Raw genomic sequence first — 57671 nt, forward strand, 5'->3', positions numbered from 1 at the left:
CGCAAGATCTATGACGGCTCCCAGGCCGATGCGCCGACCTTCCACGGTGCGCTGGTGGATCAGGCCTATGCGAAAAAGTACCCGGAAATCGTCGTCGCCTACCTGCGGGCGAGCATCGAAGCCAACCAGTTGCTGGCGGCTGAACCGGAGAAATACAGCGAGTTGATCGCCAAGGTCACCGGGGTCGATGCCGAGGTCAACTACCTGTTCCATGGCCCCCTCGGCGTGCAGACCCGCGACCTGAGCTGGAAGCCGGAATACCGTCAGGCCGTGGGAACCGCCATCGATACCCTCAAGCTGTTGAAGAAGGCCGATCGCGGTCTCGATCTCAACACCTTCATCGACGACCAGTACATCCGTGCCGCCTTCAAAGCCTCGAACCTGGACTACAGCGCGCAGCTTGGGAATTACCAGCAGACGCCGCTCAAGGCCGTCGATGCGGCAAGCGGCAAAGCCATCACCGACTTCAGCCATGTGGCGGAAATCTGGGTGCGTGGCGAGCCGAAGGTCCGTCAGTACGCCTCGGCGGAGTCGGCATTTACCGCGCTGACGGCGTTGAAACAGGAAGGCAAGAACATCCGCGCGGTGTACACCCAGGCCAGCGACAGCGGGATCAAGCTGCTGGCGGATCAGGCGTGGTTTGCCACCGACGGGAAAGGGCGGCTGAGCGCGTTCCTGCTTAAAGGCCAGGCCCAACAGTTCGCCACGGCCCAGGGCGGCAAAGTATTCGACTTCACCGATGCCACGACCCAGGCTGTTGCCGCTCGCTAACCCCCAAACACCACTGATCTCCTGTGGGAGCGAGCTTGCTCGCGAAAAACGTCCGGACAACGCGATCCGTCAGACAGAGCGCGTAATCGTTGGCGTTCTTCGCGAGCAAGCTCGCTCCTACAGGAGGTGGGTTGAGAGGAAAAATTGTGTACCGATCATATTCTCGCTGGATCCCCAGAGCCGCTTCACTGCTGCTCTGCCTGCTGTTCTGGCAACTCGCCGCCAGCCACCACTGGAACCTCGGCCTGGTGACCTTCGCCAACGTCCCGACACCCTTGGCGGTCATTGAAGCCGCCCTTGGCCTCGGCGACTCGGGCAAACTCGCCCAGCACCTGGGCAGCAGCCTCGGGCGGGTATTCGCCGGCTACCTCGCGGCGCTGATCATAGGCGTCGCCCTGGGGCTGGCCATCGGCCGCTCGAAATGGGCCGAAGATCTGTTGCTGCCGCCCCTGGAAGTCCTGCGGCCGATTCCGGCCGTGGCCTGGATTCCCCTGGCGATCCTGATGTTTCCCTCGTCGGAACTGTCGATGGTGTTCATCACCTTCACCGGCGCCCTGTTCCCGATCCTGCTCAACACCGTGCATGGCGTCGAAGGTGTCGACCCACGGCTGATCGCCTCGGCGAAAAGCCTCGGGGCAGGGCGCCAGGCCATCCTGCTGGAGGTCGTTCTGCCGGGCGCGGCGCCGAGCATCATCACCGGCCTGGCCATCGGCATGGGCACCTCGTGGTTCTGCCTGGTGACGGCGGAAATGATCTCCGGCCAATTCGGCATCGGCTATTACACCTGGGAGTCCTACACCATCCAGAACTACGCCGACATCGTCGTCGGCATGCTGCTGATCGGCGTGCTCGGCATGGGCAGCAGCCTGTTGATCAAGCGTCTGGGCGGGCTGTTCACGCCTTGGCATCGACCACGAGGAAAAGCCTGATGAGCGTTTTTCAACACCTGGAAGGACGTATCGATATCCGTGGGTTGTCGATCAGCCTGGGCGAGGGCCATGGGGCTTTCGAAGCGGTGCAGGGCCTCGACTGCCAGATCGAACCGGGGCAGTTCGTGTGCATCCTCGGGCCGTCCGGTTGCGGTAAATCCACCTTGCTCGGGGCGCTGGCCGGCCACCTGCAACCGCGCATCGGCAGCTTGAGCGTGGATGGCGCGCCGGTGTCGGGGCCATCACCACAACGGGGCATGGTGTTCCAGCAGCACACGCTGTTTCCCTGGCGCACGGTGCGTGACAACGTGGCGTTCGGCCTGAAAATGCGTGGCGTCGGCAAGGTCGAACGGCTCAAGGCGGCGGATGAAATCCTCGCCCTGGTGGGCCTCGAAGGTTTTGCCGGGCGCTGGCCCGACCAACTGTCCGGCGGCATGCAGCAGCGGGTGGAAATCGCCCGGGTGCTGGTCAACCGTCCGCGCCTGTTGCTGATGGACGAGCCCTTCGGTGCCCTCGATGCCCTGACCCGGTTGAACATGCAGGAACTGCTGCTGGACATCTGGACGCGCATCCGCACCACCGTGGTGTTTGTCACCCATGACATCGACGAAGCGCTGTTCCTCGCCGACCGCTTGCTGGTCATGAGCTCGCGCCCCGGGCGAATCATCGAAGACCTGCGCCTGGACTTCCCCCGGCCGCGCAGCACGGAACTGATGACCCGCCCTGAATTCTCGCATCTGAAGCGCCATTGCCTCGAACTCCTGCGGCACGAAGACGGCCGGCAACTGCCGCGCCTGAACCCGCTCGGACTTCCCCCTGAAAACAAACTGCCGCGATTTGCCCTATGACCTCTCTATTCGATGTAACCGATAACGACGACATTCTGGCCCTGCAACCACGCCTGACCGATGACGACCCCGGCGTACGCCGGATCGCGCTGATCGAACTGGCCGATCTCGAGGAGCCGGACGGCCTGCAGTGGTTGATCGATCGACTGGCCGAAGACCCGAGTGCAGACGTTCGCGCCGAAGCCGCCCGGTTGCTGGAAGCCTGGGAGGACGCGCCCGTGGTCGAAGCCTTGTGCCAAGCCCTGACGGATCCATCCCCGGCGGTGCAGGCGGCCGCTGCGCAAAGCCTCAGCCTGCTCAAGAGCGAAGCGGCGGGCCGGGTCATTCTGCCGTGGACCGGGCACGCTGACAGCGGCGTACGCATTGCCGCGTTCCGGGCGTTGCGCGAGTTGCGCTGCCCCGATGCCGCCGATGCAGCGGCCCGGGCATTGGACGATGAAAGCGCCAGCGTGCGCCGCGAGGCGCTGGGCGTACTCGGCTGGCTCAAGCAGCTTGATGCCTTACCGGCACTGGCGCGACTGGCCAGCGCTGACCCGGACACCGACGTGCGGCGGGCCGCCACCGGGGCGTTGGGCCTGGCGTCTGACGCCCAGGTGCTGCCGGCCCTGCGCCAGGCCTTGCGGGACGATGCCTGGCAAGTCCGCGAAGAAGCCGCCACCACCCTGGGCAAGGTCGGCCACCCCGACGCCGGCCCGGCCCTGGTCGACGCCTTGGGCGACGATTACTGGCAGGTGCGTCTGCGCGCCACCCGCAGCCTCGGTCGCTTGCGTTATGGACCGGCGCTCGAAGCGCTGATCGACACCCTCGGCCACCGCATCAGCAACCTGCGCAAGGAAGCCGCGCTGGCCCTCGGCGAACTGAACGACCCACGGGCCATTGCGCCATTGCAGGCCGCGCAACACGACGGCGACCCGGAAGTGCGCAAGGCTGTGCGCATTGCCTTGAGTCAACTGCAATGAACCCGCTGGCGGTGGGTAATTCGCAGGGTAGGCAGCAGCTGCGATTGAACTGGCCCGATGGCCGCGAACAGTGGCTGGACCACGCCGAACTGCGTCGTCAGTGTCCATGTTCGCAGTGCCGGGCCTTTCGTCTGCGGGGGATGGCGCCGATGGTGGATGCCCGGGTGCGGGTAATCGAACTGAACCCGCAGGGCTATGGCCTGCAACTGGTCTTCAGCGATGGGCATGAGCGGGGGATTTATCCGTGGGCGTATCTGGCTGGACTTACCGACTGAATCGAATCCATTCCTCGGGAGTTGTCGCGATCTGCGGCAGCTCCCCCGTGCGCTTCCAGTGGTTTATGTTGCGAATACAGGTTCAGTAACGGCCCGGATAAACGCATCGTCCACAGTCTTTACTCCATACTTTTGCATGAACTCACTGCCGTTGTTAAAGCGATTGAAGCATTTCTGGCTGATCATATAAAAATAATCACAGTGGTTAATGACTTCATCAACATTGTGCGAGGAAACCAGAATGGCGGTGCCCTCCCTGGCAGCGCCGTGAAGACATTGCCAAATATAGTGACGAAATTCCGGGTCTACGCCGGCAGTAGGTTCGTCGAGAATTACAAAGTCTGCGGAAATTGAAAGAAGGGAAAGAGTAAAGAACCAGCGTGTCTCTCCGTAGCTGCACAGCGATGATTTTTTGTTCCACATATCTTGGTATCGGTCAACTATCGCAGGGCTCCATGCACTTAGTTTTTTCAGGGTTTTATCTTGTGTCATGGGCTCGTTTGATGACAGCGCCGATACCATTTTAAAAATGTCACGCATGCGCAGCGGTGGGGGCGTGGAGATGATTTGGGAAAGGTATAAAAAGCGAATGAAGTCGTTTTTTATGAAGCCGGATTTTGCTTTTTTAAGGTCGCAGACGATATCGAAAAAAGTTGTTTTTCCAGATCCGTTGGGCCCCAGAATGCCGACAATGTCACCTTGAGCAACTTCAAGAGATGCTTGGGTTAAGAGGGGAGTGTCTGTATAGGAGAAGTCAATGTTCTGCGCCGTGAATTTTTTCATCAGTACCGGCTCCATACGGGATTGATTCTTAGGTGTTTGAACGTTCTGTACAGTGCAAAAATAAACAAAAGAACGATTGCGGCTGTGATGGGTTTGTTGGGGCCAAGGCCTTGTTCCATTATTTGGCTTGCAAGTGTCAGTGGGTTTGCGAGGTTCAAAGCGTCGGTGATGGGGTTTGGTCTGCTGGCACTCATTACTCCGAGGATCAACATGCAGAACGAAAAAATGGAAAGCAAAGTGTTCGAGTTCTGAAAGTTGATCGGTAGCAATGAGAAGGCAGCCCCGAGAGCGCAAAACATGATAAAGCAGATGTAGAATCGTAGTGCCAGATTCAGTAGTTCACCGAGGGCGTAGTTTCCAAATGGAAACTTGGTTGTCAAGTAAAAGGTTGCGCAATAAGATATTGATATTAGCGAGTATGCAATGAAGTGCGATAAAAGAAAAATCAGTTTTGATTCCCTGGAGTAAATGAATGATCGAGTGAATCCGCTTTCCCTTCTTCCGATTATGTAAAAGGCGAATCCGAATAGTGCGACACTTGAAGAGATGTAGGCATAAAACCATGCCGAAATTGTAATGTAATTGCTGGAGAGGTAGTTGGGGTCTTGCCTGGTTGTTGCAAAAAAATAGAACATTACACAAGGGGGTATCATGATCCAGAAAAAGGCGATGGGCTCCTTTAGTTGTTCTTTGATGAATATGGAGGTTAGGGAGAATGCTCTGGGTAAAATATTTTTAGTCATTGAATGGTATCGCCCTGGGGTTGTTGTTTTTCAGTTCGCTTTCGTTTGTGGTTTGCTGTCTGGCATTGATTAGTTGATTTTGGCGTTGGGTGCAAGTGATGTGGTAGGGGGGTTCTTATGGTTTTTTAAGATGTTTCCTACATGTGATTAGGACGCTTAATGGTTCGGTTTGGTTTTAGTGGGTGTGGGTTCAAATGTGGATTCGTGGAATTCCTTTTTGAAACGGTGTTTTAGTTTTCGGCACACAGAAATGATCTTGCTATGTTGAGTAAGATACTTCTGTCGGAGTCAGTGCGCGCTTTGTACTTTTTATGGATTTTTATTTTCTTCAAATGCTGATTTTTTTAGAAAGGCGACGAACGGTAGGTCTTGTTTTTTTTGATCGTCCTTTTTGTTCGAGTAAGGAACGCTGGGCCTTACGTCTACGGGTTATCGAGTTGCGCGCCAGGGCTATGGCCTGCAACTGGTCTTCAGCGATGGGCATGAACGGGGGATTTATCCGTGGGCCTATCTGGCTGGACTCACTGGCTGAACCGGCCTCCTGTAGGAGCTGCCGCAGGCTGCGATCTTTTTGCTCTGGTCTCAAGGAGGAATGCTTATGATCTCTATCGCCGATCGCTTATCACCTTATTACCGAAGCGCTGAGCGTCTCGTCTTTTCGCAAGTTGCTCATTGGCCAAAGTCTTTCGATGGCCGGCGACGCTATTTGTCTGGCCGCACTGCCGATAGCGCTTATCCGGACCGGCTACGGAGGAGAAGTATTCGGTTTTGTCATGGCGGCAGTCGGGGTAGGGACCGTGATCGGGGCCCTGATCGGAGGTTTGCTGGCGGATCGAAAGTCGCCGAAGCAAGTACTGATTTACACCGACACGGCGAGGGGTGTTGCGCAACTGGCCGCAGTGGCGCTGATCGTCTCCGGTACGCCTTGGTGGTACCTGGTCTTTGCCTACCTGATATTTGGCATCGGCATTGGGTTTTCCCGTCCGTGTGCTCAGGTACTGCTCGTCAAATTGCTGCCCAAGCAAGCACTGGTGGCGGGCAATGGTGCGATGAACTTTGTCGACAACCTGGTCGCTGTGCTGTTTCCCGCGACGCTGGGTGTATTCATCATTTTCTGGGACCCGGTCTGGGGCATTTTGATCGATGGTCTCACATTCTTCTGCGCCGCCATTTACACGGCGATGTTGCCCAATGTGGAGTCCCATGAGTTCGAGGAGAAGTTCTCGATCCGAGAAGCGGTCAATGGCATTGCCATCGTTACCGGCAACTCCAAGCTTTTGCTGGGCTTCGCGGCCACCCTTGTGGTGAACGTCTTGTGTTTCCCGATTTTCCTGGTCGTCGCTCCCTATGCCATCAGCGATCGATTCAACGAAGAAATGTGGGGGCTGTGTCTGGCCGCCTCGGGATTCGGTGCGTGCATTGGATCAATCATCACGGTGCTTGTTTCCGGGCATGAACGACTGATCGGACTTGCTGTGACCTGCGGCTTGTTCCTGGCCGGCGCGATGGCACTACTCGGCATGGGAAGCTCGTCCTGGATGGCGATACTGGGGGCGATCCTGGTGGGTATCGTCGAAGCGTCCTGGTTGACTGGTTGGGCCACAGCGATGCAGACACTGTCTCCCGAAAAGGACCTCGGTAAAGTGGTGGCAGTCGATACGCTCTTTACCAGTGGCGTGCACCCCTTCATTTTTCTTGGTAGCGGAATCGTCGGCGGGATGGTCGGTTATTCCCAGACCCTTTCCCTCACGGCAATCCTCAGTGCCGTAGGCACACTGTTAATTGTTTTGGTGTCCTTTACGCTCATGCCAAGGAGGCGCGGGTTCGGGTGATCGAATAGCACTCGCAGGGGGTATGGCCTGCAACTGGTCTTCAGCGATGGCCATGAGCGGGGATTTATCCGTGGGCGTATCTGGCGCAACTCACCTCTTGAGTCACTGAAGTCCAATGTGGGAGCGAGCTTGCTCGCGATGAGGCTCGCTCAGTCGATACACATGTTGAATGAAAGACCATCGCGAGCAAGCTCGCTCCCACAGGTCACTGGTCCTGCCACCAGATGATTGACGGTTCTTGCCAGGCAAAAGCCAAAAGAGTACAAATGTACTCCATGACGACTCTGACTCCCCGCCGTACCGCCATCCTGACCTTTATCCGCGATCGCATCGCCGAGCACGGTCAGCCTCCGAGCCTCGCCGAGATCAGCGAGGCGTTCGGTTTCGCCTCCCGCAGTGTGGCGCGCAAGCATGTGTTGGCGCTGACCGAAGCCGGGTTTATCGAGGTCAACCCGCATCAGGCCCGGGGCATTCGCCTGCTCGGGCAGCCGCCGCGTCCCGAGTTGCTGGACATCCCGGTGCTCGGTCGGGTGGCGGCCGGTGCGCCCATCGGGGTCGATGCGCAAATCCATAGCCGCTTGCTGCTCGATCCGTCGATCTTCTCGCGGGTGCCGGACTACATGTTGCGGGTGCGCGGTGATTCGATGATCGAGGACGGTATTCTCGACGGCGATCTGGTGGGCGTGCACCGCAACCCCGAGGCGCTCAACGGTCAGATCGTCGTGGCGCGGCTCGACGGTGAAGTCACCATCAAGCGCTTCGAGCGGGTCGGCGATGTGGTTCGCCTGCTGCCGCGCAACCCGGCCTACCAGCCGATCATTGTGAACGCCGATCAGGACCTGGCCATCGAAGGCGTGTTCTGTGGCCTGGTGAGGCAAGGCTGATGGGTGCCGTCGTTGCGCTGGATACGCTGTTCAATGGCGGCCAGGTCTGGAGGGGCCGGCCTGCGCCGCCGGCCGCCAGCCCGCAGCCCACCGGGCACGCCGCGCTGGACGCGGCATTGCCCAGCGGTGGCTGGCCGGAGGCGGCGCTGACGGAAATCCTGCTGGCCGGGCAGGGCGTGGGTGAGTTGCAACTGGTGTGGCCGACGCTGGCACGGCTGTCGGCGGCGGGCGAGCGCATCGTGCTGGTGGCGCCGCCTTATGTGCCGTATCCCCAGGCGTGGCAGGGCGCCGGGGTCGATCTGCGTCAGTTGTCGATCATCCGGGCCAGCGAGCGCGATGCGCTGTGGGCCGCGGAACAATGCCTGCGTTCGGGCAGTTGCGGCGCGGTGCTGTGCTGGCCGCACAAGGCCGATGACCGCGCCTTGCGCCGCTTGCAGGTGGCGGCGGAAACCGGCCAGACCCTGGCCTTCGCCTATCGTCCCCTCAGTGAAGCGATCAACCCTTCGCCGGCGGCCCTGCGCATCGCCATCGATGCCCGGCCGGCACAACTGCGCGTGCTCAAGTGCCGCGGCGGCCTGGCCCGTTCGGCGCCGATTGCCTTCGCCGTGGGGCATTGAGGTTGCCATGCGCTGGGTCTGCATTGTTTTCCCGCAATTGGCACTGGACGCGGCATTGCGTCAGCGCGCCGATCCCGATGAACCCCTGGCGTTGCTGACCGGCCCGGCCCAGCGCCGGGTGCTGCAGGCCGTCAACGCTGCGGCGCGGGCGCTGGGTTTGCGTCCCGGCCAGTCCATGAGCGCGGCACAGGCCTTGAGCAAGGGGTTTGCCACGGCTGAATACGACGCCGGTGAAATCGAGCGCTGGCAGCAGTTTCTCGCCGCCTGGGCCTATCGCTTCAGTTCCCAGGTCAGCGTGCATTACCCCCGGGCCCTGGTGTTCGAGATCGAATCCAGCCTTGGCCTGTTCGGCGCCTGGCCGCAATTCGAAGCGCTTTTGCGCCGTGAGCTCGGCGAACTGGGGTTTCGGCACCGCATCGTGGCCGCGCCCAACCCGGTGGCGGCGCGGGTGCTGGCCAATGCCTATGACGGCCTGGTGGTACCGGATGATCAAGCCTTGCAGCATCACCTGGGGCAGATGCCCGTCGAGCGGATTGGCCTCGAAGCACAGGTTGCCACGGCCTTGTCGCGCATGGGCCTGCGCACCTTGAGCCAGGTGCAGGCGTTGCCCCGGCAGAGCCTGGCCCGGCGTTTCGAGGCCCAGGTGCTCAAGCATCTGGATGCGTTGCTTGGCACGCGGCGGCTGGCGCTGGCGTTTTACCTGCCGCCGGACCGCTTCGATGTGCGTATCGAGCTCAATTTCGATGTGCAGTCCCATCAAGCCCTGCTGTTTCCGTTGCGCCGGTTGACGGGCGACCTGTCGGCGTTCCTGTGCGGTCGCGACAGCGGCGTACAGCGTTTCGACCTGCATCTGGAGCACGCCGGGTTGCCCGATACGCTGATCAAGGTCGGCCTGCTCAGCGCCGAGCGCGATCCGGCGATGCTCTTCGAACTGGCCCGGGGGCGGCTGGAGCAAGTCCAGGTCGAGGCGCCGGTGCGCGGCTTTCGCTTGTGTGCCGAGGATTTGCCGACCTTCGTGCCCCAGCATCAGGAACTGTTCGACGATCGCCCGCAGCAGTCCTTGCCCTGGGAGCAACTGCGCGAACGCCTGCGGGCACGGCTGGGGGATGACGCGGTGCATGGCCTGCGCTTCCAGGCCGATCATCGCCCGGAGTGCGCGTGGCAGGCCAGTGCCGACAGCCAGCCGTGCGCAGCGCTGGGCGCCGTGAAGCGGCCGGGCTGGCTGCTGACCGAGCCGCTGGCCGTGCATCGGGGTTCGGCGCGCATCCTCATGGGGCCGGAGCGTATCGAGTCCGGCTGGTGGGACGGTGACGACGTACGCCGCGACTATTACCTGATCGAAACCCGTGCCGGCCAACAGGGCTGGGCCTACCGGGCGGTCGGCGAGGACGGCCCGTTGTGGTTGCAGGGCTGGTTCGCATGAGCCGCGACTATGCCGAATTGCACTGCCTGTCGAACTTCAGCTTCCAGCGCGGTGCCTCCAGTGCCCTCGAGCTGTTCCAGCGCGCGAAAAAACAGGGTTACCAAGCCCTGGCGATCACCGACGAATGCACCCTGGCGGGCATCGTTCGTGCCTGGCAAGCGGCGAAGTCCGTGGAGTTGCCGCTGATCATCGGCAGTGAAATACGCATCGAGAACGGTCCGAAACTGGTGCTGCTGGTGGAGCGCCTCGAGGGCTATCAGGCGCTGTGCCGATTGATCACCCGCGCCCGGCGCCGCACGCACAAAGGCCAGTATCAGGTGCTGCGCGAAGACTTCGGCGAACCGTTGCCGGGGCTGTTGGCGTTGTGGGTGCCGGACGCTGTCGATGCCTTTGCACAGGGCCACTGGCTCCAGCAGGTCTTCGGCGAACGCCTGTGGCTGGCGGTGCAGTTGCATCGCGGTCAGGACGATGGGCAACGCCTGAACGATCTGCTCACACTGGCTCGGGAACTGCGAATTTCAGCGGTGGCCAGTGGCGATGTGCACATGCACGCACGCGGGCGCCGGGCCTTGCAGGACACCATGACCGCGATCCGTCACCACCTGCCGGTGGCCGATGCCGGATTGCGCCTGCATCCCAACGGCGAGCGCCATCTGCGTAGTCTCGATGTGCTGCAGGCGCTTTACCCGCCAGACTTGCTGGCGCAAACGCTGGTCATTGCCCGGCGCTGCACCTTCGACCTCGGCCAGCTGCGTTATCAATACCCCCGCGAACTGGTGCCGCAAGGGCACTCGGCCACCTCGTGGCTGCGTCATTTGACCGAGGAAGGCATCGAGTGGCGCTGGCCAAAAGGGCCGAAAAACGAAGTGTTGGTGCAGATCGATAAAGAGCTGCAATTGATCGCCGAACTGGGCTATGAAAGTTATTTCCTGACGGTCCACGACATCGTCCGCTTTGCCCGTCAGCAACAGATTCTTTGTCAGGGTCGGGGTTCTGCCGCCAACTCGGCAGTGTGCTTCGCCCTGGGGATCACCGAAATCGATCCGGATCGCACCACCTTGCTGTTCGAGCGCTTTCTGTCCAAGGAACGTAACGAACCGCCGGACATCGACGTCGATTTCGAACATGAACGCCGCGAAGAAGTCTTGCAGTACGTGTTCCAGCGTTATGGCCGGGCCCGTGCCGCGCTGACGGCGGTGGTTAGCACTTACCACGCCGCCGGTGCGGTACGGGATGTGGCCAAGGCATTGGGCTTGCCGCCGGACCAGATCAACGCCCTGGCCGAATGCTGCGGTCACTGGAGCGATGAAACGCCCCCCGTTGAACGCCTGCGTGAAGGTGGTTTTGACCCGCAGAGCCCGGTGCTGCACCGGGTGCTGAGCCTGACGGGGCAGTTGATCGGCTTCCCCCGGCATTTGTCCCAGCACCCCGGCGGTTTCGTGATTTCCGAGCAGCCGCTGGACAGTCTGGTGCCGGTGGAAAACGCCGCCATGGCCGAGCGCACCATCATCCAGTGGGACAAGGATGACCTCGACGCCGTGGGCCTGCTCAAGGTCGATATCCTGGCGCTGGGCATGCTCAGCGCGATTCGTCGATGTTTCGATCTGCTGCGCCGGCACCGGGGCCTGGACCTGAGCCTGGCGACCATCCCGCCCGAGGATGCGGCCACCTACGAAATGATCGGTCGGGCCGACACCATCGGCGTGTTCCAGATCGAGTCCCGGGCGCAGATGTCGATGTTGCCGAGGCTCAGGCCCAAGACGTTTTACGACCTGGTGATCGAGGTCGCCATCGTTCGGCCGGGGCCGATCCAGGGCGGCATGGTGCACCCGTACCTGCGGCGACGGAACAAGGAAGAGCCGGAGGCGTATCCGTCGCCGGAACTGGAGGTGGTGCTCAAGCGCACCCTCGGCGTGCCGCTGTTTCAGGAACAGGTGATGCAGATCGCCATCGTCGCCGCCGACTACAGCCCCGGCGAGGCCGATCAGCTACGCCGCTCCATGGCCGCGTGGAAACGCCATGGCGGGCTCGAACCGCACAAGGAGCGGCTGGCCGCCGGCATGAAGAAAAACGGCTACACCGCCGAGTTCGCCGCGCAGATCTTCGAGCAGATCAAGGGCTTTGGCAGCTACGGTTTTCCCGAGTCCCACGCCGCCAGCTTTGCCTTGCTGACTTACGCCAGTTGCTGGTTGAAATGCCACGAGCCGGCGGCCTTCGCCTGTGCGCTGATCAACAGCTGGCCGATGGGGTTCTACAGCCCGGACCAGATTCTGCAGGACGTTCGGCGTCATCATTTGCAGGTTCGCCCGGTGGACGTGCGCGCCAGTGACTGGGACTGCAGCCTGGAACCGATCAGCGGTGCGCAACCGGCGATTCGCTTGGGGTTACGCATGATCAAGGGCTTTCGCGAGGACGATGCCCGCCGCATCGAAGCGGCCCGCTCGCAAGGTGCGTTTGCCGACATCGCCGACCTCGGTGGGCGGGCGCGGCTCGATGCCCGCGCCCAGGAGCAACTGGCCGATGCCGGCGCGTTGCGTGGCCTGGCCGGCGACCGCCACCGGGCACGCTGGGAAGTGGCCGGGGTACAAAAGCAGCTGGGGTTGTTTGCCGGCCTGCCGCGCCAGGAGGAAGACGCGGTGGCGTTGCCCAAACCCACCGTGGGCGAGGACCTGCAAGCCGATTACGCCAGTGTCGGCACCACCCTCGGGCCGCATCCGCTGGCCCTGTTGCGGGGTGAGTTGAAGGCGCGGCGCTGCCGCAGTTCAAAAGAATTGCTGGACGTCGAGCACGGCCGGCCGGTCAGCGTCGCCGGGCTGGTCACCGGCCGGCAACGCCCGGCCACCGCCAGCGGCGTGACCTTCGTCACCCTCGAGGACGAATTCGGCAACGTCAACGTAGTGGTGTGGCGCGACCTGGCCGAGCGCCAGCGCCAGGTGCTGGTCGGCTCGCAGCTGCTCAAGGTCGATGGGCGCTGGGAGAAGGAGGGCGAGGTCCGGCATCTGATAGCCGGACGCTTGAGTGACCTGAGTGCATTGCTCGATGGCATCACTGTGCGTAGCCGGGACTTTCATTGAGTCACAGGGCTTCAGGCAGCTGAGCACCGCCAGCAAAGTCGGTGAGTAACTGACCCGTTGCCACAGGACGTTCGATCATGGGCAAGTGGTTGCAACCTTCAAGGGTGACAATCTGCCCGACCCGATCATCGGGCAGACCGTTTTGCATTGTCTCCAGGGCGGAGATATCGATCACCTTATCCTCGCGGCAGCCGATGCCAAGTACCGGCATGGTGAGCTGCGCCAGCCGATGATCCAGCGCGAGCCATTGGGACGGTGGACGGATCTGCGCCAGGGTGGACTCGATAAAGCTGCGTTGGCGCCGATTGCTCGCAATCGCATTTTCCACTTCCTGGTCGGACATCATGGGAGGATTGAGATAGACAAGTCGGGCAGTGCGTTCTACGCCGGCACGGTCATCGTAGATAAACGGGTTGTCACCACCATTCAATGACCGGACGAAATCGTTTTCGACGAAGCTCAATCCCAACGGGTTGACCAGCACCAAGCGTGCAATACGCTCCGGCCTCTGGGCGGCGAACACTCCGGCAATGGCACCGCCCATGGAGTGGCCGACCAGATTGATTTCACGCAGGTCGAGCGCAAGCAGAAAATCATTGAGCCGTGCGGCTTGTGCATCAATGTCGTAATTTTCACCTGCAAGGCGCGTTGACTCGCCCCAGCCGGGAAGGTCGGGAATGATCACATGAAAGCGTGCGCCGAGGTCCTCGCCCAGCGTGCGCCAGACCTCCTTGTTTGAAGAAAAGCCATGTACAAGCAAGAGGGCCGGACCGTTTTTTTCGCCCTCGTAATACGACCACGTCGTGTCGCCTGCCAGGATCGACCTGGTCTTCAAGGGGAAGTCTGTCTGGGGAGTTGCCTGGGCGGCGCCCAGGACTGCGAGCGTGGTAGTGGCGACTATTGCGCTGAGCAGGCGGGTGAGTCGCCGGCTTCGTGTCTGATGGCGAAGCGTCGATCGTTCAAGGGCATCCATGTCGTTGAGATCCTGGTGAGCTGAGAAGCAAGAGGGAGGATTTGAAAGGGGGATGGGGTACGGCGGCAATGCTGGCACCTGAAAAATGTACGACCTCGAATTTCAACCGCAACCTTTGTAGGAGCTGCCGAAGGCTGCGATCTTTTGATCTTCAGCGGTCTTGACGCCGCCAGAAGCAAGATCAAAAGATCGCAGCCTTCGGCAGCTCCTACATGGAAGGTGTGAACCTACAGAAATTATTTAGCCAGTGGCCAAAACCGCTCGCCACCGCCCGGTGCATCCGTCCACGCCTGTAACGAGCGAGTCGGCAAATCGAAGTAATCCCGCGTGCGCGCATAGCCATGCCCACCCATGCGGCCGATCGCATCAAGCCCCAACTGATCGATGTACAGGGTTTTCGGGTCGATCAGTTCGTCACGCACATGCGCCATCAGCACCTCCCCAAAGATGATCTCCCGGGATTGGCCGATGGACAGCGCCATCATCCGCCGGCACTCCAGCGCCACCGGGGCTTCGCCGATGCGCGGGCATTTGACCGTGGTGCCGGGGATGGCGGTGAGGCCGGCGGCGGTCAGTTCATCGAAGCCGGGGGCGAAGGGCACGGCACAGACGTTCATGGCCTCCACCAGGGCGTCGCTGACGATGTTCACGGTGAATTCCTGATTGAGCTGGATATTGCGGGTGGTGTCCTTGGGGCTTTGGTCGCCGTAGTTTTCCACGCCAAGGGCGAGGATGGGCGGATCGGCCGACAGCGCATTGAAAAAGCTGAACGGCGCCGCGTTGACCCGGCCTTCGCCGTCGACGGTGGTGACCAGGGCAATCGGTCGTGGTACGACGCTGCCGATCAGAATCTTGTATTTGTCCCGTGGGCTCAGTGTGCTGAAGTCAAAGCTTTGCATAGGCAGAATTCCCTAAAGGAGAGGCTCGATCGCGCTCAGCGGCGTCTGTGCGCTGTAGTCGTCGGCGAACGGGATGGCCGGCTGGAACAGGCTTTTCCAGTCCGGTTGGCCGAAGGCCCGGTCGCTGTGGCTGCGCATGAGTTTTTCGAATTGGCGTTGGGCCTGGCGTTGCTGGGCGGGGTAGTCGACGCCCTCGACCTGGCCGTCCTGCATCACGCAGCGGCCATCGATGTAGCTGGCGATGCAGTCGTCGCCGCGACCGGCCAGTACAAGATTTTTCAGCGGGTCGAACAAAGGCCCCAGGTGCATCCCGCGCAGGTTGAACACGCTGATGTCGGCCTTGCACCCCGGTGCCAGTCGGCCGAGATCGTCGCGGCCCAGGGCCCTGGCGCCGCCGAGGGTCGCGGCGTTGTACATATCCAGTGTGCTGGTCAGCTCGTTGCCGCCCTCCATCAGTCGGGCGATGTTCAGGCCCTGGCGCATGTTGTCGAGCAAGTCCGCCGGCCAGGTGTCGGTACCGAGGGCGAAGTTGACGCCCTTGGCCCGATAGCGGCCAAACGAATTCAATGCCTCGCCGTCCCGGGCAAATACCACCGGGCAATGCACCAGGCTCGCGCCGCCATCCACCACACGTTGCAGGTCGTCGTCACCCTGGGTGTAGATGCCATGGGGCAACAGGCTGCGCGGGTTGAGCAGCCCGAGTTGCTGCAACCAACCCAACGGCGAGGTGCCGCGCAGTTGCTCGACCATCGCCACTTCACCGAGGCCCTGGCAGCAGTGCAGGCGCATCGGTGCATTCAGTTCCCGGCTCAGCGTGGCGGTGCGTTGCAGCAACGCCGGGGTGCAGGTCTGGATGCGATCGGGCAACAGTGCACCACGAATCAGGCCGTTGTTCGCACCGTCGAAATCCCGGAAAAACCGTTCGGCGGCATCGAGACCGGCCAGGCCCCGGGTTTCGTCCCAGTGGTGCGCCAGGGTGCCATCGGCGCGCCAGTAACTCATGCCGCTCATGTAGCAAGGGCCCAGATAAGTGCGCAGTCCCAACTCGGCCGCCACGCCGGCGACCGCCGCAAACTCGTCGTAGGTCTCGGCCCACTCGCGGTAGTACATCGAGGTGATCGGCATGGCCGTGGTGATGCCGTTGCGGATCAGTTGCGTGAAGGCATAGCGGTATTTGAAGACTTCTTCTTCGGGGCTGTAACTTTCCCGCGATCCGCGCGCCAGATACTGCGCCGACCACATCCGGCCCATGTCGCGCTCGTCGCCGTTGTCCAGGGTCAGTACCGTGGAGTCGAGATCGCCAAGGGCATCCAGATCGATGAAGCCGGGGCCGATCAACGCGTTGCCGTAATCGGTCCACTGATCTACCGGGCCCGGATAACCGCGCCCGACAAACTCGATGCGCGAGCCTTCGAACACCACTTCGCCGTCGCGCCACAGCACATGCTGCGTGCCGTCGAAGCCGACCACGCAACTGGCCCGCAAACCGATGCGCTTCACAGGCGGCTTTCCAGCAAACGACCACCCGCAGCGATCAAACGACCGGCGCGATAGACTTGACGCAGCGGTCGCGAAACCACCGCTTCACCCAACGTTTGCACGGGCATCAGCAGGAAGTCCGCCGGCTGGCCGATCTCCAGGCGATTGGCTGCGCAACCCAGCGCCTGGGCGCCGTTGACGGTCGCCGCCTCGAACGCCGCCGCCAGTTCTTCGTCCTTGTTCAAATCGAAACGGAACGCCAGCAGCATCGCCCGCTCCAGCATGTCTCCGTTGCCCATGGGTGACCAGGCATCACGAATGCCGTCCGAGCCCAGGCACAGATTCACGCCGGCTTCGCGCAGGGCCAGGAACGGCGGCACCGCGCAATCGGCCGGGGCCGAACTCATCAGCGAAATACCCAGTGTCGCCAGGCGCTCGGCCACCGGTTTGACCTGGCTCCATGGCAGCATGCCGAGGCAGTAGGCGTGGCTGATCATCACCCGGCCTTGACGGCTGAAACGCTCGGTGTAGTCGGCGATGAGCGCGATCTGCCACAGGCCCAGTTCACCCTTGTCGTGCAGGTGAATGTCGACGCCACGGTCAAATTCGCTGGCCAGCTTGAAGACGAAATCCAGTTGGGCAATCGGGTCGTTGTCAATGCCGCACGGGTCCAGGCCACCGACGTTCTCCACGCCCAGGGCCATGGCTTCGCGCATCAGTTCGGCGGTACCGGGGCGGCTGATCAGCCCGGTTTGCGGGAACACCACCAGTTGCAGGTCGATCAGGTCGCGGTATTGTTCGCGCAGTTGCTGCATGGCCTCGACATGCCGCAGGCCGAATTCCGGGTCGATATCGACGTGGCAACGCATGGTCAGCGAGCCGCGGGCGATGCAGTTTTCCAGCAGGGCCCCGGCCCGTTGCGCAATCGGTGTGGTGACTTCGCGCAGGATGCGCCGTTCGTTGGCGATGTAGTCCTTGAGGGTCGGACCGGCGCTGTTGGGTCGCCAGGGCTGGCCCCAGAGAGTTTTGTCCAGGTGTACGTGGCTTTCCACCAGTGCCGGGGTGAGCAAGTGGTTCTGGCCGTCGATGTCGGTGGCGGCCAGGGCCTCGTTCGAAGCCGGACGGCGTTGGGTGAACCGGCCGTTTTCGATCAGCAGGTCTTCGGCGTGGGTGCCGTAGGGGCGCACGTTGCGCAGCCAGCGGGGTTGGGTCATTTAGAACCTCAAGTTTTGTGTTGTGTGGGAGGGCCTCATCGCTGGCAAGCCAGCTCCCACAGTGATTTGTGTTGGGCACAAAATTTGTGAACACCACCAAACCCTGTGGGAGCTGGCTTGCCAGCGATGGCCGCGACTGGGTTTCAAGTCAGACGATCAGCCCTTGAGCTTCGCCCAGATCCGGTCCTGCAGCTCCCGCGCCTTGTTGCTGCATTCCTTTTCCGGACGCAGGCGCGAGGCGAATTCGTCGGGCATGTTGATGGCATCCATCACCCGCCATTTGGCGTCGATCAGCTTGTCGCTCTGGATGCCGTTGGCGTAGGCGATGGCGTTGGACACGGCGGCGGCGTTTTCCGGTTTCATCATCCAGTCGATGAAGATCTTCGCGTTGCCGGGGTGGGGCGCACTTTTCGGCACGGCGAAGTTGTCCTGGAACATCGCCAGGCCTTCCTTCGGATACACGTACTTGATGGTGCTCTTCTGCAGGGTGGCCCGCGCTGTAGACCCGTTCCAGTTCTGCATCATGATCACTTCGCCGGAGGCCATGCGGTCGACGGTGTTGTCCGAGCTGTACATCTTCAGGAAGGGTTTCTGTTTTTGCAGCAGTTCGAGGATGCGCTTGGCGTCCTGAGGGTTTTCGCTGCACTCGTCGACATTCAGGTAGTGGCTGGCGGCATTGATCACGCTGCTGGAGGTGTCGAGGGCGGCGAGCTGGCCTTGCAGTTCCTTGCGTGGCTCGAAGAACTCTTTCCACGAGTCATCGAGCTTGCCGCCGGGCACCCGGGCGCTGTCATAGGAGAACCCGGTGGTGCCCCACAGGTACGGTGCCGAGAACTTGCGACCCGGGTCGAAGCTCGGGTCGCGGAACGCCGGTTTGACGTACTGGAAGTTGGGCAGGGCCGAGGCGTCGATTTCCAGCAGCAGGTCCTGGTTGATCAGGGTGCGCATGATCGATTGCGATGGCACGATCACGTCATAGGCGGCGCCCCCGGCCTGCAATTTGGCCAGCAGGGTTTCGTTGCTGTCGTAGCCGTCCATGGTGACCTTGATGCCGGTCTCCTTTTCGAACTTGGCCAGCAGGTCGACCGGGTAGTAATCGGTCCAGTTGTAGAAGAAAAGTTCCTTGGGCTCAGCGGCCTGGGCGCTGGACGCAGCGAACGCGGTGAAGCAACTCAAGGCCAGACCGGCAACGGCGAAACTGGCAGCAGCAAAACGGGGGCTTTTCACTTTCTTGCTCATAAAGAAGTCTCCAGGCTCATTGTTGTTTGCCGCGCTGTCCCAGCCAGAAGGCCAGCACTACCAGCACGATGGATATCACCAGCATCAGGGTCGAAATCGCATTGATCTCCGGCGTCACGCCGGCCTTGATCGCCGAGAAGATGTACACCGGCAAGGTGGTCGAACCCGGCCCTGCGACGAAGAAGGTCATGATGAAATCGTCGAGGCTGACCACGAACGCCAGCACCGAACCGGACAGCACCGCCGGCCACAGCAGCGGCAAGGTCACCCGGCGAAACACCTGCCAGGGGTTGGCGTACAGGTCGTTCGCCGCTTCCAGCAGGCTCTTGTCCAGGTCATTGAGCCGCGCGCGGATCGGCAGGTAGGCAAAGGGGATGCAAAAGCCGATGTGGGCGACGATTACCGTCAGCAGGCCGAGCTTGATTCCCAGTGCCATGAACAGCAGCAGGGTGGCCACGGCCGTGACGATCTCCGGCAGGATCATCGGCAGGTTGATCCCGCCTTCGACCATTTTCTGTCCGTAGAACGGCCGGTACGTCGCCAGCGCCGCGAGCAGGGCAATCGCCGTGGCGCAGACCGTGGCGATGCTGGCGACGATGATCGAGTTCAACGCCGCGGTCTGGATCGACGGGTTGGCCAGGATGCGTCCGTACCAGGCGAACGAGAACTCGGTCCACACCGTCGCCGAACGGTTGGCATTGAAGCTGTACGCGATCAGCACGAAAATCGGCAGGTACAGATAGGCCAGCATCAACAGGCTGACTTCACGGGTCAGCGGCAGTTTCTTCAGGTGCAGGGCAATCATGCTTGGGCTCCTGGGCGTTGGGTCTTGGCGGCATTGCGGCTATAGAGGGCGTAGAGCACCAGGGACAGCAACATGATCCCCAGCAGCAGGAACGACAGCGAACTGCCCAGCGGCCAGTTGCGCGCGGTGCCGAACTGCTGCTGGATCAGGTTGCCGATCATCAGCGTCTTGCCGCCACCGAGGATCGCCGGGGTAATGAAGGCACCCAGGCTCGGCACGAATACCAGCAAGGCACCGGCAATCACCCCCGGCATCGACAGCGGCAAGATGATCCGCCGCAACGCATGCCAGCGATTGGCGCCCAGGTCGTAGGCGGCTTCCACCAGGCGCCAGTCGAGTTTCTCCAGGGTCGAGTAGATCGGCAGGATCATGAACGGCAGGAAGCTGTAGACCAGGCCGACGCTGACCGCGAAGTCGTTGTAGAGCAGGGTGATGCCGCCGGCCTGGGGGAACAGCGCGTTGAGGCTCTGGGCGACCCAGCCGTGTTCGCGCAGGATGATCAGCCAGGCATAGTTGCGAATCAGCAGGTTGGTCCAGAACGGGATGGTGATCAGCAACACCATCAGGTTGCGTCGGCGCGGTGTCAGGCTCGACATCCACAACGCCACCGGGAAGCCGAACAGGAAACACAGGACCGTGGTGCCGCCGGCCTGGAACACCGAGCGCAACAACGCCTGGGCATAGACCCAGTTCAGCTCCAGTTCGCCGTCGAAACCTTCCTGGAAGAACAGCTGCACATAACTTTGCAATTGCCAGTCGGCCTGCCAGTCGACGCCGCCATAGACGTTGCGCGGCAACAGGCTGATGTAGCCCATGATGCCCAGCGGAATGGCGATCAGGGCCAGCAGGGTCAGGACGACCGGGCTGAGCAACAGCGCGCGGTTGAGGGCCGGGGAAGTGCTGCTGACGCTCATCTCAGGCCTCCATCAACAGGCAGGCGTGGGGCGGCAGGTTGACCGCGACGCGATCGCCCACCACCCGCCCGTGGTTCAGCCCTTCGTTGTTCTCGCGCAACATGACCTTGATGTCGTTGTTCAGGCGGCACTGATAGAGCGTGGCCGTGCCGACGTACAGCACGGCCTCGATCACGCCGCGCAGGTGGTGGGGCTGCGACGGCTCGACCAGTTGTGAACGCTCGGGGCGGAACGCCAGTTGCACCTTGCTGCCGTCAAAGCCCTGGGCCGGGCAGGGGATTTCCACGGGCATGCCGTTGGGCACGAAGAGCTTTTCGTTCTGCTGGCCACGCTTGAGATGCCCGGGGAGGAAGTTGATGTCACCGATGAATTGCGCGACGAACTGGTGCTGCGGACGCTCGTAGATTTCGTTGGGCGTGCCGATTTGCAGGATCTTGCCGGCGGACATCACGGCAATGCGATCGGACAGGGTCAGCGCTTCTTCCTGATCGTGGGTGACGAAAATGAAGGTGATCCCGGCCTCTTTTTGCACGCGCTTGAGTTCGACCTGCATTTCCTTGCGCAGCTTGAGGTCCAGCGCCGACAGCGGCTCATCGAGCAACAGCACTTTCGGCTTCGGCGCCAGGGCCCGGGCCAGAGCCACCCGTTGCTGTTGGCCGCCGGACAGTTCGGCCGGTTTGCGTTTGGCCAGGTGCTGCATTTGCACCAGCGCGAGCATTTCCTCGACCCGCTGCGGGATCAGTTTGCGATCAAGGCCCTGCATCTCGAGGCCGAAGGCGATATTCTGCGCAACACTCATGTGCGGAAACAGCGCATAACTCTGGAACACCGTGTTGACCCGACGCTTGAACGGCGGCAAATCGTTGACCGGCTCGCCTGCGAGGCGGATTTCACCGTCGCTGACGTGCTCGAAGCCGGCAATGGTGCGCAGTAGGGTGGTCTTGCCACAGCCCGAGGGGCCGAGCAGGGTGAAGAATTCGTTGTCGGCGATGTCGACAGAAACATTGTCGAGGGCTGGCGCCAGCCCAGGGTCGTCGGAATATCGCTTGGAGACGTTTCGCACTTCAATTGCAACTGGATGACCCATAATGGTGCATTCCTCTAATTATTGTATGCAAAATCTGGATGCAATTTAGAAATACCCGGATTAATCTGCTCGTGCAAGCCCCTTTTTCAAAAGGCTGACCATTCGCCAGGGTTGTTTGCACAGGGCGCAAGGAGTTGATGAATGACGGAAAAGAAACTGGAAACCACGGTCGACCGCGTCTACCAAGGGGTTTACGAGGCGATCAGCAAGCGTTCGTTGCGTCCGGGGATGAAGCTGGGCGAAGCCTCGCTGGCCGAGCTGTTCAACGTCAGCCGCACGTCTGTGCGGGCTGCGCTCAAGCAGTTGGAGGCCGATGGCTTAGTCACCACCGAGCCCAATAAAGGTGCATCGGTGTCATTGCCCAGTGACGAGGAGATCCGCTCGCTGTTCGAAACCCGGCGTCTGGTCGAGATCGGTATCGTCAGTGAACTGTGCCGTCGCCGTGATACGGCGGTGACCCAGGATCTGCGCGATCACCTGCTGCTGGAAGATGAAGCGCATCAAAGCGGTGATCACGAACGGCTGATACACCTGCTCGGCGAGTTCCACATCAAACTGGCCCGCAGCCTGAACAATCCGGTATTGCTCGACTGGTTCCAGAAGCTGATTTCCCGAGCCTCGCTGTATGCCGCCGCACTGGATGACGACAGCCACGAAGCCTGCCGCGACGATGAACACCTGCGGTTGATCGAGTACATCGAAGCGGGCAACCAGAGCGCGGCCATCGAGCTGACCTGCATGCATTTGAATGGCATTGAGAAAGCCATTCTCGATGTCGCGGCGACCCTGAAAAGCAGTTACAACCCGCTCAAGCATTTGATTGAGGTGTAGCGTTTTACGCCGGTACTGTTCATGAGCGGATCTTGTGGCGAGGGGGCTTGCCCCCGTTGGGCCGCGAAGCGGCCCCAAATCTGAAAACCCGGTCCCACAGGTACACCGTATTCACTGGCTTTACGCCGGCTTCGCCGCCGAACGGGGGCAAGCCCCCTCGCCACAAGGTTCTCTTCGGCCAAAAAAAGTGCCAGTGATAATCAGCTATACCTCTATGAAACGAATCGCGCCCGGGACGCTCGAAACAAACGGGTGCCATTTACCGGGATAGAGCCAGCCGATGCAGTTTCTAGCGGATAGCCACGGGTGTGCCGGGTGGAACGGCGAAATGGCCGGGCGCATTCGTGCGTTCGACTGGAGCCAGACCGAACTGGGCCCGCTCGACTCATGGTCCAGGAGCCTGACCAGCGCGGTGCAGTTGATGCTCGCCTCGCCACTGCCGATGGTGATGCTCTGGCGCCAGTCCGGGTACATGATCTATAACGACGCTTATTCCAAGTTTGCCGGTGGGCGTCATCCGTACCTGCTCGGCTCCGCCGTGGAATTGGGTTGGCCAGAAGTCGCCGAATTCAATCGCCACGTGGTCGACACCTGCCTGGCGGGCGGCACCTTGTCCTATCGCAACAAAGAACTGGTGCTGCTGCGTGACGGGGTTCCGGAAGATGTCTGGATGGACCTCTACTACAGCCCGGTAGCCGACGATGACGGACGCCCGGCCGGGGTCATGGCCATGGTGGTGGAAACCACGGATCGGGTGATCTCCGAACGTCGCCGACAGGCGGCTGAAAACGCCTACCGCGCCGACAACGAACGGGTGCGCCTGGCGCTGAACGCCGGTGCATTGCTCGGCTCTTTTGTCTGGGACATCAAGGCCAACGTGCTGTCGGGCGATGAGCGTTTTGCCCGCACGTTTTCCTATCCCCTCGGACAAGACCTGGAAAACCTGTCCCAGGAAATCGCAGAAAGCCGCATCCATCCAGACGACCGCAGCTGGGTCCGGGAACGCGTCAAATTGTCGGTGGAGACGGGCGAGCCCTATAACGTCGAATACCGGATCCGGCGCCCCGACGGCAGTTACCTCTGGGTACTCGCCAGTGGCTGTTGCGAGTTCAATGAACAGGGCGAGGCGTTTCGTTTCCCCGGCGTGCTGATCGACATCCACGAACGCAAGACCGCCGAAGAGTCCCTGCTCAAGTTCACCCGCAACCTGGAGCACCGGGTGGCCGACGAGGTCGAGGCGCGGCTGGCGGCGGAAGAACAATTGCGCCAGTCACAGAAGCTGGAAGCCATCGGCGGCCTCACCGGCGGTGTGGCCCATGACTTCAACAACCTGTTGCAAGTGATCGCCGGTAACCTGCACTTGCTGGCGCGCCATGAGCGGGGTAACGCCAATGTGCAGCGCCGGGTTTCGGCGTCGATTGCCGCTGTCGAGCGCGGTGCCAAGCTGTCCTCGCAATTGCTGGCATTCGCCCGCCGCCAACCCTTGTCGCCCGCGGTCTTCACATTGCGGCAGATTTTCGATGGCCTGGCGGAGTTGTTGCTGCGTGCCCTGGGTGAAACCCTTCAGGTTCACATGACGGCACCCGAAGATTCATGGAATGTGTTTGTTGATCGCAACCAACTGGAAAACGCCATCCTCAATCTGGCGATCAATGCCCGTGACGCCCTTCAAGGCGAGGGCAGGATTGACCTGTGCGCGGAAAACATCGTCCTCGATCGCAAGTTTTGCGCCGGTAGGGGCATATCCCCGGGGGACTATGTGCGGGTGTCCGTGACGGATACCGGTGTCGGCATGCCGCCGCAGGTGCTGGCCCAGGTGTTCGAGCCATTCTTCACCACCAAGGCCGACGGGCAGGGCACCGGGTTGGGCTTGAGCATGGTGTTTGGCTTCGTCAAGCAGAGTGGCGGTCATATCGAAATCGCCAGTGATGTGGGGCGGGGGACCCGGGTGCAGTTGTACTTTCCGCGCACCTTGCGCGCGGTACCCAGTGAAACGCCGGGCCCCGATATGCCGCAACGGGGCGGGCACGAACGCATCCTGGTGGTCGAGGACAATGAGGCCGTGAGAGTGTCGGCGGTGGAGTTGTTGTGCGAGGAGGGCTATCAAGTCCTCACGGCCACCAACGCAGACGCTGCCATGCAAATGTTGCTGGAAGGGGTGACGGTGGACCTGATATTCACCGACGTGGTCATGCCCGGCCTGATCAAGAGTTCGGACCTGGCGGCCTGGGCGAAGGTGCAAGAGCCGCCGGTGGCGGTGCTGTTCACTTCGGGGCATACCCGCGACATCATCTCGCGCAATCACCAGCTTAGCCCGGATACCCATTTGCTCAGCAAACCCTACAGTCCTGAAGCGTTGACGCAAATGGTGCGGACAGTTCTTGGCGGCTGACACAATTCCCTGTGGGGGTAAACCTGTGTTGACTGTGTACATATCCGTTGCTGCGGTAGCGGCGGCTTATGGTTTCGCCCTGACGGCGACTCCCTTTTTTACAAGCGCCTAAAAAAGGAAGCAAAAAACGCTCGCCCCGAACGTACGGCCCCTCGCTGAGGCTCGGGGTTCCTTGGCTCCGGTATTCATCCGGGGGCATTGCCCTCCGGTCGGCTTCGCTTCGACCTACATGCAATGAGTTCGACTGCGTCGAACGGCGCTACGCGCCCATCCCCGGATGAACACCTGCGCTCAGCCTGCCGAGGGGGCGGGTGGATCAAGATCACAAGCTGCAGGCGAGCTAACGCTCGGCCTGTTGAGTGGTGAGGAGCGTCTGTATACGCCGATCTGCCTTGGCTTTGTGGGAGCGGGCTTGCCCGCGAAGAGGCCGGTACATCCAGTAGAAATGCTTGCTGACCTGACGCTTACGTCGGATCGCCAATCCGAGCAAGCCCATTCCCACAAGTGTGCATGGATGACGCAGTTACTTGCTCGGATGGGCGGCCTGGAGTTTTTTCGCCATTTCCAGGTGTTTTTTCAGCGCCGGCAGCATTTTTTGCGCAAAACCCTTGAGCTCGGTGGCGCCTTTTACCCGGTCGTCCGTCACTGTATCGGCTTCCTTCTTGAACAGGTCGATGGCTTCTTCATGGGCCTTGACCTGGTTGTCGGCATAGGCCGCGTCGAAGGATTCGTCGCGCATGTCGAGGATTTTTTCCTTGGCTTGTTTGGTCAGCGTCGTGCTGTCCGGCACTTCGATGTCGAATTTTTTCGCCAGGGCGGCCAGTTCATCGTTGGCCTTGGAATGATCGGTAATCATCATGTTGGCGAATTTCTTGACGTCGGCTGATGCACTTTTTTCCAGGGCCAGCCGGCTGGCCTCGACTTCGGCGATGCCGCCGGCGGCCGCTTTGTCGACAAAGTCATTGGAAGTAGCAGCCAGGGCACTGCCCATGCAGCTGCTCATTGCGATAACCAGGGCCAGGTGACGTACGTTGAGTCTGTCCATCGGTGATTCTCCACACAGGTTTTCAAAGGTGATCGAGTGATCGTTAACCGGTGGAGGCGGCGGTGCAGACAAAGGTTTTATCGTATTTGCGACAGGACGACGAACGGGCACCGCTGGTCTGACAGGTGGTCGACAGAACGGGCCAACCGAGGCCATTCTGATAGTTGGTGAACGCAATCAGTCGGCGTTTGCTACCGATTAACAAACGGAGGTGTTCCATGCCGGTGCCCCATGACCTTTTTCAGGATCTGAGTTGCACAAAGGAAGAAATCCAGCACAAACGCACCCAGGATACGTTACTGGATTCACTGCTTAACAAGTATTCCCAGGTGGATGCCGAAGTGGTGAAAGCGGAGGAAGCCAAATCCAGCGATGATGCGGTGACGAAGCTCAAGGCGAAGCGCTTGGAGGTCAAGGACAAGATCGTCAAACAACTCCAGTTGCGGTCCTGATCCAGCGTGCCTGCCACCGACGATCGGTGACTGGAAAGTTGGAAGGGCCACCAGAACCGGCACCTCGAATGCTCAGAGACCGATATTACGGCTCTCAACGAGGTGCCTCATGACCCAGCCCGAATATCCCGGTGAACTCACCGCTGTCCCTGTGGGAGCGAGCCTGCTCGCGATAGCGGAGGGTCAGTCACCAGTTGTTTTGAATGTGCCTCAGTCATCGCGAGCAGGCTCGCTCCCACATTGGGTCTTCAGTGTATTCAGATAGTAGTGCCGATCATTGCAACGCCTTGCTCAAAGGCAACCGCGCCATGTTCTGTGCCTTCAGTGAACCGAAATACAACCAGTCCCCATACTCGCGCACCGTGGTGATCGGTGAGTAGTTGTCGGTGCTGGCGTCCTGCAGGTTGGCGATCACCTTGCCTTCAAGGTCCAGGCCCAGGGCGAACCCGCGCTTTTCCACGGGTTTGGGCAGGACGGTCATGGCTCGCACGATCATCTTGCGCACGAAGGGATGCGCCGCCGTGCCATCGAGCAGGGCGTTTCGGGGGGCGTACAATGCCACCCAGAACCGGTCGTGACCATTGAACGACAGGTTGTCCGGCAGGCCCGGCAGGTTGTCGATGAACAGGTCTTGGGTGCCGGCCTTGGGGCCGCTGAGCCAAAAGCGGCTGATGCGGTAGGCGCCGGTTTCATTGACCAGCACGTAGGCATCGTCCGGTCCGAGGGCCACGCCGTTGGCAAACTCCAGCTTGTCCAGCACAACCGACGTTTTGCCGGTCTGGAAGTCGTAGCGCAGCAATCGACCGTCACCACCGTGTTCGAGCACGGCCTCACCGTCGTGGCCATAGCCGAAGCGGCTCGAAGCATCACTGAAATAAGCGTAGTGACCGGGTTTGTCGATGACCACATCGTCGGTAAAACCGAAGGGAACGCCGCCGGCCTCTGTGGTCAAGGCCACCAGGCGACCCTGGGCGTCGAGGGACAACAAACCCTTGACGGCATCGGCGATCACCAGCAAGCCATTGGGATGCCGGGCCAGGCCCAGTGGCCGGCCACCGGTGTCGGCCAGGACTTTGGTGGTCTTGCCATCCAGGCTGGTGCGGATCAGTCGCCCGTCGTGCAGGCCGGTGATGAGCGTGTCGTTTTCCAGCAGCAGGGCTTCCGGCCCGTCGATGTCGGCGGCACCGACGCGTTCCATGCCTTTGAGGCGCTGATTGTCGGCGTAGATGCCGCTGGAGAGGGACGGCGCGGGTTGTGGCGTCCAGGCCACCGGTCGCACCTTGGTCGGCATCAGCAGCAGGAAGGCGCCGATGACGATGATGACCAGCAGCAGGCATTTGAGAATTCTGCTCACGCGTTGACTCCGGTTGCCACCAGGTATTTCTGCGCCATCTCGCGCAACGCTTGCATCGACGCCGCCGATTCCCGGTCGATGCGCCGCTTGAGCAACAACCGGTTGGCAAGCCGCATCGCCAGACCGCTGAATTGGTACTCCAGGGTGCGGACGAAACGTGTGTCCTTGCCCAGGGCTTCGCATTCGTAGGTCACCACCAGCGACAGGCCATGGTCACCCTGGGCACGAGCGCTCCAGCGCTGGCCGGGCAGGTACTGCGCCACTTCCCAGCGCAAGTGTCCTTCACGGCCGCCGGCGCGGATGTCCTCCTCGAAACGTGCGCCGGCATGCAATGGACCTTTGGGCCCATCGATGTGCAGCGACGACGGGTGCCATTGCGGCCAAAGGGTCACGGTGCTGGCGTAGGCCAGTACATCGATCGGGTGTCCGGCAATGACAATCTGATGCTGCATGCGGGTCATGGGCGTTCTCGTCGGGTTGAGCGGCACGGGCTCCGGCTCCCAATAGAGGGTGCCGAACAGGTAGTCCATCAGCGGGAAAACGATGTTGAAATTGCGCTCCTGCATCAGTTCGCGGCGGTGGTGCAGTTCGTGCAGCCGGCGCATCTGGCGGATCCACGGCAGCCGTGTGAGCGGATTGTGCGACGGCAGATGCTCGCAGGCATGGAACACTTCATAAGCCAGGTAGCCGAGTACAAGAACGCCGCCGACCAGTCCGGCGACGTTGGTATCGATGTGCTTGAGCAGCCACCAGAGGGGCAGGGCCACGGCAAATGTGTGCAGTACGATCAGCCATGCCGGAAACAGAATCACCCGCCAGTCGCGGGCGCTGTCGTAGGTCATGTGGCCTGGGGTGAAAAAACTGTGGTGGTCGCCGGCGTGACGGGCATAAAACAGCCGGGCGAATCCCTTTTTATGATGCCCCAGGTGGCGATGTACCATGTACACGCCGAGGTTGAACGCTAGCAGCGTGACCGGCACCGCAATCCATTGCGTCGGCTGTACCTGATGCACGCTGCTCCAGAAAACGCTGATCGCCAGCGCCCCGAACAGCAGGACAAAAGCGCCGTGCAGCCAAGGGTTGTAGAGCGGATGAATGGCGGCGCGGTAGCGGCTGCGGAATCCTTCGGTGGTCTGCCTCACTGCAATCACCTGTCGTTATTGTTATCTCCTGCAGATTAGTCGATTGCGCTGTTCTGGCGGGGCGAACCTTGAGGACACAACGGCCATGATCCGGTGCAAACCGGTCTCAAGTCAGCGGGTCCCAGCGTTGCGACCAGTCTTCGTCGGAATCGATCACCTTGCGCAGCAGGTCGAAGGCGCGTTGCAGCGTCGGCGAGTCACGATCGCGGGAGTAGACCAGATAGGTCGGGTAGCTGAATTCCGGAGCCTTGGGCACCCGTTCCAGGGCACCGCTATCGAGATAACTCTTCACGACACGGGTACGGAAGTAACCACTACCGCCGTTTTCGAGAAGGTACTGCAAGCCCAACGGGCCAAGATTGAAAGTCAGCGCAGCCTTGGCTTTTTCCGGCAGGGCGGCATCGTGCTGGCGCCGGAATTCGGCGCCCCAATCGATGTACACATAAGGATCGGGCCTGTCGGCCAGGCGCACGAGAATCAGTTTTTCTTCGAGTACCTGCTCGACCTGCAAACGCGGCCAATACTCGGGCTGATACACCAGCGCAGCATCCAGAACGCCCAACTCCAGTTGGCGCAGGAGGTTTTCGCCGTCATGGATTTCCATGCGCAGGGCGTGGCTGGGGATGTGCTTGCGGATTTCGCCGGCCCAGCCGAGCATCAGCGGGTTACACAGGCTCACCTCGCCACCGATGTGCAGCACATCGCGATACCCCTCGGGCAAGGGCAGATCACGCCGCGCGGCGTCCCAGGTTTGCACCAGTTGGTTGGCGTACACCACGAACGCTTCACCGTTGGGCGTCAGGCGAGCACCGGCACGATTGCGCACGAACAGGGTACTGCCCAGTTGGCTCTCGAGCTTCTGCACCCGTGCGGTGATCGCGGTCTGGGTGACATGGAGCTTTTGCGCGGCGGCAGCCAGGCTGCCATGGCGGACGATTTCGAGGAAGGTGCGGGCGAGGTCGATGTCCATGGGGCGGCCGGTGTCGAAAGTGCGGACATTGTAAGATCACCACCGAACCTGTGGCGAGGGGGCTTGCCCCCGTTGGGGCGCGAAGCGGCCCTTGGCGTCCTTCCGATAAGTCGAAATCAAGGGTGGGACGACTGCTTCGCAGCCGAACGGGGCGATGCGGCGATCCGACAAGCCCTCTCGCCACAGGGTTCATCTAATGGCCAGCAAAAACGACGAATCCCGCCACTAAGGGCGGGATTCGTTTGCAGCAGGCACGCTCCCGAAGGCCGGGAGCCAGGTGCTTACGACGGGAACAGCTCGGACAGTTTCATGGCCAGCATCATGTCGCCTTCAGCGCGCAGTTTGCCGCCCATGAACGCTTGCATGCCGTCAGTCGAACCGTCGACGATGCCTTCCAGGGTTTCGCCGTCCATCACCAGAGTCACCTGGGCGTCCGGGTTTTCGCCTTCCTGCAGCTCGCAAGTCTGGTCTTTGACGATCAGCGAGAAGTTCTTGGTGTCGTCGATGCGGAAACCGAAGACCAGGTCCAGACCGGCAGCAGCGGCTGGGTTGAACTTGGCTTTCATTGCTTGTACGGCGTCTGCTACGGAGGTCATGGTTCGATCCTTTCTTGGGTAATAAGAGCAGGGTGATTACTGCCAGGGTCACAATAGTCCGGACTCAGCGAAACGTGATGAGTTCCGGGGCCTTCAACAGTTGCAGGTGCGCATGACTGTTGAAGGAAGCCAGCGACACCTCGCGACCACGAAACTTAAGCTGGTTGAGCGAGGTGTTGACGATTTGCCAGTTCAATTCAAAGGCCTGCCGGGCAGGCATTTGCGTAATCAGGTGGAGCAGGGCGGTGATGGTGCCGCCGGAAGTGAACACGGCGATTTTCTGGGTGTTGTCGGCCTGGTCGAGGATGCGATGCAAGCCGCCCCGCACCCGCTCGACAAACCCCAGCCAGCTTTCCAGGCCCGGTGTGTCGTAGGTACCGGTGAGCCAGTGCTCGATGATCAGGGCGAAGATGCGTTGGAACTCACCACGGTTTTGCGCGGCGTTGCGCAAGATGTTCAGCGCTTCGGGTTCGTCCGGCAACATGGCCGGCAACAGCGCGCGGATCACCGCATCGGCGTCGAATTCGTTGAAGGCGGAGTCGGTTTCCAGCAGCGGCACCGGCAGGCCCACCGCGGCGAATTGTTCCAGCGCGCTGTTGGCCGTGTGCTGCTGGCGGCGCAGATCCCCTGCCAGGCAGCGGTCGAAGCTGATCCCGAGTTCGGCCAGGTGCCGGCCAAGGATTTCAGCCTGACGAATGCCGGTCGGCGACAGGACGTCGTAGTCGTCTGCACCGAAGGAGGCCTGGCCATGTCGAATCAAATAGATACTGCCCACGTCCGCGTCATCCCGGTACGTTGAAGGTTTGGCGAGGTTATGAGGATGGCGGTGAGCTGTCAATGAAAAAACATACGCTTGTTTGAAATGCTTGTTACAGGCCCGTTGCCAGAGGTTTCACGGCTGGTCGCAAGGTCGGCGCATGGGTATGCTGGAGGTATCCCGCGCGCGTTCAAGCCGCGCATCGTTTGAGGAGTCCCCGTGGAGTTTTTTTCCGAGTACGCCATTTTTCTGGCCAAGACCGTGACCTTGGTGATCGCCATTCTGGTGGTCCTGGCCAGTTTTGCGGCCCTGCGCAGCAAGGGGCGGCGCAAGTCGTCCGGCCAGTTGCAGGTCAGCAAGCTCAATGATTTCTACAAAGGGCTGCGCGAACGCCTGGAGCAAACCTTGCTCGACAAGGACCAGCTCAAGGCCCTGCGCAAGACCCAGGCCAAGACCGACAAGAAGCAGAAGAAAAAACCCGAGGTCAAACCCCGGGTGTTCGTGCTCGATTTCAACGGCGATATCAAGGCTTCGGCCACCGAAAGCCTGCGCCACGAAATCACGGCCTTGCTGACCCTTGCCACGCCCAAGGACGAAGTGGTCCTGCGCCTGGAAAGCGGCGGCGGCATGGTTCACAGCTACGGCCTGGCCTCCTCGCAACTGGCGCGTATCCGCGAAGCCGGCGTGCCCCTGACCGTGTGCATCGACAAGGTCGCGGCCAGTGGTGGCTACATGATGGCGTGCATCGGCCAGAAAATCATCAGCGCACCGTTCGCGATCCTCGGCTCGATTGGCGTGGTGGCGCAGTTGCCCAACGTCAATCGCCTGCTGAAAAAGCACGACATCGACTTCGAAGTGCTGACCGCCGGTGAATACAAACGCACCCTGACCGTGTTTGGCGAAAACACCGAGAAGGGCCGGGAGAAGTTCCAGCAAGACCTGGACATCACCCATCAACTGTTCAAGAACTTCGTGTCGCGCTACCGTCCGCAACTGGCGATCGATGAAGTGGCCACCGGCGAAATCTGGCTCGGCGTCGCGGCGCTGGACAAGCACCTGGTCGACGAACTCAAGACCAGCGATGAATACCTCGCTGAGCGCGCCAGCAAGTCCGAGCTCTATCACTTGCATTACGCCGAACGCAAAAGCCTGCCGGAGCGCATCGGCATGGCCGCCAGCGGCTCGGTCGATCGCGTGCTGTTGAGTTGGTGGAGCCGTTTGACCCAGCAACGTTTCTGGTAACGGGCCAGGAAATTTGCCAAACATCCAGCCGGGGCATTTGCCCCGGTTTTTTTTGGCGTGTTTTCACTGGTTTGGAGGCCGCGCGGGCGCGGTCCCTTGTGGGAGCTGGCTTGCCTGCGATGGTCGTTAACGATAACGCGTTTGATCTGGATGAACGCGGCGCACTTGAGTCCATCGCCGGCAGGCTGGCTCCTACAGGTTCCCGGGAACCTGTTTTTGCCTGCGAACGCTTGCCCGATGTCTTCCACGGCACGGCGAAATCTCTGTAGTCGGCAGGCGACCGTTCCTGCTTTCGGCAACGCGGCGGCTGGGTATGTTGGTGTTCCAAAAATAGTTGCCATGGAATGCACATGAATGACCTTCAGACACCGCTAAATCCCCAGCCTGCGCCGCTGCGCGAAACACTGCAATCTGTGGTGAGCGCGGCTTTACCGCAATCTCCCGAGCAGTTCGGTGCGCAGTTGATCAGGGAGAAATGGGGGCAAGACATCGACCCGCACACTGCGCTGTTAGTCACTCTTGATTACCACTACCGCGGGCACCCGCCGCAGGACGGCATCGAGCAAGGTCAGGTGGCAAGCACCCAAACCCTGGTCCAGGCGTTGCTGGAGAATTACCAGACCGTCGGCGACGGGCGCTTCGCCGAAAGCGTGTTTGGCTTGTACACACCGCCCGATGTCGGCCCGTCCATTCGCATCGTGGAGCATGTCGATGAGTTCGCCGACCACGGTAATGGCAACCACCATACCTACGAAGGCATTTATCGCCAGACCACGCCTCAGGTGTATGGGCCGACAACGCAAATTGCCCTCAGGCCGGCGGCGTTCAAGCAGTGGGTGTGGGAGCTGGATTTGCAAACCCGCTATCAGGCTTACCTTGATCGCACCTGGCCCTCCGATAAGCGAATCGTCCAGACGCAGCCTTACGACTTGAGAACCTCGGCCAAGGCCGCCTTTATCATGAGCGCCTGCCTGCAACAGCAGGAGGGCAGTTTGAGTCAGGAAGGCCTGGCCCTGGCCATGCAGGCCGCCGGCTTGCCAGCGGGGCAGGCGTGGAGTGCGTTGACCCTCGATCAGCTACAGGCGCCGACTCGTGTCGGCGCGCCGATCGAGGCCGGTCGGCTGACGATCTATCGCTACACGTCGGACGATATCTGGTGTTATCGCCACCGACACAGCGGCAGGGTCCTGCTGAATATCCCGGGCAACTCCTCACCCTTGCATGAATTCACCGACTGGCAACACCTGCGCCAATGGATCGTGGCTCAGGGCCAAGTGCCGGCCACACGCCAGGCGCTGCTCGCGCATTTTGCCGAGAACGATCGGGAAGACGGCACCTTCCATGCGGGCGTGTCGACCGCGTTGGAGGGCATGGCGGTTTACCCGAACGAACACTGGCTGAAAAGGAGCGCCGGGCTCTTCAACGACGACGGTTTCTGGGACCCGCAGGATTACATCGATCTTGAGCGCCCGCCCTCCGGCACCGATCCGTTCGCGCAACTGGTGCTGACCATGAAGCAGGCCTCGATGGCCAGCGTCAAAACCATCCGTGACGATGCCCAGGTCAATCGCGACAACCTGAGTGCGGTGGTGGAACCGCTGGTGCGCTGGATCAACCGGCTGGGGCCATTGGCATTGTTCATTCCGGGAGGCGAGGGCGTCCTGGTGCTGGCCGGCCTGATCGACGCCGGTTATGGCCTTGATCAGGCCATCAACGGCAAGACACCGGAGCAGCGCTCCGAGGGCGTGACGCGCACCGTGTTCGGCTTGCTCAATGCGCTCCCGCTGGTCGGGGCCGTGGTGGCACTCAAGGGCGAAGAAAAAATCGCCGGAACCGTGAACGAGTCTGGAGAACCCGCAAGCGAGCCGCATCCCGGAACGCCGGTCAAGCCCGTAGCCGGATCGACTCCGGTGCCGGTGTCGACCCGCGTAGCGCTGTTGCGTGAGGTGTGCGCACCCCATGCTGCCTTCAGTGATGAGGTACTGGGGCAGATCGCCCGGGTCAGCACGGTCGACGACGATATGCTGCGCCTGATGCAGGCAGGTCGCCCACCAACGCCGCTGCTGGCCGATACCATCACACGCTTCAAGCTCGATCAGGAACTCGAAGGCGTCACCGATGAGCAAGCACGGGCCGGATTGTTCAACACCCGCTATCAGGCGCTCCAGCACTCGGAGCAGGAATGGGTTCGCCTGTTTCAGCGCGAATACCCAGGATTGCCGAAAGGCGCCGTGGAGCAAATCCTCGACCGTTCGGGAGTCGACATCCATCAGCCCTTCGACGCTGACGAGGCGCTGCAATTGCTCAAGCGACTGGACAACAAATCGCGGGACTACCAACAGCATGTACGACTCAACCGGGCCTATGAAGGCTTGTACTTGCGTTCGGTCCTGCATCCCGAAACCGATGTCCTGGCACTGCACTCCCTGCATCGCCTGCCCGACTGGCCGCAAGGCCTGCGCATCGAGGTACTCGACGGGGCAATCAGTGGCCGTGTCCTGGACCGCTGCGGTCCGCTCGATTCCATGGATTGCCGGCGTTTGATCAAGGTCGGTAACCGCTATCGATATACCGCGGTGGCGGCTAGCGACGGCGAGGGTTCGGACCTGTTTACCGCGCTGCTCGACCTCTTGTCCGTGGAGGAACGTACGGCGATGTCGCTTCACTCGCCGGATGCTGCCAGCGAGTTGCGGTTGCGCATTGGCGGTCATGCCTTGGCCCGTTCCGAGTTGATACTGGGCTTGAATCGAATGGATTCGCGGTTGCCTTTCGAAGCTGGGGGATTGCGCGGTGGCGGCTTCCCAAACACGCCACAGGCCGCAGAGCTGTCCCATGGAGTCATGCGTCTGCAGGTCAAGGATCTGTATCCGGATTTCACCGATGCCCAGGCGGATGAGTTGCTGATTGAAGCGGGTGCCGGGGCTCAGGCGCTGGTGGATCGCCTGATAGCGCAGATGCAGCAGTTGCATGCCGATCTGCGTCAGTGGATCGACCAGTCCGTGCTGGATGCCGATGACATGGACATCGATTTTCTGTCCGTTGGCGATGATGAAGCAGAGGGAATGACCCTGGGGCAGGTGGCGGCGCACAATGTCCAACTGCTGCAAACCGTGATCGATTACGAGCGTGAAACTCGAACCGAGCTGGGCGATGAACTGATGAGCATCTGGCAAAAATGCGCGCCCCGGATCAATAGAGTGATGTCGGGTGAGGCGTTCTCCGGGTACAGGCTGGACCTGGCTTTCGAGGACTACCATCGGTTGCCGACGATGAACGTACGCTTCAATGAGGTCGTCGAGTTATCGATGCTGGGCCTGCACCTGATCGAACGCGAGAGCCTGAGCGCCTTTCTCGAAAGCTTTCCGAACCTGCGTTCCCTGAGCCTGGAGCGTGTCGACCTGCGTCGACTCAACGCAAACGGCGTACTGGAAGGTGTGTTGCCTCCACCGATTCGGCAAATGACCCGTCTCACTACGCTGAACCTGAGCGCCACTTTGCTGCAGTTTCAGGAGAACACGGCTGCACAGTTGGGTGATCTGGTGAGCCTGCAAGCGCTGGACCTGAGTGACAACCCTTTGACCGTTCCGCCCGTTGTCCTGGGGCTCAATGAGTTGCGTGTATTGAACCTGAGAAACACCGGGATCAGCCGTTGCCCGGTGGGCATCGCCGATCAGCCGTACTTCACCTCGCTCGACTTGCGAGGCAACCGGATCAGCCGGGTTCCCCAATCGATACTGAATCAGGCGGTCTCCCGGGACCGGGTGAAACTGTGGGGTAATCCGCTGACGGATGAAGATACCTTGCTGCGCCTGGTCGATCATCGCGAGCGTACCGGCATCAACTTGTGGCTGAGTGAACCGGGTGCCGATTACGGCAGTGCGACACCCTGGCTGGAGGAGGGCGACGAAAGTGTGCGCGAAGCGCGGCAACAGATCTGGCAACGACTGGCCGTCAAGCCATCGGGCAGTGCGTTGCTTCGGGTCATGGATGGATTGCGCCTGACGGCGGATTTCCAGGTCGGCTATCTGTCGCTGCAGGCGCGTGTGTGGCACTTGCTGCACGAAGCGGATACGTCAGAGGAGTTGTGGGGCTGGTTGCGTCAGAGTATCGAAACGCGGGTTGGCGATGCAGAAAACCCGTTCAGGATGTTCGTGGTGCTGGAAGAACGAGTCCGGCTATACCGTGACTGGGTCGCCATGGGGCGGCCGATTCCGCTGGTGGAACATCCGGTGTTCTAGCGCGAAGGGTAAACCCCCTTGAACCCCGGGGCCGGGGTCCAAGGGGTGACGGTCAGCGGCGACGGAACAGCGGCAGCGGTTCGTCGGTCGCCGCCTGATAGGTCACCGAGAAGTCCTTGAGGCCTTCAAGGGCTTCGTGCGGATCCTTGTCGGGGCGAACGGCGAACGCGTCGAAACCACAGCGATGCATGTAGAACAGCTGGTCACGCAGCACGTCACCAATGGCCCGCAATTCGCCCTTGAAACCGTAACGGTCACGCAGCAGGCGGGCGTTGGAGTAGTTGCGGCCATCGGTGAATGCCGGGAAGTTCAGGGCAATGACCTGGAACTGCGCGACGTCTTCACCGATTTCCTCGGCTTCTTCATCGGCGTCAAGCCAGATGCCCAGGCCGCCGTCGCGGGCCATGAGCATACGGCTGTGTTCGCGCCACAACTGCAACGGCACGATGTAGTCGTCGCAGTTGGTGATCTCGTCGATGCTGAAGTCCTTGGGCAGCAGGTGCCAGGTCTCGTCGACGACCTCGTTGTTCTTAATGATTCGCTGCATAGACACGCTCCTTGAAGAGGTCGATACCAATACGCTGATAGGTGTCGATGAAGCGTTCGTCTTCGGTACGTTGTTCGATGTACACGTCGATCAGCTTTTCGATCACGTCAGGCATGGCTTCCTGGGCAAAGGACGGGCCGAGGATCTTGCCCAGGCTGGCGTCACGGCTGGCGCTGCCGCCGAGGGAAACCTGATAGAACTCTTCACCTTTCTTGTCCACCCCGAGGATGCCGATGTGGCCCACGTGGTGGTGGCCGCAAGCGTTCATGCAACCGGAGATGTTCAGGTCCAGCTCGCCGATGTCGAACAGGTAGTCCAGGTCGTCGAAACGGCGCTGGATCGATTCGGCGATCGGGATCGACTTGGCGTTGGCCAGGGAGCAGAAGTCGCCACCCGGGCAGCAGATGATGTCGGTCAGCAAGCCGATGTTCGGCGTGGCGAAGCCTTGCTCGCGCAGCTCGCCCCACAGGACGAACAGCTTGTCCTGCTCGACGTCGGCCAGAATGATGTTCTGCTCGTGGGAGGTACGCAGTTGACCGAAGCTGTAACGCTCGGCCAGGTCGGCCACGGCGTCGAGCTGTTTGTCGGTGATGTCGCCCGGTGCAACGCCGGTAGGCTTGAGGGACAAGGTCACGGCCACGTAGCCCGGTTTCTTGTGGGCCAGGGTGTTGCGTGCGCGCCAGCGGGCGAAGCCCGGGTGCTGCAGGTCGAGCTCGGCCAGGGCGGCGCACTGGTTGTCCAGCGCCTTGTAGTCCGGGTCGACGAAATGTTTGGCGACGCGCTGCACTTCGGCTTCGGTCAACGTGGTCTGGCCACCGCGCAGGTGCTCCATTTCCGCGTCGACTTTCTGGGCGAAGACTTCAGGCGTCAGCGCTTTCACCAGGATCTTGATTCGCGCCTTGTACTTGTTGTCGCGACGGCCATAGCGGTTGTAGACCCGCAGGATGGCGTCGAGGTAGCTCAACAGGTCTTGCCACGGCAGGAACTCATTGATGAATGCCCCCACCACCGGCGTACGGCCCAGACCACCACCGACCAGCACACGGAAGCCCAGTTCGCCAGCGGCGTTGTGCACCGGCTCAAGGCCGATGTCATGGACTTCGATGGCGGCGCGGTCGGAAGTCGAACCGTTGACGGCGATCTTGAACTTGCGCGGAAGGTAGGCGAACTCCGGGTGGAAAGTCGTCCACTGGCGCACGATCTCGCACCATGGGCGCGGGTCGATCAGTTCATCGGCGGCGACACCGGCGAACTGGTCGGTGGTGACGTTGCGCAGGCAGTTGCCGCTGGTCTGGATCGCGTGCATCTGCACGGTGGCCAGTTCAGCGAGAATGTCCGGAATGTCTTCCACGGCCGGCCAGTTGAACTGCACGTTCTGCCGGGTACTGATGTGGGCGTAGCCCTTGTCGTAGTCACGGGCGATTTTGGCCATCATTCGCATTTGCCGCGAAGTCAGTTGGCCGTAAGGCACCGCGACTCGCAACATAGGCGCGAAACGCTGGATATAAAGGCCATTTTGCAGGCGCAGAGGGCGGAATTCTTCTTCGCTCAGCTCGCCTGCCAGATAGCGTCGGGTCTGATCACGGAACTGCTTGACGCGGTCCTCGATGATCCGCTGATCGTATTCGTCGTATACGTACATATAAGTCCTGTTCTCAGGCTTGGGCCGGTCGGAAACAGCGGCGTTTTTTTGGCTGGCTGGCGTCCGATAAAACCTCGGCAATTCTGCGCGCACGGCCGCGCACTCCCTACGGAGCCGGGGCAAGATACCAGTTTGCAGTTATGCGTAAAAGTGATGTTTGAGCATATGTAAAGAACCAAATCGCCTAATGAGAATCGTTGTGACAAAGACCCTGTTTGTGATGCGGGCAATCGTCGTCTTTACTCTGCTCGAGTCTTTATGCAATCACCGATAAAACCGACAAGAGGCGATGCAATGAGCAACCCAACCAAAGCACGGAAAAGCGATAGCACTGTAGATGCCTGGGCAATCTTGTTCCTGATCATGCTGGTCGTGGGGACGGCGGTTTTCTGGGTCAGCCACCAATAAACGACCCGTCCGGGCCCGGTTCCGACGATTGTCCGACAAAAACCGGAAAAATCGCCGTTTTACGGATGTTCGCTGGCTATAATGCGCGGCGGATTTCCGGGGGCTCGGACGACCAATGTTGAAGTTTCTGTATGGCGTATTGCTGACGCTGGGCATGGTCGTGGGACCTTGTGCCCAAGCGGCGTCAGTGCTGTTCCTGAATCCGGGAACCCCAACGGAAGCTTTCTGGTCGAGTTACTCCCAGTTCATGCAGGCTGCGGCGACGGACCTGGGGATGGACTTGCGTATCCAGTATTCCGACCGCGTCTCCGAAAACACCATTGGCCAGGCTCGTGAAGCCCTTCAGGGCTACCATCGTCCCGACTACCTGATCTTCGTCAACGAGCAATACATCGCCCCCGAGATCCTGCGGCTGGCCAAAGGCAGCGGGGTGAAGCTGTTCATGGTCAACAACGCCCTGACGGCGGATCAGATGAAGCTGATTGGCGCGCGGCCTGACAAGTATCCCGATTTGCTCGGCAGCCTGGTGCCCAATGACGAAGAGGGCGGCTACCTGATGCTCAAGGAATTGATCCGGCAGCACGGTCCGGTGGCCCCCGGCCAGACGATTGAGCTGCTGGCCTTTTCCGGTTTGAAGATCACCCCGTCCGCGCAGTATCGCGAAAAAGGCCTGCGGCGCGCCTTGGCCGAGCACCCCGAAGTGCGTTTGCGCCAGCTGGTGTACGGCGGCTGGACCCGGCAACGCGCCTGCGAGCAGGCCAGGCTGTTGTTCAAACGCTACCCGCAGACGTCGCTGGTCTGGGCCGCGAACGACGAGATGGCGCTAGGTGTGATGCAGGCGTATGTCGAGGCCGGCGGCGTGCCGGGCCAAGGCGTGCTGTTCGGCGCAATCAACAATTCACCCGCGGCGTTGCAGGCACTGCTGGACCGTCGCCTGAGTGTGTTACTGGGCGGGCACTTCACTCTGGGTGGCTGGGCGCTGGTGCAATTGCATGACTACGATGAAGGCGTGGACATCAGCCAGTACGGCGGCCGTGACCGCCAGATTCCGTTGCTGCAACTGATCGACCGGGCGCAGGCCAGGCGACTGCTGGCGATGGGGGCAACGCAGGACTTCGGTGTGGATTTTCACAAACTCTCGGCCAAGGGCCGTCCCGCGTCCTGGCGTTACCCGTTCACCCTGCAAACCCTGATGCACTGAGCCGCGTCAAACCCCGGCCAGGAGTAGCACCAGCTTGACGATGCCGAACAGCGTCAAGGCAAACACCACCGTGAACAGGATCCCCAGAATCACGAAATGACTGGGCTTGCCGTGCGTGAAATCACGGGCCCGGTTCTTCCCGCTCTGCACCCCGAACGCCGCCGCCATGACGCTGTGCAGCATTTGCCAGAAGCTCGGCGGCTTGTTGTCGGCCGGATCGTCCATAAAACCCTCGCCACGAATGTGTGTGAGGCAAGCATAGACAAATCACAGCATGCACAAAACAAATGTGGGAGCGAGCTTGCTCGCGATGAGGCCGTAACAGTCGATATCCATGCGACTGTCAGTCCGCCATCGCGAGCAAGCTCGCTCCCACAGAGGTATGTGTTGGCCACAATATCGTGGCCAATAGAGCCGCTTAGTTGTCGTAACCCAGGTTCGGCGCCAGCCAGCGTTCGGTCACGCTCAGCTCCTGGCCTTTGCGCGAGGTGTAGCTCTGCACCTGGTCCTTGTCGACCTTGCCCACGGCAAAGACAACTCACTCAGGGCTGACGCATTTCCTGTGGGAGCGAGCTTGCTCGCGATGAGGCCGTAACAGTCGATATCCATGCGACTGTCAGTCCGCCATCGCGAGCAAGCTCGCTCCCACAGAGGTATGTGTTGGCCACAAATCGTGGCCAATAGAGCCGCTTAGTTGTCGTAACCCAGGTTCGGCGCCAGCCAGCGTTCGGTCACGCTCAACTCCTGGCCTTTGCGCGAGGTGTAGCTCTGCACCTGGTCCTTGTCGACCTTGCCCACGGCGAAGACAACTCACTCAGGGCTGGCGCATTTCCTGTGGGAGCGGGCTTGCTCGCGATGAGGCCGTAACAGTCGATATCCATGCGACTGTCAGTCCGCCATCGCGAGCAAGCTCGCTCCCACAGAGGTATGTGTTGGCCACAATATCGTGGCCAATAGAGCCGCTTAGTTGTCGTAACCCAGGTTCGGCGCCAGCCAGCGTTCGGTCACGCTCAGCTCCTGGCCTTTGCGCGAGGTGTAGCTCTGCACCTGGTCCTTGTCGACCTTGCCCACGGCGAAGACAACTCACTCAGGGCTGGCGCATTTCCTGTGGGAGCGAGCTTGCTCGCGATGAGGCTGTAACAGTCGATATCCATGCGACTGTCAGTCCGCCATCGCGAGCAAGCTCGCTCCCACAGAGGTATGTGTTGGCCACAATATCGTGGCCAATAGAGCCGCTTAGTTGTCGTAACCCAGGTTCGGTGCCAGCCAGCGCTCGGTCACGCTCAACTCCTGGCCTTTGCGCGAGGTGTAGCTCTGCACCTGGTCCTTGTCGACCTTGCCCACGGCGAAGACAACTCACTCAGGGCTGGCGCATTTCCTGTGGGAGCGAGCTTGCTCGCGATGAGGCTGTAACAGTCGATATCCATGCGACTGTCAGTCCGCCATCGCGAGCAAGCTCGCTCCCACAGAGGTATGTGTTGGCCACAATATCGTGGCCAATAGAGCCGCTTAGTTGTCGTAACCCAGGTTCGGTGCCAGCCAGCGCTCGGTCACGCTCAACTCCTGGCCTTTGCGCGAGGTGTAGCTCTGCACCTGGTCCTTGTCAACCTTGCCCACGGCGAAGTATTGCGCCTGCGGGTGAGCGAAGTACCAGCCGCTGACCGCTGCCGCCGGGAACATGGCGTAGTGTTCGGTGAGGAACACGCCGCTGCGGCCTGCACGCATTTCTTCGGCCTCCGGATCGAGCAGGGCGAACAATTGGGCTTTTTCGGTGTGATCCGGGCAGGCCGGATAACCCGGTGCCGGACGGATACCGGTGTATTGCTCCTTGATCAGCGCTTCGTTATCCAGCACTTCATCCTTGGCGTAGCCCCAATAGTCTTTACGCACCTGCTGGTGCAGCCACTCGGCGCACGCTTCGGCCAGGCGGTCGGCCAGGGCCTTGACCATGATCGAGTTGTAGTCGTCGCCAGCGTCCTGGTAGGCCTTGGCCACTTCTTCGGCGCCGATGCCGGCGGTGGTGATGAAACCACCCACGTAGTCGGTCACTTCACTGTCCTTGGGCGCAACGAAGTCGGCCAGGGAGAAGTTCGGCTTGCCGTCGGTCTTGATGATCTGCTGGCGCAGGTGATGCAGCTTGGCCATTGGCTTGCCGTCATCGCCATAGAGTTCGATGTCGTCGTCATGCACCTGGTTGGCCGGCCAGAAACCGAACACCGCGCGGGCGCTGATCAGCTTCTCGTCGATCAGTTTGGTGAGCATTTCCCGGGCATCCTTGTACAGCGAGGTGGCGGCTTCACCGACCACTTCGTCCTGGAGGATGCGCGGGAACTTGCCGGCCAGATCCCAGGATATGAAGAACGGCGTCCAGTCGATGTACTCGGCCAGAACGTTGAGATCGATGTTGTCCAGCACCCGCGTCCCGGTGAAGGTCGGTTTGACCGGCGTGTAGCTCGCCCAGTCGAACTGTGGTTTCTTGGCGATGGCCGCGCCATAGCTCAGGCGTTCGGTGCGGGCGCTGCGGTTGGCGGTGCGCTCGCGAACCTCGATGTAGTCCTGGCGGGTTTTCTCGACGAAGCCGGCCTTGAGCTCCTTGGACAGCAACTGGGTCGCCACGCCGACCGCGCGGGAGGCGTCGGTGACGTAGATCACCGCATCGTTGCTGTACTTCGGCTCGATCTTCACCGCGGTGTGCGCCTTGGAGGTGGTGGCGCCACCGATCATCAACGGCAGGTGGAAGTCCTGGCGCTGCATTTCGCGGGCGACATGGACCATCTCATCCAGCGACGGGGTGATCAGGCCGGACAGGCCGATGATGTCGCACTTCTGCTCCTTGGCCACCTGGAGGATTTTCTCCGCCGGGACCATCACGCCGAGGTCGACGATGTCATAGCCGTTGCAACCGAGTACGACGCCGACGATGTTCTTGCCGATGTCGTGCACGTCGCCTTTCACGGTCGCCATGAGGATCTTGCCCTTGGCTTCAGGCTTGTCACCTTTTTCCAGTTCGATGAACGGGATCAGGTGCGCCACGGCCTGCTTCATCACGCGAGCGGATTTCACCACCTGGGGCAGGAACATTTTGCCGGCGCCGAACAGGTCGCCGACGATGTTCATGCCGGCCATCAGCGGGCCTTCGATCACCTCGATCGGGCGGCTGAAGGACAGGCGCGATTCTTCTGTGTCTTCGACGATGTGGGTGGTAATGCCTTTGACCAGCGCATGTTCCAGGCGCTTGTTGACGTCCCAGTTGCGCCACTCTTCGGTCTCGGCTTCCTTGACGCTGCCGTCGCCCTTGTACTTGTCGGCGATGGCGAGGAGGGCGTCGGTGCCTTCCGGGGTGCGGTTGAGGATCACGTCTTCGACGGCGTCGCGCAGTTCCACCGGGATCTGGTCGTAGATCTCCAGTTGCCCGGCGTTGACGATACCCATGGTCAGCCCAGCGCGGATTGCGTAGAGCAGGAACACCGAGTGGATCGCCTCACGCACCGGGTTGTTGCCACGGAACGAGAACGACACGTTGGACACGCCACCGGAGGTCAGCGCGTACGGCAGCTCGTCACGGATATAGGCGCAGGCGTTGATGAAATCGACGGCGTAATTGTTGTGCTCTTCGATACCGGTGGCCACGGCGAAGATGTTCGGGTCGAAGATGATGTCTTCCGGCGGGAAGTCCACTTCATTGACCAGGATGTCGTAGGAGCGTTTGCAGATTTCCTTCTTGCGCGCTTCGGTGTCGGCCTGGCCGGCTTCGTCGAAGGCCATCACCACGACCGCGGCGCCGTAGCGCTTGCACAGTTTGGCGTGATGAATGAACTGCTCCACGCCTTCTTTCATGCTGATCGAGTTGACGATGCCCTTGCCCTGGATGCATTTGAGGCCGGCTTCGATCACTTCCCACTTCGAGGAGTCGATCATGATCGGTACGCGGGAGATGTCCGGTTCGCCGGCAATCAGATTGAGGAAGGTCACCATGGCCTTCTTCGAATCGAGCATCCCTTCGTCCATGTTGATGTCGATCACCTGGGCACCAGCCTCGACCTGCTGCAGGGCGACTTCCAGGGCTTCGGTGTAGTTGTCCTCGCGGATCAGCCGGGCGAACTTGGCGGAACCGGTGATGTTGGTGCGCTCGCCGACGTTGACGAACAGCGAACTGCGATCGATGGTAAAGGGTTCCAGACCCGAAAGGCGGCAAGCCTTGGGAATGTCCGGGATCTGGCGCGGCGCATAGCCGGCCACGGCCTTGGCGATGGCTTCGATGTGGCCCGGCGTGGTGCCGCAGCAGCCGCCGACAATGTTGAGGAAGCCGCTTTGAGCGAACTCTTCGATGACCTTGGCGGTTTGCGACGGCAGTTCGTCGTACTCGCCGAATTCGTTCGGCAGGCCGGCGTTCGGGTGCGCCGACACGTGGGTGCCTGCCTTGTTCGACAGCTCTTCGAGGTACGGGCGCAATTCGCTGGCGCCGAGGGCGCAGTTCAGGCCAACGGAGATTGGCTTGGCGTGGGCCACGGAGTTCCAGAAGGCTTCGGTGGTCTGGCCCGACAGGGTGCGGCCCGAAGCGTCGGTGATGGTGCCGGAAATCATGATCGGCAGTTCGACGCCCAGCTCTTCGAACACGCCCTGTACGGCGAAGATCGCGGCCTTGGCGTTGAGGGTGTCGAAGATGGTTTCGATCAGGATCAGGTCGGCGCCGCCCTCGATCAGGCCTTTGGTGGATTCGGTGTAGTTTTCCACCAGCTCATCGAAGGTCACGTTGCGGTAGCCGGGGTTGTTCACGTCCGGGGACAACGAGCAGGTGCGACTAGTAGGGCCGAGCACGCCGGCGACGAAGCGCGGTTTGTCCGGGGTTTCCAGGGTCTTGGCGTCGGCGACCTTGCGTGCCAGGCGAGCGCCTTCTACGTTTAATTCATACGCCAGACCTTGCATGCCGTAGTCGGCCAGGGAGATCTGGGTGGCGTTGAAGGTATTGGTTTCCAGAATGTCGGCGCCAGCGTCGAGGTAGGCTTTCTCGATGCCGCCAATCACGTCCGGACGAGTCAGTACCAACAGGTCGTTGTTGCCTTTGACATCGCTCGGCCAGTCAGCGAAGCGTTTGCCACGGTAATCCTGCTCTTCGAGCTTGTAGCTCTGGATCATCGTGCCCATACCGCCATCGAGAATCAGGATGCGCTCTTTGAGGGCGTGCTTGAGAGCTTGAAGGCGAACGCTGCGATCGGACATTTGGACTACTCGGTAAGACCATGACGAAGGGCCGGGATGATAGCAAACCTGTGTGCTTTTAGAGCATGACTCGGTTTTGCATGAATATCGTTCATGTTGGCAGGCATGGCAGACCGGTAGAATCGCGGCGTTTTTTCAGGATCCGGGACCAGGGACATGTCTTATCGCTTCGTCATCAGCAGTGTGTTGATGCTTTTAAGCTGGGGCGCTGCGGCGCAAAGTCCGGCGAACTCCTCTGCCATTTCCTACAGTCGAGACATTCAACCGATCTTCACTGAAAAGTGCGTGGCCTGCCACGCCTGCAACGACGCCGCCTGTCAGCTCAACCTGGGCAGCGGCGAAGGCGCGGCACGCGGCGCAACGAAAGTCCCGGTTTACGACGGTGACCGTACTAAAGCGGTGGCGCCGACGCGGCTGTTTCTGGATGCCTCCGGCAAAGCCGCCTGGCAGCAAAAGGGCTTCTTTTCGGTGCTTGATGCCCAAGGCAGCCAGGCCTCATTGATGGCGCGGATGCTGGAACTGGGCCACAACACCCCCTTGCAACCCAACGCCAGGCTGCCGCAAGACATCGTCCTGGGCCTGAACCGGGAGAACATGTGTTCCATGCCCGCGCAGTTCGATGGCTACGCCGCTTCGCACCCGAAGGAAGGCATGCCGCTGGCGGTGACCGGCCTGACCGACCCGCAGTACCAGACGCTGCAACGCTGGCTGGCCGCAGGCGCACCTATCGATCAACAGGCCCTGGCCCCGAGTGCGCAAGAAGCGCAGCAAGTGATCCAGTGGGAAAACCTGCTCAATTCGCCGGGCGCCCGGCAAAGCCTGGTGGGGCGCTGGCTGTATGAGCACTGGTTCCTCGCCCATCTTTACTTCAAGGAGGGTGAGCCCGGGCATTTCTTCCAGTGGGTGCGTTCGCGCACGCCGACCGGCCAGCCGATTGACCTGATCAATACCCGGCGCCCCAACGATGATCCGGGCTCGGAGTTTTACTACCGCTTGTGGCCGGTGCAGGGCGTGATCGTGCACAAGACCCACATCACCTATCCGCTGAGCGCGGCGAAGCTGGCACGGGTCAAATCCCTGTTCTACAGCGGCAACTGGGAGGCCAATGCATTGCCGGGCTACGGGCCGAAGAGCCGGGCCAACCCCTTTACCACCTTCGAAGCGATTCCGGCCCAGGCGCGCTACCAGTTCATGCTCGATAACGCCGAGTACTTCGTGCGCACCTTTATCCGTGGGCCAGTCTGTCGTGGGCAGATCGCCACGGACGTGATTCGCGATAACTTCTGGGCGCTGTTCCAGGCACCTGAACACGACCTCTACATCACCGACCCGAACTATCGCGGGCAAGCCACGCCCTTGCTGGCGATGCCGGGGCAGAATGATGATGTCGGCAGCGTCCTGACCCTGTGGCATGACTACCGCGACAAACGCAACGAATACGAGGCCCTGCGCCGCGATAGTTACGCAGACTTGCCCGCGCCGAGCTGGTCGACCCTGTGGGCCGGCAACGACAACGCACTGCTGAGCATCTTTCGCCATTTCGACAGCGCCTCGGTGACCAAAGGCCTGATCGGCGAAGTGCCGCAGACGATGTGGCTGTTCGACTATCCGCTGCTGGAGCGCACCTACTACCAACTGGCAGTCAATTTCGATGTGTTCGGCAACGTGTCCCATCAGGCCCAGACGCGCTTGTATTTCGACCTGATCCGTAACGGCGCCGAGCAGAATTTCCTGCGTCTGATGCCCGCCGATTCGCGGGAGGGTTACCTCGACGACTGGTATCAGAACAGTGGCAAATTCAAGATGTGGCTGGACTACGAGTCCATCGACGATGACAAACCGACCGCATTGAAGCTTGATCCGCAGGATCCCAAGCGCGATTTCGCCCGGCAATTGCTGACCCGTTATGGTGACCTTGATGCCAGGCCCGACCCGATCAACCGCTGCGACGGCGCCTACTGTTCGCGGCCGAACATTGATCCGGATCTGCAAAATGCCGAGCAGGTGTTGAGCCGCCTGACCTCGCGTCCGGCGGCGGGGCTCAAGGTCATCGATCAACTGCCGGAAGCGACCATGCTGCGTATCGAAACCGGCAGCGGCAAGCGTGAGGTCTACAGCCTGCTGCGCAACCGGGCCCACAGCAATGTGGCGTTTCTGCTCGGCGAATCGCTGCGCTATCAGCCGGGGCTCGATACCCTGACGATTTTCCCGGGTGTGCTCAGCAGCTACCCGAACTTCATGTTCAACATTCCGGCCGGGCAAGTGCCGGCGTTTGTGGATGCGATGGAGAACGCCAAGGATAGCGACAGCTTTGAGAAAATCGTCGAACGTTGGGGAATACGGCGCAGTCATCCGCAATTCTGGCTGTATTTTCATGACCTGAGCCGCTACATCCAGGAGACCGATCCGGTGGAAGAGGGCGTGCTGGACATGAACCGCTTCGAGAACCTCTGAAACACCGCTGATCCCCTGTGGGGGGGCTTGTGGCGAGGGGGCTTGCCCCCGTTGGACTGCGCAGAAGTCCCATTTTCTGGGGCTGCTTTGCGACCCAACGGGGCGGTGCGGCGTTCCGACAAGCCCCCTCGCCACACAAGCCCGCTCCCACAATTCTTTCCCGACAAAAATACTGGGACTTTGTCCGGCGCGCCGATTGGCGTAAACTGCGCCCAAGCCTGCGAGGAGTTTCCATGACCGCTATTACCATTACCGACGCCGCCCACGATTATCTGGCTGATCTGCTCTCCAAGCAGAACACCCCGGGCATCGGCATCCGCGTCTTCATCACCCAGCCTGGCACCCAGTACGCCGAAACCTGCATTGCCTACTGCAAGCCGGGCGAAGAAAAACCCGAAGACACCGCGCTGGGGCTGAAAAGCTTCACCGCCTACATCGACCATTTCAGCGAAGCCTTCCTGGACGATGCCGTTGTCGACTACGCCACCGACCGCATGGGCGGCCAGCTGACCATCAAGGCGCCAAACGCCAAAGTACCGATGGTCAATGCCGACAGCCCGGTCAACGAGCGCATCAACTACTACCTGCAAACCGAGATCAACCCTGGGTTGGCCAGCCACGGCGGTCAGGTCAGCCTGATCGACGTGGTCGAAGACGGCATCGCCGTACTGCAGTTTGGCGGTGGTTGCCAAGGCTGCGGTCAGGCCGACGTGACGCTCAAGGAAGGCATCGAGCGTACCCTGCTTGAGCGTATTCCCGAGCTCAAGGGCGTTCGCGACGTGACCGACCACACGCAGAAAGAAAACGCCTACTACTAAGGTGTTCACTGCAAAATAAAAAACGGCGCCCCGTGAGCGCCGTTTTTTATGAGTTAAATTCGCTGAAGCCTTCGCGAGCAGGCTCGCTCCCACAGTTGACCATAATCCAATGTGGGAGCGAGCCTGCTCGCGAAGGGGCCTTATGGGCGATAGAGATGCGCATGCCCCGCGCGATACAGCGATGACTCACTGAAGTGATCACTGCCCAGCACCCGTCCCACCAGTATCAAAGCCGTGCGCCGAAACCCTTTGGCGGCAACCTTCCCGGCAATGTCATCAAGCGTTCCCGTCACCCAGTCCTGATCCGGCCAGCTCGCACGGTGAACCACCGCAATCGGGCAATCGGCGCCGTAATGCGGCAGCAGTTCCTCAACGATCTTCGGCAGGTGATTGACCCCCAAATGAATTGCCATGGTCGTGCCGTGCCGGGCCAGGCTGGCGAATTCCTCTCCGGGTGGCATGGCGGTTTTGTCGGCGTAGCGAGTCAGGATCACGCTCTGTGAAACGTCCGGCAGCGTCAGTTCTGCACCCAGAAGCGCTGCACACGCGGCGGTGGCCGTCACGCCCGGAACGATTTCGAACGCAATGCCCAGCTCACGCAGATAGCGAATCTGTTCGCCAATGGCGCCATACAGGCTCGGATCGCCGGAGTGTACCCGGGCCACGTCCTGGCCTTTGGCGTGGGCGGCCTTGAACAGGTCGATGATCTGTTCAAGGTGCAGTTCGGCGCTGTTGACTACCTGCTCGGCACAATGACCTTCCAGTACCGCGGCTGGCACCAGCGAGCCGGCATAAATGATCACCGGGCAACTGCGAATCAGCCGCTGGCCCTTGACGGTAATCAGTTCGGGGTCGCCGGGACCTGCGCCAATGAAGTAGACGGTCATCGTCGGTTCCTGTGGGGATAAAAGGGGCTGAACAGGGCTTCAGATGAAGAATGTTCATGATCGAGGCGGGGATTATCGGGGATTTTATGCCGCGCCGGCCAATGCCAGGGTTGCCTGGGCATATTTCTGTCGGGGAATCAGCAGTTTTGCCGGGGCCTGGGCCAGTTGTTCGGCCAGGGCCAGCGCGGCGCTTTCCGCCACGCCGTAGCAACCGGTGCGTTCAAACGCTATTTGCGATTGATGGCTGAGTTGCGGCTCATAGGGGGCCAGTTGTTCGCTGCTGAAGTACATCAATTCCAGGCCAAGCTGCTGGGCCAGTTCGATCAGTGCAGGTTCGTCGCGCTTCGAATCGATGCTGGCCAGCGCCTTGATTTCATGACGGGCAATCTGGTGTGCCTCCAGTGCCTGGTCGAGCAGCGCCAGCAAGGTGCTGACGGGGCAGCCCTTTTGGCAGCCCAGGCCGACCACCAGGGTCGGCGCAGTGCTGACGTCCGTCATGCGTGGTATTGGCCATCGCTTTTGCGACGGAACAACCAGGCGCTGATCAGGCCCAGGGCCAGCCAGAACGCCACGTTGGTCAGTTGCGAAGCGATTTTGAATTGGGTTTCCAGTGCCTGCGGAGCGAGCATCGAATGCACCTCCGGTTGCGGTGCGCCAATCACATGGGGAACAGCGAGGATTGCCGCACCGAGGACTTTCATCAGCCAGTGACGGCTGAACACGATCAGCGCGATACCGACGGCGGTAGAGGCGGCGGTACCGATCCACCACAGTTGCCGTTGTGCCAGATCGGCGGCGGCAGTGCCTGGCAGTTCAGGTGGCAGGCCGAGGGTCGGCGCGAGCACGAAGGTCGCATAGCCGGCCAGGCCCCAGAGCAGGCCCTGGGAGGTTTTGGTCGGCGCACGCAAGGTGTACAGGCCGGTCAGCATCAGGGCGAAACCGACGGCCACCACCAGGTTGCCGCCAGTGGTCGACAGCACGCGCTGCCAGCCGTCTTCCGGCTCCCAGGCTTCGGCGTCGTGGGTATGGGCAGCCATCGCGCCATCGGCGTGTTCATGCATTTCAACGGCAGCCGGTTCGGCTTTTTCGTAGGTTTCGGCCTGCAGAATCAGGGGCGCGACCCAGAAACTTTGCAGCAGGGTCAGCAACAGGGCGGCCAGCAGCCCGGTGAAACCTGCGGTTTGCGCAATACGCTTGATCATGTCAGCAGGTCTCAATGGCACGGGAACGCGGAGCTGTGACGGGTATCGTGGGCGGCATTGTGTACCGCTTCGATGTGCGAGAAACCGGCGAAATACACAAGGCTTGCGCCCAGGATCGACGCGCAGACGGCGGCGGTCAGACGTTGAGTCAGGGTAGAAGTGGTGCTGGCTGTAGTGTGGCCGGTGCTGCTGATGATCGACATGGCGTTTCCCTCTGGTCTGTCAGCGGGGAATCAAGAGCGCATGCAAAAACCTGCACGACCAGGCGCGCAGCGTTTCAAACAGCGCCCGCCCACCGCGGGTTTGTTGTTTCAGTGATCGTTATGGTCACTTTATGTTGCGGGCCGGTCTCCGGGCTCACGAGGGGCAAAGGCCTGGGCCTGAACCTGAAAACATCACCTTCCCATGCCGTAGTGGCACAGTGGATCTGATGCTTCGCTCGCTTACCGTTGCGGGGGCAGCACCGGACTGACATGGCTTTAGAGTAAAGCACATGATTCACCGGTTTCCCGTTTCACCCTGTGAAGGGCACCCGTAACAAGATGCGTAGGAGAGCATGGGCGAGGGTTGGGCGTCAATTGGCAAGGGTTCTCGTTTGAGGTCTACACAAAATACTTGTGGCGAGGGGGGTTGCCCCCGTTGGGCTGCGTAGCGGCCCCTGACTTTCTCCTGGGACACCCGACAGGCAGGTCTTGCGACGGCTTCGCCGCCAAACGGGGGCGAGCCCCCTCGCCACAGGGATCGCAAGCATTGACCCGCCCCAATACCATGCGTAGCCTTGCGCTTTCGAGGTTCTTCGGCGTTTGTCGAAGCTAAGAAGGGAACGCGGTCAATGCCGCGGCTGCCCCCGCAACTGTGAACGGTGATGTTCGTTGCCACGCCACTGCAGGCTCAATCCATGAGGCCGGCGGGAAGGCGCAGCGAATGCCAGGCCCAAGGCCGGCACACCGTCAGCCAGGAGACCTGCCTCGACACAGATTCTCAAATTCAACCGGGCGGGGTGATCCGGTGGCGAACTCTTCAGGCACGCGCATCTGCGTTGCCGGTCGTCGTCCCGTATGCCCGCCACCTAGCCATAGGGCATCCGATGAAAACACTGGCCAAACTTCCCGTCACCATCGTCACCGGCTTCCTCGGCTCGGGTAAAACCACGCTGCTGCGGCACATGCTCGACAACGCCCAGGGTCGCCGCATCGCGGTAATCGTCAACGAATTTGGCGAGCTGGGCATCGACGGCGAAATCCTCAAGCAGTGCTCCATCGGTTGCACCGAAGAAGAAGCCAGCGGCCGTGTGTATGAACTGGCCAACGGCTGCCTGTGCTGCACCGTCCAGGAAGAATTTTTCCCGGTGATGCGCGAACTGGTGGCTCGTCGCGGCGATCTCGACCACATCCTCATCGAAACGTCGGGCCTGGCCCTGCCAAAACCGCTGGTCCAGGCTTTCCAGTGGCCGGAAATCCGCAGTGCCTGCACCGTTGACGCGGTGATCACCGTGGTCGACAGCCCGGCCGTGGCCGCCGGCACCTTTGCCGCCTTCCCGGACCAGGTCGATGCCCAGCGCAAACTCGACCCGAACCTGGACCACGAATCGCCATTGCACGAGCTGTTTGCCGACCAACTGGCCAGCGCCGACCTGGTGATTCTCAACAAATCCGACCTGATCAACCCAGCCGACCTGGCCCGCGTGCGCCTGGAAGTCGCCGAAGAGTTGCCGCCAGCGGTGAAAATCATCGAAGCCAGCAGCGGTCGCCTGCCGCTGGACGTGCTGATCGGCCTGGGTGCCGGCTCCGAAGAACACATCGACAGCCGCCACAGTCACCACGACCATCATCACGATGGCGACGATGATCATGACGACCACGATCACGACGCCTTCGATTCGATCTCCATCGAACTGCCGCAAGCCGACGAAAGCCTGCTGATGGACGCGCTGACGCAACTGGTGGTCCAGCACGGCATCCTGCGCGTCAAAGGTTTCGCCGCCGTCCCGAACAAACCGATGCGCCTGCTGATCCAGGGCGTGGGCACGCGTTTCGACAAGCACTTCGACCGCCAGTGGGGGGCCGAAGAGGCGCGCATCACCCGTCTGGTGCTGATCGGCCAGGAACTGGACGCCGCCGTACTTGAAGCGCAATTGCGCGCTGCGCTCAGCGTGTAACCCATGCACCTGCTCAGGACCCAGCCCGGCGGTTTCGTGTCGGATGACAATATCGCCGACCTTGGACAAACCCCCGCCGAGCTGGTGGTCCTGTGCAGCGGCGACTCCAGCCTGGCGCTGCTCGCCGAGGCGGCGCAGCAGTTGCCCGAGGATTACCCGAGCCTGCGCCTGGCCAACCCGATGCAGGTGCAGAACCATGCCTCGGTCGATTTGTACGTCGATGAAGTGCTGCGTCACGCCAGGGTGATCCTGATTTCGCTGCACGGCGGCATCGCCTATTGGCGTTACGGCATCGAGCGCCTGGTCGAGCTGTCCCAGCGCGGTGTGCAGGTGATTCTGGTGCCGGGCGATGACCGCCCGGACCCGGAGCTCAGTGACCTGAGCAGCGTCGGCGCCGAGGACCGCGACCGGCTCTGGCAATTTCTGCGTCAGGGCGGCATGGGCAATGCCCTGGATTTCTTCCGTTGCCTGGCCAACCGCTGGCTGGCGCGCGATTACACCTGGGGCGAGCCGCAGACCCTGCCACGTACGGCGATCTACCATCCGCACAAACATTCTGCCGCACTGAGCGACTGGCAAGCCGACTGGCGCGCCGATCAACCGGTGGCGGCGGTGCTGTTTTACCGCTCGCATTTGCAGGCGGCGAACACCGCTTTCATCGATGTTTTCTGCCAACGCTTGCAGGCAGCGGGTTTGAATCCGTTGCCGATTGCGCTGGCCAGTTTGAAAGAGCCCGGCTGCCTGGGCGCGGTCGAGGACTGGCTGGATGAGGCCGGCGTCTCGGTGATCCTGAACACCACGGGTTTCGCCCAGTCCAGCCCCGAAGCGCCGCACCTGCGGCCGTTCCGGCGCAATATTGCGGTGATCCAGGCGATTTGCGCCCAGGACAACGAACCGGGTTGGCGCGCCAGTGAACAGGGGCTTGGCCCGCGCGATCTGGCGATGCACATTGCCTTGCCGGAGCTGGACGGGCGCATCATCAGTCGCCCGATCAGTTTCAAGGACCTGGCGTGGCGCAGTGAGCGCAGCCAGTCGGATGTGGTCTGCTACCGGCCGCAACCGGAGCGCATGGACTTCGTTGCCGAACTGGCGCGGCGCTGGGTCGAACTGGCGCGGGTGCCAAACGCCGAAAAACGCATCGCCTTGATTCTCGCCAATTACCCGACTCGCGACGGGCGCATCGGCAATGGCGTCGGCCTCGACACTCCGGCCGCCGCACTGAATATCCTGCGGGCGCTGCATGCCGAAGGTTATCCGTTGCCGGCGCAATTGCCGGACAGTGGCACCGCGCTGATCCAGCAGTTGCTGGGCGGTGTCAGCAACGATCTCGATACCCTCGACCTGCGTCCGTGCCAGCAAAGCCTGGCAATGGACGACTATCTGGCGATGTTCAATGCCCTGCCCGAAGCCAATCGTGCGGCTGTGCTCGAACGTTGGGGCGCGCCGGAAAACGACCCGATGTGTCGCAGCGCACGGATGATGATCGCCGGCCTGCGCTTTGGCCTGACCTTCGTCGGCATTCAACCGGCGCGGGGTTATCAGGTCGATCCGAGCGCGGTGTATCACGACCCGGACCTGGTGCCGCCCCACGGCTACCTGGCGTTTTACTTCTGGCTGCGCCACACCTATGGCGCCCATGGCGTGATCCACGTCGGCAAGCACGGCAACCTCGAATGGCTGCCGGGCAAGGGCGTGGGGCTGTCGGAAAACTGCTGGCCGGATGCGCTGCTCGGGCCGCTGCCGAACATCTATCCGTTCATCGTCAATGACCCGGGCGAGGGTGCCCAGGCCAAGCGGCGCACCCAGGCGGTGATCATCGATCACCTGATGCCACCGCTGACCCGCGCCGAAACCTATGGCCCGCTGCGCAACCTCGAACTGTTGGCCGACGAGTATTACGAGGCGCAGTTGCTCGATCCGCGTCGCGCACGCGAGTTGCAGCGCGACATCCTGCAACTGGTGCGTGACTCGCACATCGACCGTGAACTGCAACTGGACGAGCAACTCGACAGCGATACCGATGCAGCGATCTGGTTGCCGCGACTCGACACTTACCTGTGCGACTTGAAAGAGTCGCAGATCCGCGATGGTCTGCACGTGTTCGGCGAATCGCCCACCGGTCGCCTGCGTATCGACACCTTGCTGGCGTTGTTGCGCATTCCACGGGGCGATGGCCGAGGAGCGCAATCGAGTCTGCTGCGGGCGCTGGCCAAGGCGTTTGCGTTGGGCTTCGATCCGCTCGATTGTGCATTGGCCGAGCCGTGGGCCGGGCCGCGTCCCGCGGCTCTTGTGGACGTCAGCGAAGATTCCTGGCGCACGGCGGGCGATACCCGCGAACGCCTCGAGCTGTTCGCCACACAACTGATCTCGCAGGCATTGGCCGCCCCTTGTGGGAGCGAGCCTGCTCGCGATGGTGTGTCAGCCACATTGGTGCCAACTGACACTCCATCGCGAGCAGGCTCGCTCCTACAGGAGGCGGACTGGATTGAGGTGCAGGCCATTATCAATGGTGTGCGCGAGGTCATCGCCCCGCGCCTGGACGCCTGCGGCCCAGCGGAAATGCGCGGTCTGCTTGACGCCCTCAGCGGTCGCTTCGTCCCGGCCGGCCCCAGCGGTGCGCCGAGTCGTGGTCGCCTGGACGTGCTGCCCACCGGGCGTAACTTTTACTCGGTGGACGTGCGCAATTTGCCGACCACTACGGCGTGGCGCATCGGTTTCCAGTCGGCCAACCTGATTCTGGAGCGGCACCTGCAGGACCACGGCGATCATCTGCGCCAGCTCGGTCTGTCGGTGTGGGGCACCGCGACCATGCGCACCGGCGGCGATGACATCGCCCAGGCCATGGCGTTGATGGGCGTGCGTCCGGTCTGGGCCACTGGCAGCCAGCGGGTCGATGATTTCGAGATCCTGCCGTTGAGTTTGCTCGACCGTCCTCGGGTCGACGTGACCTTGCGCGTGTCCGGTTTCTTCCGCGATGCCTTTGCCAATCTGATCCGCCTGTTTGACGCGGCGGTGCAAGCGGTGGCCGACCTGGATGAGCCGGACGACCTCAATCCGTTGGCGGCCAAGGTGCGTGCCGAGCGTGCAGCCTTGTTGCAGACCGGACTGGATGAAGACGCTGCGCGACGGCAGGCCGGCTGGCGGATTTTCGGGGCCAAGCCCGGGGCCTACGGCGCCGGCGTGCAGGGCGCCATTGACGGTCGTCTGTGGCAAACCCGCGAGGACCTGGCCGAGGTTTACCTCAACTGGGGCGGCTACGCTTACGGCGGTTCCGACGAAGGTACCGCCGCCCGTGATCAGTTCAGCCAGCGCCTGAGCCAGGTACAGGCGGTGTTGCAAAACCAGGATAACCGCGAGCATGACTTGCTCGACTCCAATGATTACTACCAGTTCCAGGGCGGTATGCTCGCGGCGGTGGAAAGCCTGAAAGGCGCGGCGGCGGCCAGTTATCATGGCGATCACAGTCAGCCGGACCTGCCGAAGATTCGCACCTTGAAGGAAGAGCTGAACCGGGTGATCCGCTCCCGGGCGGCCAATCCGAAGTGGCTCGAAGGGGTAAAGCGCCACGGCTACAAAGGTGCGTTCGAAATGGCTGCGACTGTCGATAATCTGTTCGCCTTCGATGCCACCACGCAGTTGATCGACGATCACCAGTACGCGTTGCTGGCCGACGCCTATTTGCTTGATCCGGACACCCGGGATTTTGTCCGTGAACACAATCCCCATGCCTTGCGCGACATGACTGAACGCATGCTCGAGGCGCAACAACGCGGAATGTGGAAGGAGCCGGGCGCCTACCGCGAGGCATTGGAGAATCTGTTGCTGGATATAGAAGAAGACGGCTGACACGCTTGAACCTGTGGGAGCGAGCCTGCTCGCGATGAGGGAGCGTCAGACGACATTTATGCTGGCTGACACACCGCCTTCGCGAGCAGGCTCGCTCCCACAGGGATGAAGGCAACTGTGATATTTGTGAATTGATCACCGACCATGACCGAGATAGAACAATGACCGACACCCCGCATTTCCCGCTCTCCGCCGTGGTCGGCGCCGACGATTTGAAGCTGGCCCTGTACCTGACCGCCATCGACCCGAAAATCGGCGGCGTCCTGATCGAAGGCCCGCGCGGCATGGCCAAGTCGACCCTGGCCCGTGGTCTGGCGGACCTGTTGGCCAGCGGTCAGTTCGTCACATTGCCGCTGGGCGCCACCGAAGAGCGCCTGGTCGGCACCCTCGATCTCGACGCGGCGCTGGGCGAAGGTCGCGCGCAGTTCTCACCTGGCGTACTGGCCAGGGCTGACGGTGGCGTGCTCTACGTCGACGAGGTCAATCTGTTGCCTGATCACCTCGTTGACCTGCTGCTCGAT

At 61.3% G+C, this 57671-nt stretch carries 46 protein-coding genes, 6 pseudogenes and 2 riboswitches (2 of these 54 running past the window's edge); of the genes and pseudogenes, 24 read left to right on the forward strand and 28 right to left on the reverse strand.

Annotated elements, in window-relative coordinates:
- From Q8X48_RS13975 to Q8X48_RS13995, 5 genes are all read left to right on the forward strand, one after another.
- Nucleotides 1-771, forward strand: the 3' portion of a protein-coding gene (locus Q8X48_RS13975; protein WP_407801556.1) for an ABC transporter substrate-binding protein. 636 nt of this gene lie to the left of the window's left edge; 771 of the gene's 1407 nt are visible here — the last part of the coding sequence; its start codon lies beyond the left edge, outside the window; the stop codon is at nt 769-771.
- Nucleotides 772-917: 146 nt separating this feature from the next.
- Nucleotides 918-1700 carry an ABC transporter permease gene (locus tag Q8X48_RS13980; protein WP_102674038.1) on the forward strand — a complete coding sequence of 261 codons (783 nt, stop codon included), beginning with the start codon at nt 918-920 and terminating at the stop codon, nt 1698-1700.
- Nucleotides 1700-2548: an ABC transporter ATP-binding protein gene (locus tag Q8X48_RS13985; RefSeq protein ID WP_407801555.1), complete on the forward strand. Its 849-nt coding sequence runs from the start codon at nt 1700-1702 to the stop codon at nt 2546-2548. The genes Q8X48_RS13980 and Q8X48_RS13985 overlap by 1 nt, the downstream gene beginning before the upstream one ends.
- Nucleotides 2545-3507 carry a HEAT repeat domain-containing protein gene (locus tag Q8X48_RS13990; protein ID WP_407801554.1) on the forward strand — a complete coding sequence of 321 codons (963 nt, stop codon included), beginning with the start codon at nt 2545-2547 and terminating at the stop codon, nt 3505-3507. Before Q8X48_RS13985 ends, Q8X48_RS13990 begins: the two co-directional genes overlap by 4 nt.
- Complete coding sequence (locus Q8X48_RS13995) at nt 3504-3782, forward strand: DUF971 domain-containing protein (protein WP_015094860.1); 279 nt, start codon at nt 3504-3506, stop codon at nt 3780-3782. Before Q8X48_RS13990 ends, Q8X48_RS13995 begins: the two co-directional genes overlap by 4 nt.
- Nucleotides 3783-3845: 63 nt before the next feature.
- On the opposite strand, the gene Q8X48_RS14000 is transcribed toward Q8X48_RS13995, so the two are convergent.
- Nucleotides 3846-4565, reverse strand: coding sequence for an AAA family ATPase (locus Q8X48_RS14000; protein WP_407801553.1), 720 nt, complete (start codon nt 4563-4565; stop codon nt 3846-3848).
- 1188 nt (nt 4566-5753) lie between these two features.
- Between Q8X48_RS14000 and Q8X48_RS14005 the strand changes: the two are divergent.
- The 7 genes and pseudogenes from Q8X48_RS14005 to Q8X48_RS14035 all read left to right on the forward strand — a co-directional run.
- Nucleotides 5754-5840: pseudogene (locus Q8X48_RS14005) on the forward strand (gamma-butyrobetaine hydroxylase-like domain-containing protein); the annotation flags it as partial.
- A gap of 157 nt (nt 5841-5997) precedes the next feature.
- A complete protein-coding gene (locus Q8X48_RS14010; RefSeq protein ID WP_407801551.1) occupies nt 5998-7140 on the forward strand; it encodes an MFS transporter in 1143 nt (380 codons plus the stop codon).
- Nucleotides 7122-7241 (forward strand): annotated as a pseudogene (locus Q8X48_RS14015) (gamma-butyrobetaine hydroxylase-like domain-containing protein); the annotation flags it as partial. The gene Q8X48_RS14010 and the pseudogene Q8X48_RS14015, both read left to right, overlap by 19 nt.
- A 165-nt stretch (nt 7242-7406) precedes the next feature.
- Nucleotides 7407-8024, forward strand: a complete 618-nt coding sequence (gene lexA / locus Q8X48_RS14020) for a transcriptional repressor LexA (protein WP_407801550.1) — start codon at nt 7407-7409, stop codon at nt 8022-8024.
- Nucleotides 8024-8641 (forward strand): translesion DNA synthesis-associated protein ImuA, encoded by a 618-nt coding sequence (gene imuA / locus Q8X48_RS14025; RefSeq protein WP_007973327.1) that lies wholly within the window; start codon nt 8024-8026, stop codon nt 8639-8641. Before lexA ends, imuA begins: the two co-directional genes overlap by 1 nt.
- A gap of 7 nt (nt 8642-8648) precedes the next feature.
- Nucleotides 8649-10064: a Y-family DNA polymerase gene (locus tag Q8X48_RS14030; protein ID WP_407801549.1), complete on the forward strand. Its 1416-nt coding sequence runs from the start codon at nt 8649-8651 to the stop codon at nt 10062-10064.
- Complete coding sequence (locus Q8X48_RS14035) at nt 10040-13138, forward strand: error-prone DNA polymerase (protein WP_407801548.1); 3099 nt, start codon at nt 10040-10042, stop codon at nt 13136-13138. Before Q8X48_RS14030 ends, Q8X48_RS14035 begins: the two co-directional genes overlap by 25 nt.
- Nucleotide 13139: 1 nt before the next feature.
- Here Q8X48_RS14035 and Q8X48_RS14040 read toward each other — a convergent pair whose 3' ends face one another.
- The 8 genes from Q8X48_RS14040 to Q8X48_RS14075 form a co-directional block, all read right to left on the reverse strand.
- Entirely contained in the window at nt 13140-14111 is a 972-nt protein-coding gene (locus tag Q8X48_RS14040) for an alpha/beta fold hydrolase (RefSeq protein WP_407801547.1), read from the reverse strand.
- A gap of 236 nt (nt 14112-14347) precedes the next feature.
- On the reverse strand, nt 14348-15010 hold the full coding sequence (locus tag Q8X48_RS14045; protein WP_007995928.1) for a flavin reductase family protein: 663 nt from the start codon (nt 15008-15010) through the stop codon (nt 14348-14350).
- A 12-nt stretch (nt 15011-15022) separates the two neighbouring features.
- Nucleotides 15023-16510, reverse strand: coding sequence for an amidohydrolase family protein (locus Q8X48_RS14050; RefSeq protein WP_407801546.1), 1488 nt, complete (start codon nt 16508-16510; stop codon nt 15023-15025).
- Nucleotides 16507-17703 (reverse strand): amidohydrolase family protein, encoded by a 1197-nt coding sequence (locus Q8X48_RS14055; protein ID WP_407801545.1) that lies wholly within the window; start codon nt 17701-17703, stop codon nt 16507-16509. Before Q8X48_RS14055 ends, Q8X48_RS14050 begins: the two co-directional genes overlap by 4 nt.
- A 156-nt stretch (nt 17704-17859) precedes the next feature.
- Complete coding sequence (locus tag Q8X48_RS14060; protein WP_102674048.1) at nt 17860-18942, reverse strand: extracellular solute-binding protein; 1083 nt, start codon at nt 18940-18942, stop codon at nt 17860-17862.
- A gap of 16 nt (nt 18943-18958) precedes the next feature.
- The gene (locus tag Q8X48_RS14065; RefSeq protein ID WP_407801544.1) at nt 18959-19747 is read right to left on the reverse strand and encodes an ABC transporter permease; all 789 of its coding nucleotides are present in this window, start codon (nt 19745-19747) and stop codon (nt 18959-18961) included.
- The gene (locus Q8X48_RS14070) at nt 19744-20661 is read right to left on the reverse strand and encodes an ABC transporter permease (RefSeq protein WP_015094870.1); all 918 of its coding nucleotides are present in this window, start codon (nt 20659-20661) and stop codon (nt 19744-19746) included. The genes Q8X48_RS14065 and Q8X48_RS14070 overlap by 4 nt, the downstream gene beginning before the upstream one ends.
- Nucleotide 20662: 1 nt before the next feature.
- The gene (locus tag Q8X48_RS14075; protein ID WP_015094871.1) at nt 20663-21748 is read right to left on the reverse strand and encodes an ABC transporter ATP-binding protein; all 1086 of its coding nucleotides are present in this window, start codon (nt 21746-21748) and stop codon (nt 20663-20665) included.
- 141 nt (nt 21749-21889) lie between these two features.
- Between Q8X48_RS14075 and Q8X48_RS14080 the strand changes: the two genes are divergently transcribed.
- Nucleotides 21890-22579 (forward strand): GntR family transcriptional regulator, encoded by a 690-nt coding sequence (locus Q8X48_RS14080; RefSeq protein WP_007973313.1) that lies wholly within the window; start codon nt 21890-21892, stop codon nt 22577-22579.
- Between the two features lie 280 nt (nt 22580-22859).
- Nucleotides 22860-24971 (forward strand): hybrid sensor histidine kinase/response regulator, encoded by a 2112-nt coding sequence (locus tag Q8X48_RS14085; protein WP_407801543.1) that lies wholly within the window; start codon nt 22860-22862, stop codon nt 24969-24971.
- 523 nt (nt 24972-25494) lie between these two features.
- Here Q8X48_RS14085 and Q8X48_RS14090 read toward each other — a convergent pair.
- Both Q8X48_RS14090 and Q8X48_RS14095 read right to left on the reverse strand, forming a co-directional pair.
- The gene (locus Q8X48_RS14090) at nt 25495-26016 is read right to left on the reverse strand and encodes a DUF4142 domain-containing protein (RefSeq protein ID WP_015094873.1); all 522 of its coding nucleotides are present in this window, start codon (nt 26014-26016) and stop codon (nt 25495-25497) included.
- A gap of 43 nt (nt 26017-26059) precedes the next feature.
- On the reverse strand, nt 26060-26236 hold the full coding sequence (locus tag Q8X48_RS14095; RefSeq protein ID WP_158467549.1) for a hypothetical protein: 177 nt from the start codon (nt 26234-26236) through the stop codon (nt 26060-26062).
- On the opposite strand from Q8X48_RS14095, the gene Q8X48_RS14100 reads away from it, so the two are divergent.
- Nucleotides 26235-26468: a DUF465 domain-containing protein gene (locus Q8X48_RS14100; RefSeq protein ID WP_407801542.1), complete on the forward strand. Its 234-nt coding sequence runs from the start codon at nt 26235-26237 to the stop codon at nt 26466-26468. The genes Q8X48_RS14095 and Q8X48_RS14100 overlap by 2 nt on opposite strands.
- 274 nt (nt 26469-26742) lie before the next feature.
- On the opposite strand, the gene Q8X48_RS14105 is transcribed toward Q8X48_RS14100, so the two are convergent.
- From Q8X48_RS14105 to Q8X48_RS14125, 5 genes are all read right to left on the reverse strand, one after another.
- The gene (locus Q8X48_RS14105; RefSeq protein WP_407801541.1) at nt 26743-27822 is read right to left on the reverse strand and encodes an SMP-30/gluconolactonase/LRE family protein; all 1080 of its coding nucleotides are present in this window, start codon (nt 27820-27822) and stop codon (nt 26743-26745) included.
- The gene (locus tag Q8X48_RS14110; protein WP_407801540.1) at nt 27819-28964 is read right to left on the reverse strand and encodes a sterol desaturase/SRPBCC family protein; all 1146 of its coding nucleotides are present in this window, start codon (nt 28962-28964) and stop codon (nt 27819-27821) included. Before Q8X48_RS14110 ends, Q8X48_RS14105 begins: the two co-directional genes overlap by 4 nt.
- Before the next feature lie 106 nt (nt 28965-29070).
- Nucleotides 29071-29934, reverse strand: a complete 864-nt coding sequence (locus Q8X48_RS14115) for a LysR family transcriptional regulator (protein WP_407801539.1) — start codon at nt 29932-29934, stop codon at nt 29071-29073.
- A gap of 281 nt (nt 29935-30215) precedes the next feature.
- Nucleotides 30216-30530 carry an SCP2 sterol-binding domain-containing protein gene (locus Q8X48_RS14120; RefSeq protein WP_015094878.1) on the reverse strand — a complete coding sequence of 105 codons (315 nt, stop codon included), beginning with the start codon at nt 30528-30530 and terminating at the stop codon, nt 30216-30218.
- A gap of 64 nt (nt 30531-30594) precedes the next feature.
- On the reverse strand, nt 30595-31305 hold the full coding sequence (locus Q8X48_RS14125) for a histidine phosphatase family protein (protein ID WP_407801538.1): 711 nt from the start codon (nt 31303-31305) through the stop codon (nt 30595-30597).
- A 201-nt stretch (nt 31306-31506) separates the two neighbouring features.
- Here Q8X48_RS14125 and sohB point away from each other — a divergent pair, with 201 nt between their 5' ends.
- The 3 genes from sohB to Q8X48_RS14140 all read left to right on the forward strand — a co-directional run bounded on the left by sohB (nt 31507) and on the right by Q8X48_RS14140 (nt 36767).
- Nucleotides 31507-32529, forward strand: coding sequence for a protease SohB (gene sohB, locus Q8X48_RS14130; protein ID WP_218500122.1), 1023 nt, complete (start codon nt 31507-31509; stop codon nt 32527-32529).
- 119 nt (nt 32530-32648) lie between these two features.
- Nucleotides 32649-32798: a hypothetical protein gene (locus Q8X48_RS14135; RefSeq protein WP_407802765.1), complete on the forward strand. Its 150-nt coding sequence runs from the start codon at nt 32649-32651 to the stop codon at nt 32796-32798.
- Between the two features lie 81 nt (nt 32799-32879).
- Nucleotides 32880-36767 (forward strand): dermonecrotic toxin domain-containing protein, encoded by a 3888-nt coding sequence (locus Q8X48_RS14140; RefSeq protein WP_407801537.1) that lies wholly within the window; start codon nt 32880-32882, stop codon nt 36765-36767.
- 52 nt (nt 36768-36819) lie between these two features.
- Here Q8X48_RS14140 and Q8X48_RS14145 read toward each other — a convergent pair whose 3' ends face one another.
- Together Q8X48_RS14145 and Q8X48_RS14150 are read right to left on the reverse strand one after the other, a co-directional pair.
- A complete protein-coding gene (locus Q8X48_RS14145) occupies nt 36820-37314 on the reverse strand; it encodes a DUF934 domain-containing protein (protein WP_407801536.1) in 495 nt (164 codons plus the stop codon).
- Entirely contained in the window at nt 37298-38956 is a 1659-nt protein-coding gene (locus tag Q8X48_RS14150) for a nitrite/sulfite reductase (RefSeq protein ID WP_102674056.1), read from the reverse strand. The genes Q8X48_RS14145 and Q8X48_RS14150 overlap by 17 nt, the downstream gene beginning before the upstream one ends.
- Nucleotides 38957-39479: 523 nt before the next feature.
- Here Q8X48_RS14150 and Q8X48_RS14155 point away from each other — a divergent pair.
- On the forward strand, nt 39480-40565 hold the full coding sequence (locus Q8X48_RS14155; RefSeq protein ID WP_407801535.1) for an ABC transporter substrate-binding protein: 1086 nt from the start codon (nt 39480-39482) through the stop codon (nt 40563-40565).
- A 6-nt stretch (nt 40566-40571) separates the two neighbouring features.
- On the opposite strand, the gene Q8X48_RS14160 is transcribed toward Q8X48_RS14155, so the two are convergent.
- The 6 genes and pseudogenes from Q8X48_RS14160 to metH form a co-directional block, all read right to left on the reverse strand.
- Nucleotides 40572-40790, reverse strand: a complete 219-nt coding sequence (locus Q8X48_RS14160; protein WP_007980782.1) for a DUF2970 domain-containing protein — start codon at nt 40788-40790, stop codon at nt 40572-40574.
- Nucleotides 40791-40983: 193 nt separating this feature from the next.
- Nucleotides 40984-41097: pseudogene (locus Q8X48_RS14165) on the reverse strand (hypothetical protein); the annotation flags it as partial.
- Between the two features lie 158 nt (nt 41098-41255).
- Nucleotides 41256-41369: pseudogene (locus Q8X48_RS14170) on the reverse strand (hypothetical protein); the annotation flags it as partial.
- A gap of 159 nt (nt 41370-41528) precedes the next feature.
- Nucleotides 41529-41642: pseudogene (locus Q8X48_RS14175) on the reverse strand (hypothetical protein); the annotation flags it as partial.
- 159 nt (nt 41643-41801) lie between these two features.
- Nucleotides 41802-41915, reverse strand: a pseudogene (locus tag Q8X48_RS14180) (hypothetical protein); the annotation flags it as partial.
- Nucleotides 41916-42074: 159 nt separating this feature from the next.
- A complete protein-coding gene (metH, locus tag Q8X48_RS14185) occupies nt 42075-45785 on the reverse strand; it encodes a methionine synthase (protein ID WP_407802541.1) in 3711 nt (1236 codons plus the stop codon).
- Nucleotides 45786-45941: 156 nt separating this feature from the next.
- On the opposite strand from metH, the gene Q8X48_RS14190 reads away from it, so the two are divergent.
- Entirely contained in the window at nt 45942-48239 is a 2298-nt protein-coding gene (locus Q8X48_RS14190) for a fatty acid cis/trans isomerase (protein ID WP_407802540.1), read from the forward strand.
- Between the two features lie 233 nt (nt 48240-48472).
- Nucleotides 48473-49057, forward strand: a complete 585-nt coding sequence (gene nfuA / locus Q8X48_RS14195) for a Fe-S biogenesis protein NfuA (protein ID WP_007912592.1) — start codon at nt 48473-48475, stop codon at nt 49055-49057.
- Between the two features lie 140 nt (nt 49058-49197).
- Here the strand turns inward: nfuA and cobM are convergent, their stop codons facing one another.
- From cobM to Q8X48_RS14215, 4 genes are all read right to left on the reverse strand, one after another.
- Nucleotides 49198-49944, reverse strand: coding sequence for a precorrin-4 C(11)-methyltransferase (cobM, locus tag Q8X48_RS14200; protein WP_407802539.1), 747 nt, complete (start codon nt 49942-49944; stop codon nt 49198-49200).
- A gap of 84 nt (nt 49945-50028) precedes the next feature.
- Entirely contained in the window at nt 50029-50442 is a 414-nt protein-coding gene (locus Q8X48_RS14205) for a cobalamin biosynthesis protein (protein WP_015094887.1), read from the reverse strand.
- A complete protein-coding gene (locus tag Q8X48_RS14210; protein ID WP_126045591.1) occupies nt 50439-51146 on the reverse strand; it encodes a CbtA family protein in 708 nt (235 codons plus the stop codon). Before Q8X48_RS14210 ends, Q8X48_RS14205 begins: the two co-directional genes overlap by 4 nt.
- Nucleotides 51147-51157: 11 nt before the next feature.
- A complete protein-coding gene (locus Q8X48_RS14215) occupies nt 51158-51349 on the reverse strand; it encodes a CbtB domain-containing protein (RefSeq protein ID WP_217838207.1) in 192 nt (63 codons plus the stop codon).
- Nucleotides 51350-51471: 122 nt separating this feature from the next.
- A riboswitch (cobalamin riboswitch) is annotated at nt 51472-51697 on the reverse strand.
- Between the two features lie 221 nt (nt 51698-51918).
- A riboswitch (cobalamin riboswitch) is annotated at nt 51919-52131 on the forward strand.
- A 102-nt stretch (nt 52132-52233) separates the two neighbouring features.
- On the opposite strand from Q8X48_RS14215, the gene cobW reads away from it, so the two are divergent.
- From cobW to Q8X48_RS14230, 3 genes are all read left to right on the forward strand, one after another.
- On the forward strand, nt 52234-53304 hold the full coding sequence (gene cobW / locus Q8X48_RS14220; RefSeq protein WP_095966800.1) for a cobalamin biosynthesis protein CobW: 1071 nt from the start codon (nt 52234-52236) through the stop codon (nt 53302-53304).
- Nucleotides 53305-53307: 3 nt separating this feature from the next.
- Nucleotides 53308-57150: a cobaltochelatase subunit CobN gene (gene cobN, locus Q8X48_RS14225; RefSeq protein WP_407802537.1), complete on the forward strand. Its 3843-nt coding sequence runs from the start codon at nt 53308-53310 to the stop codon at nt 57148-57150.
- A gap of 161 nt (nt 57151-57311) precedes the next feature.
- Nucleotides 57312-57671: the 5' end (the start) of an ATP-binding protein gene (locus Q8X48_RS14230; protein WP_407802536.1), read on the forward strand. The gene runs 648 nt beyond the window's last position; only the first 360 of its 1008 coding nucleotides appear in the window; the start codon lies at nt 57312-57314; its stop codon lies beyond the right edge, outside the window.

The organism is Pseudomonas sp. QLc11A (assembly GCF_052112305.1).
Classification (GTDB): domain Bacteria; phylum Pseudomonadota; class Gammaproteobacteria; order Pseudomonadales; family Pseudomonadaceae; genus Aquipseudomonas; species Aquipseudomonas laurylsulfatiphila.

What these genes read in the sequence shown, in the direction of transcription:
- Q8X48_RS14075 (WP_015094871.1), bottom strand. Translation starts at nt 21,748, where the DNA reads ATGGGTCATCCAGTTGCAATTGAAGTGCGAAACGTCTCCAAGCGATAT.
- Q8X48_RS14095 (WP_158467549.1), bottom strand. Translation starts at nt 26,236, where the DNA reads ATGGAACACCTCCGTTTGTTAATCGGTAGCAAACGCCGACTGATTGCG.
- Q8X48_RS14205 (WP_015094887.1), bottom strand. Translation starts at nt 50,442, where the DNA reads ATGACGGACGTCAGCACTGCGCCGACCCTGGTGGTCGGCCTGGGCTGC.
- Q8X48_RS13990 (WP_407801554.1), top strand. Translation starts at nt 2,545, where the DNA reads ATGACCTCTCTATTCGATGTAACCGATAACGACGACATTCTGGCCCTG.
- Q8X48_RS14055 (WP_407801545.1), bottom strand. Translation starts at nt 17,703, where the DNA reads ATGACCCAACCCCGCTGGCTGCGCAACGTGCGCCCCTACGGCACCCAC.
- Q8X48_RS14000 (WP_407801553.1), bottom strand. Translation starts at nt 4,565, where the DNA reads ATGAAAAAATTCACGGCGCAGAACATTGACTTCTCCTATACAGACACT.
- metH (WP_407802541.1), bottom strand. Translation starts at nt 45,785, where the DNA reads ATGTCCGATCGCAGCGTTCGCCTTCAAGCTCTCAAGCACGCCCTCAAA.
- cobW (WP_095966800.1), top strand. Translation starts at nt 52,234, where the DNA reads ATGAAAACACTGGCCAAACTTCCCGTCACCATCGTCACCGGCTTCCTC.
- Q8X48_RS14145 (WP_407801536.1), bottom strand. Translation starts at nt 37,314, where the DNA reads ATGCAGCGAATCATTAAGAACAACGAGGTCGTCGACGAGACCTGGCAC.
- Q8X48_RS13995 (WP_015094860.1), top strand. Translation starts at nt 3,504, where the DNA reads ATGAACCCGCTGGCGGTGGGTAATTCGCAGGGTAGGCAGCAGCTGCGA.
- Q8X48_RS14010 (WP_407801551.1), top strand. Translation starts at nt 5,998, where the DNA reads ATGGCCGGCGACGCTATTTGTCTGGCCGCACTGCCGATAGCGCTTATC.
- Q8X48_RS14190 (WP_407802540.1), top strand. Translation starts at nt 45,942, where the DNA reads ATGTCTTATCGCTTCGTCATCAGCAGTGTGTTGATGCTTTTAAGCTGG.
- Q8X48_RS14060 (WP_102674048.1), bottom strand. Translation starts at nt 18,942, where the DNA reads ATGAGCAAGAAAGTGAAAAGCCCCCGTTTTGCTGCTGCCAGTTTCGCC.
- Q8X48_RS14135 (WP_407802765.1), top strand. Translation starts at nt 32,649, where the DNA reads ATGGTCGTTAACGATAACGCGTTTGATCTGGATGAACGCGGCGCACTT.
- Q8X48_RS14090 (WP_015094873.1), bottom strand. Translation starts at nt 26,016, where the DNA reads ATGGACAGACTCAACGTACGTCACCTGGCCCTGGTTATCGCAATGAGC.
- Q8X48_RS14150 (WP_102674056.1), bottom strand. Translation starts at nt 38,956, where the DNA reads ATGTACGTATACGACGAATACGATCAGCGGATCATCGAGGACCGCGTC.
- Q8X48_RS14080 (WP_007973313.1), top strand. Translation starts at nt 21,890, where the DNA reads ATGACGGAAAAGAAACTGGAAACCACGGTCGACCGCGTCTACCAAGGG.
- Q8X48_RS14115 (WP_407801539.1), bottom strand. Translation starts at nt 29,934, where the DNA reads ATGGACATCGACCTCGCCCGCACCTTCCTCGAAATCGTCCGCCATGGC.
- Q8X48_RS14140 (WP_407801537.1), top strand. Translation starts at nt 32,880, where the DNA reads ATGAATGACCTTCAGACACCGCTAAATCCCCAGCCTGCGCCGCTGCGC.
- Q8X48_RS14085 (WP_407801543.1), top strand. Translation starts at nt 22,860, where the DNA reads ATGCAGTTTCTAGCGGATAGCCACGGGTGTGCCGGGTGGAACGGCGAA.
- Q8X48_RS14040 (WP_407801547.1), bottom strand. Translation starts at nt 14,111, where the DNA reads ATGGATGCCCTTGAACGATCGACGCTTCGCCATCAGACACGAAGCCGG.
- Q8X48_RS14065 (WP_407801544.1), bottom strand. Translation starts at nt 19,747, where the DNA reads ATGATTGCCCTGCACCTGAAGAAACTGCCGCTGACCCGTGAAGTCAGC.
- Q8X48_RS14160 (WP_007980782.1), bottom strand. Translation starts at nt 40,790, where the DNA reads ATGGACGATCCGGCCGACAACAAGCCGCCGAGCTTCTGGCAAATGCTG.
- Q8X48_RS14210 (WP_126045591.1), bottom strand. Translation starts at nt 51,146, where the DNA reads ATGATCAAGCGTATTGCGCAAACCGCAGGTTTCACCGGGCTGCTGGCC.
- Q8X48_RS14215 (WP_217838207.1), bottom strand. Translation starts at nt 51,349, where the DNA reads ATGTCGATCATCAGCAGCACCGGCCACACTACAGCCAGCACCACTTCT.
- cobM (WP_407802539.1), bottom strand. Translation starts at nt 49,944, where the DNA reads ATGACCGTCTACTTCATTGGCGCAGGTCCCGGCGACCCCGAACTGATT.
- cobN (WP_407802537.1), top strand. Translation starts at nt 53,308, where the DNA reads ATGCACCTGCTCAGGACCCAGCCCGGCGGTTTCGTGTCGGATGACAAT.
- Q8X48_RS14100 (WP_407801542.1), top strand. Translation starts at nt 26,235, where the DNA reads ATGCCGGTGCCCCATGACCTTTTTCAGGATCTGAGTTGCACAAAGGAA.
- nfuA (WP_007912592.1), top strand. Translation starts at nt 48,473, where the DNA reads ATGACCGCTATTACCATTACCGACGCCGCCCACGATTATCTGGCTGAT.
- Q8X48_RS14070 (WP_015094870.1), bottom strand. Translation starts at nt 20,661, where the DNA reads ATGAGCGTCAGCAGCACTTCCCCGGCCCTCAACCGCGCGCTGTTGCTC.
- imuA (WP_007973327.1), top strand. Translation starts at nt 8,024, where the DNA reads ATGGGTGCCGTCGTTGCGCTGGATACGCTGTTCAATGGCGGCCAGGTC.
- Q8X48_RS14045 (WP_007995928.1), bottom strand. Translation starts at nt 15,010, where the DNA reads ATGCAAAGCTTTGACTTCAGCACACTGAGCCCACGGGACAAATACAAG.
- Q8X48_RS14120 (WP_015094878.1), bottom strand. Translation starts at nt 30,530, where the DNA reads ATGACCTCCGTAGCAGACGCCGTACAAGCAATGAAAGCCAAGTTCAAC.
- Q8X48_RS13985 (WP_407801555.1), top strand. Translation starts at nt 1,700, where the DNA reads ATGAGCGTTTTTCAACACCTGGAAGGACGTATCGATATCCGTGGGTTG.
- lexA (WP_407801550.1), top strand. Translation starts at nt 7,407, where the DNA reads ATGTACTCCATGACGACTCTGACTCCCCGCCGTACCGCCATCCTGACC.
- Q8X48_RS14155 (WP_407801535.1), top strand. Translation starts at nt 39,480, where the DNA reads ATGTTGAAGTTTCTGTATGGCGTATTGCTGACGCTGGGCATGGTCGTG.
- Q8X48_RS14030 (WP_407801549.1), top strand. Translation starts at nt 8,649, where the DNA reads ATGCGCTGGGTCTGCATTGTTTTCCCGCAATTGGCACTGGACGCGGCA.